This is a genomic window from bacterium, assembly GCA_030019025.1.
Classification (GTDB): domain Bacteria; phylum Hydrothermota; class Hydrothermia; order UBA1063; family UBA1063; genus UBA1063.
On record JASEFR010000013.1, the window covers coordinates 1 to 51,131 of the forward strand.

At 39.4% G+C, this 51,131-nt stretch carries 40 protein-coding genes, 1 tRNA gene and 1 pseudogene; 26 read left to right on the forward strand and 16 right to left on the reverse strand.

The genetic code is table 11. The features are described from left to right. On the forward strand, positions 1-943 hold a 943-nt coding region (locus tag QMD82_04525; GenBank protein MDI6851184.1), incomplete at its 5' end, for a hypothetical protein. Here QMD82_04525 and QMD82_04530 read toward each other — a convergent pair. Then, complete coding sequence (locus QMD82_04530) at positions 930-2,834, reverse strand: DUF3160 domain-containing protein (protein ID MDI6851185.1); 1,905 nt, start codon at positions 2,832-2,834, stop codon at positions 930-932. The genes QMD82_04525 and QMD82_04530 overlap by 14 nt on opposite strands. 75 nt (positions 2,835-2,909) lie before the next feature. Here QMD82_04530 and QMD82_04535 point away from each other — a divergent pair, with 75 nt between their 5' ends. From QMD82_04535 to QMD82_04600, 14 genes and pseudogenes are all read left to right on the forward strand, one after another. After that, positions 2,910-4,943, forward strand: coding sequence for a hypothetical protein (locus QMD82_04535; GenBank protein ID MDI6851186.1), 2,034 nt, complete (start codon positions 2,910-2,912; stop codon positions 4,941-4,943). 66 nt (positions 4,944-5,009) lie between these two features. After that, positions 5,010-7,658, forward strand: a complete 2,649-nt coding sequence (gene ppdK, locus QMD82_04540; protein ID MDI6851187.1) for a pyruvate, phosphate dikinase — start codon at positions 5,010-5,012, stop codon at positions 7,656-7,658. Positions 7,659-7,671: 13 nt separating this feature from the next. Further along, positions 7,672-7,744 (forward strand) — tRNA-Thr (locus tag QMD82_04545). Between the two features lie 12 nt (positions 7,745-7,756). After that, a complete protein-coding gene (glmM, locus tag QMD82_04550) occupies positions 7,757-9,088 on the forward strand; it encodes a phosphoglucosamine mutase (GenBank protein MDI6851188.1) in 1,332 nt (443 codons plus the stop codon). Positions 9,089-9,139: 51 nt separating this feature from the next. After that, positions 9,140-9,877 carry a C4-type zinc ribbon domain-containing protein gene (locus QMD82_04555; GenBank protein MDI6851189.1) on the forward strand — a complete coding sequence of 246 codons (738 nt, stop codon included), beginning with the start codon at positions 9,140-9,142 and terminating at the stop codon, positions 9,875-9,877. Beyond that, positions 9,864-10,277: a ribonuclease HI family protein gene (locus QMD82_04560; GenBank protein MDI6851190.1), complete on the forward strand. Its 414-nt coding sequence runs from the start codon at positions 9,864-9,866 to the stop codon at positions 10,275-10,277. The genes QMD82_04555 and QMD82_04560 overlap by 14 nt, the downstream gene beginning before the upstream one ends. Further along, positions 10,264-10,506: a DNA-directed RNA polymerase subunit omega gene (locus QMD82_04565; GenBank protein ID MDI6851191.1), complete on the forward strand. Its 243-nt coding sequence runs from the start codon at positions 10,264-10,266 to the stop codon at positions 10,504-10,506. The genes QMD82_04560 and QMD82_04565 overlap by 14 nt, the downstream gene beginning before the upstream one ends. Positions 10,507-10,517: 11 nt before the next feature. Beyond that, complete coding sequence (coaBC, locus tag QMD82_04570; GenBank protein ID MDI6851192.1) at positions 10,518-11,687, forward strand: bifunctional phosphopantothenoylcysteine decarboxylase/phosphopantothenate--cysteine ligase CoaBC; 1,170 nt, start codon at positions 10,518-10,520, stop codon at positions 11,685-11,687. Further along, the gene (locus tag QMD82_04575; GenBank protein ID MDI6851193.1) at positions 11,684-12,394 is read left to right on the forward strand and encodes a uracil-DNA glycosylase; all 711 of its coding nucleotides are present in this window, start codon (positions 11,684-11,686) and stop codon (positions 12,392-12,394) included. Before coaBC ends, QMD82_04575 begins: the two co-directional genes overlap by 4 nt. Before the next feature lie 734 nt (positions 12,395-13,128). Beyond that, positions 13,129-13,536 (forward strand): hypothetical protein, encoded by a 408-nt coding sequence (locus QMD82_04580; GenBank protein MDI6851194.1) that lies wholly within the window; start codon positions 13,129-13,131, stop codon positions 13,534-13,536. 67 nt (positions 13,537-13,603) lie between these two features. Then, positions 13,604-14,251 carry a hypothetical protein gene (locus QMD82_04585; GenBank protein MDI6851195.1) on the forward strand — a complete coding sequence of 216 codons (648 nt, stop codon included), beginning with the start codon at positions 13,604-13,606 and terminating at the stop codon, positions 14,249-14,251. Positions 14,252-14,382: 131 nt separating this feature from the next. Continuing rightward, positions 14,383-14,544: pseudogene (yidD, locus tag QMD82_04590) on the forward strand (membrane protein insertion efficiency factor YidD). A 74-nt stretch (positions 14,545-14,618) separates the two neighbouring features. Continuing rightward, positions 14,619-15,317 (forward strand): hypothetical protein, encoded by a 699-nt coding sequence (locus QMD82_04595; protein MDI6851196.1) that lies wholly within the window; start codon positions 14,619-14,621, stop codon positions 15,315-15,317. After that, complete coding sequence (locus tag QMD82_04600; GenBank protein ID MDI6851197.1) at positions 15,299-16,033, forward strand: tetratricopeptide repeat protein; 735 nt, start codon at positions 15,299-15,301, stop codon at positions 16,031-16,033. Before QMD82_04595 ends, QMD82_04600 begins: the two co-directional genes overlap by 19 nt. Here QMD82_04600 and QMD82_04605 read toward each other — a convergent pair. The 7 genes from QMD82_04605 to QMD82_04635 are packed head-to-tail and all read right to left on the reverse strand — an operon-like array spanning position 16,023 to position 24,624. After that, positions 16,023-17,021, reverse strand: coding sequence for a zinc-dependent alcohol dehydrogenase family protein (locus QMD82_04605; protein ID MDI6851198.1), 999 nt, complete (start codon positions 17,019-17,021; stop codon positions 16,023-16,025). The two genes, QMD82_04600 and QMD82_04605, sit on opposite strands and share 11 nt — an antisense overlap. Next, positions 17,018-19,597, reverse strand: a complete 2,580-nt coding sequence (locus QMD82_04610) for a hypothetical protein (GenBank protein MDI6851199.1) — start codon at positions 19,595-19,597, stop codon at positions 17,018-17,020. Before QMD82_04610 ends, QMD82_04605 begins: the two co-directional genes overlap by 4 nt. Next, positions 19,572-20,465 carry a DMT family transporter gene (locus QMD82_04615; protein ID MDI6851200.1) on the reverse strand — a complete coding sequence of 298 codons (894 nt, stop codon included), beginning with the start codon at positions 20,463-20,465 and terminating at the stop codon, positions 19,572-19,574. The genes QMD82_04610 and QMD82_04615 overlap by 26 nt, the downstream gene beginning before the upstream one ends. A 32-nt stretch (positions 20,466-20,497) precedes the next feature. After that, positions 20,498-20,989 (reverse strand): ferritin family protein, encoded by a 492-nt coding sequence (locus tag QMD82_04620; protein MDI6851201.1) that lies wholly within the window; start codon positions 20,987-20,989, stop codon positions 20,498-20,500. Between the two features lie 48 nt (positions 20,990-21,037). Continuing rightward, positions 21,038-21,730: a DUF72 domain-containing protein gene (locus tag QMD82_04625; GenBank protein MDI6851202.1), complete on the reverse strand. Its 693-nt coding sequence runs from the start codon at positions 21,728-21,730 to the stop codon at positions 21,038-21,040. Positions 21,731-21,784: 54 nt separating this feature from the next. Beyond that, complete coding sequence (locus QMD82_04630; GenBank protein ID MDI6851203.1) at positions 21,785-23,203, reverse strand: pitrilysin family protein; 1,419 nt, start codon at positions 23,201-23,203, stop codon at positions 21,785-21,787. Beyond that, positions 23,203-24,624, reverse strand: a complete 1,422-nt coding sequence (locus QMD82_04635; GenBank protein ID MDI6851204.1) for a pitrilysin family protein — start codon at positions 24,622-24,624, stop codon at positions 23,203-23,205. The genes QMD82_04630 and QMD82_04635 overlap by 1 nt, the downstream gene beginning before the upstream one ends. A 188-nt stretch (positions 24,625-24,812) precedes the next feature. On the opposite strand from QMD82_04635, the gene deoC reads away from it, so the two are divergent. The 9 genes from deoC to QMD82_04680 all read left to right on the forward strand — a co-directional run bounded on the left by deoC (position 24,813) and on the right by QMD82_04680 (position 38,736). After that, the gene (deoC, locus tag QMD82_04640; protein ID MDI6851205.1) at positions 24,813-25,466 is read left to right on the forward strand and encodes a deoxyribose-phosphate aldolase; all 654 of its coding nucleotides are present in this window, start codon (positions 24,813-24,815) and stop codon (positions 25,464-25,466) included. Positions 25,467-25,973: 507 nt separating this feature from the next. Beyond that, positions 25,974-28,640: a TonB-dependent receptor gene (locus QMD82_04645; GenBank protein MDI6851206.1), complete on the forward strand. Its 2,667-nt coding sequence runs from the start codon at positions 25,974-25,976 to the stop codon at positions 28,638-28,640. Next, positions 28,634-29,599 carry a PorV/PorQ family protein gene (locus tag QMD82_04650; GenBank protein MDI6851207.1) on the forward strand — a complete coding sequence of 322 codons (966 nt, stop codon included), beginning with the start codon at positions 28,634-28,636 and terminating at the stop codon, positions 29,597-29,599. The genes QMD82_04645 and QMD82_04650 overlap by 7 nt, the downstream gene beginning before the upstream one ends. Continuing rightward, positions 29,599-30,531, forward strand: coding sequence for an NHL repeat-containing protein (locus QMD82_04655; protein ID MDI6851208.1), 933 nt, complete (start codon positions 29,599-29,601; stop codon positions 30,529-30,531). Before QMD82_04650 ends, QMD82_04655 begins: the two co-directional genes overlap by 1 nt. Continuing rightward, on the forward strand, positions 30,528-32,369 hold the full coding sequence (locus QMD82_04660) for a hypothetical protein (GenBank protein ID MDI6851209.1): 1,842 nt from the start codon (positions 30,528-30,530) through the stop codon (positions 32,367-32,369). The genes QMD82_04655 and QMD82_04660 overlap by 4 nt, the downstream gene beginning before the upstream one ends. 3 nt (positions 32,370-32,372) lie before the next feature. Further along, positions 32,373-33,713, forward strand: a complete 1,341-nt coding sequence (locus QMD82_04665; GenBank protein MDI6851210.1) for a hypothetical protein — start codon at positions 32,373-32,375, stop codon at positions 33,711-33,713. 124 nt (positions 33,714-33,837) lie between these two features. Then, positions 33,838-35,727 (forward strand): T9SS type A sorting domain-containing protein, encoded by a 1,890-nt coding sequence (locus QMD82_04670; GenBank protein MDI6851211.1) that lies wholly within the window; start codon positions 33,838-33,840, stop codon positions 35,725-35,727. Positions 35,728-35,962: 235 nt separating this feature from the next. Beyond that, positions 35,963-38,131, forward strand: a complete 2,169-nt coding sequence (sppA, locus tag QMD82_04675; protein ID MDI6851212.1) for a signal peptide peptidase SppA — start codon at positions 35,963-35,965, stop codon at positions 38,129-38,131. Between the two features lie 20 nt (positions 38,132-38,151). Further along, complete coding sequence (locus QMD82_04680) at positions 38,152-38,736, forward strand: RNA ligase partner protein (protein ID MDI6851213.1); 585 nt, start codon at positions 38,152-38,154, stop codon at positions 38,734-38,736. Here the strand turns inward: QMD82_04680 and QMD82_04685 are convergent. The 8 genes from QMD82_04685 to nuoE form a co-directional block, all read right to left on the reverse strand. Then, the gene (locus QMD82_04685; GenBank protein ID MDI6851214.1) at positions 38,711-39,802 is read right to left on the reverse strand and encodes an RNA ligase; all 1,092 of its coding nucleotides are present in this window, start codon (positions 39,800-39,802) and stop codon (positions 38,711-38,713) included. The genes QMD82_04680 and QMD82_04685 overlap by 26 nt on opposite strands. A gap of 4 nt (positions 39,803-39,806) precedes the next feature. Further along, positions 39,807-40,637, reverse strand: a complete 831-nt coding sequence (locus QMD82_04690; protein ID MDI6851215.1) for a carbohydrate ABC transporter permease — start codon at positions 40,635-40,637, stop codon at positions 39,807-39,809. Further along, a complete protein-coding gene (locus tag QMD82_04695) occupies positions 40,627-41,571 on the reverse strand; it encodes a sugar ABC transporter permease (GenBank protein MDI6851216.1) in 945 nt (314 codons plus the stop codon). Before QMD82_04695 ends, QMD82_04690 begins: the two co-directional genes overlap by 11 nt. A gap of 213 nt (positions 41,572-41,784) precedes the next feature. Further along, positions 41,785-42,537 carry a Nif3-like dinuclear metal center hexameric protein gene (locus QMD82_04700; GenBank protein ID MDI6851217.1) on the reverse strand — a complete coding sequence of 251 codons (753 nt, stop codon included), beginning with the start codon at positions 42,535-42,537 and terminating at the stop codon, positions 41,785-41,787. Positions 42,538-42,629: 92 nt separating this feature from the next. After that, on the reverse strand, positions 42,630-43,988 hold the full coding sequence (gene gdhA, locus QMD82_04705; GenBank protein ID MDI6851218.1) for an NADP-specific glutamate dehydrogenase: 1,359 nt from the start codon (positions 43,986-43,988) through the stop codon (positions 42,630-42,632). Between the two features lie 17 nt (positions 43,989-44,005). Next, the gene (locus QMD82_04710) at positions 44,006-46,930 is read right to left on the reverse strand and encodes an NAD(P)-binding protein (protein ID MDI6851219.1); all 2,925 of its coding nucleotides are present in this window, start codon (positions 46,928-46,930) and stop codon (positions 44,006-44,008) included. Next, entirely contained in the window at positions 46,917-48,737 is a 1,821-nt protein-coding gene (gene nuoF / locus QMD82_04715) for an NADH-quinone oxidoreductase subunit NuoF (GenBank protein ID MDI6851220.1), read from the reverse strand. Before nuoF ends, QMD82_04710 begins: the two co-directional genes overlap by 14 nt. After that, positions 48,730-49,194 (reverse strand): NADH-quinone oxidoreductase subunit NuoE, encoded by a 465-nt coding sequence (gene nuoE / locus QMD82_04720; protein MDI6851221.1) that lies wholly within the window; start codon positions 49,192-49,194, stop codon positions 48,730-48,732. Before nuoE ends, nuoF begins: the two co-directional genes overlap by 8 nt. A gap of 229 nt (positions 49,195-49,423) precedes the next feature. Between nuoE and QMD82_04725 the strand changes: the two genes are divergently transcribed. Together QMD82_04725 and QMD82_04730 are read left to right on the forward strand one after the other, a co-directional pair. Beyond that, the gene (locus QMD82_04725; protein ID MDI6851222.1) at positions 49,424-50,497 is read left to right on the forward strand and encodes a hypothetical protein; all 1,074 of its coding nucleotides are present in this window, start codon (positions 49,424-49,426) and stop codon (positions 50,495-50,497) included. Between the two features lie 11 nt (positions 50,498-50,508). Then, positions 50,509-51,131: hypothetical protein (locus tag QMD82_04730; protein MDI6851223.1), on the forward strand; the 623-nt coding region annotated here is incomplete at its 3' end.

The following is a 51,131-nucleotide window of genomic DNA, read 5'->3' on the forward strand; positions in this document are numbered from 1 at the left end:
CCGGGCTTTTCTAAAATGGGTTCTGGACAATATAAAGAGGGTTAACACCAGAGAGTTTTATAAACCTTTGCAAAACCCTGTGCAGACTCTTATGCTAAAACAGGGAAGTGATAGGGAAATATACATCTTTATTTCTGCTGTTTTAAGAACTTTCGGTATTCCTGCAAAACTCACCGATGATTTAAAGGGTGTTCAATATTACGTTGACGGATGGAAAGTTTTTACACTGGAAAGAAAAATCCCTAAAAAGCTTGAAAAGGGCAAGGTGGTAGTGGCTTTTTACAGGAACGGCGTTAACGTTACCTCTGATTTCAATTATTATTACAATTATTCAGTTCAATTTTTCAAGGATTATCCCACAGGACTTGATGTTGAGGGTGTTTCTCAGGATACATGCGTGATCTTTGAACTTGAAGCGGGAAGATATTACCTGATGTATGGTTTTAGAAATGCATGGGGAGATGTGTTTGGTAAAAGTCGGGAGTTTGTGGTGGCTAAAGATAGTATAACTTCAATCAGGTTTGATGTCTCAATTCCTATAGAGTTAATGAAAGAGGGTGATTTGGTGGTCAGAAAAATTAATCTGGAGAAGTTGAAAGAGGTTTTGGGCGGTTGTGAAGTGGAAAGGGGTAATTTTTTAATTGCGTGGCTTGATCTTACATCTGAGGCTTCCAAGTCTTCGTTGAATTCCGCATTGAGAGACCTTCAAAGCTTTAGTGGGAAATTGATAGTCCTTACGGCAGACACACTTTCAGCTTATTCTTATCTTAAAGAGAATGGGCTTGAGGGTGATGTCGTCAAAATTGATTCAGAAGAACTAAAAAAGGCAGGATTTCGTAAGCAACCTTCCTTTGCTCTGCTTCTTAATGGAAGAACCGCTTTCTTTGTGGAAGGATTGACGTTGAATCTCGGAGAACTTATCAAGAAATTTACTCCGCGATAAAAGAAATCCACTTTTCAAAGGGAACAGAGTTTGCTTTTTCCTGCCATTCTTTGTCTGTCAGTCTATCTTTCATGGGCTGCTTAAACTCGTAGTATGAGAACATGGCTCCTTTAAATATTTTCCCGTCACCTTGAATGTAAAGTTCCAGCGGAAAACCAACAGCAACTTCCAGGACGAGGCCGGAATTTACATCGGTATGTACATCCGCTATTAAGGGCAATAGAGTATCCTCTTCATTTTGAGTGAATGATGAAGGAAAAGTGTAAATTCTTTCCAGTATTTCTCCGAAGGAGTAGAGGTATTTGGCTTTGTTTAAAGGCAACTTTTTATTTGCTGTCTGAAGCTCGCAGGCTTCAAGGATCATTTCTGTTAACTCTTTTAGTTCTTCAATTTTTTCAGATATGGTTTCATTTTTAAAGTCATAAGAAACAAGTTTGTTTTTGAAAGATTCAAGGAATCTTATTATCTCACGATAGCTTTGGGGTACAGGTTCTACTATCACATCAGGAAAAACTGGTTCCGGTCTTATGCCTGTAACCCTTGCAGTGTAGCTCTGTTTTGCATAAAGAATGGTATCATGCCTTAATTCTGCCCAGAAACCTTGTTGCGTAATCAGTAGTTTGTCCCGGTAGGCGGTGACGTTGACCTTGAGGAAAGGGGGAAAACGGGGAGTTTCGTTTAAGGTTTTAATTATATAAAGCCAGTGCCAGTAAGCATTTTGGTGCCATTCTTCAATTTTTATTGCCTGCGCCCATTTCTGGAGGCTGTCCAGCATTTTCGTGTAGTTTTTATACTGCCCTTCATTGTAAAAATTAAGTAAAATATCTTTTGCTCTATCGTTGCCAAGAACCGCAAGTAGATCTAATCCCCTTGGGAAGAGCCTCGGCTTTGAGGCTGTTCCAACCTTTGCATAAACAAGGTTTTGGAATATGTATGAATCTGGTATAAACCTCTGGGACATAAATTTGCAAGATAAAAGGATTTCTTCTGGATTGTCTATGTCCCTAAACCAGGTTGAATAAATTGATGGTTTTCTCAGTTTTGACGCTTTTTTCATAAAATTTAGAATCTGCGAGTCGTCGGAAAAACCGACGGGAAAGTCTGGGAATTGCTTTTCTATTAAAGGTATTAATTCTACAAAGTTCAGGTCGTCGCTTTTTCCCACCAGATAAGATGTGATTTCGTAAATCCGCTCGTAGAGTTTCTGGATCTCTGAATCCTCTGATATTGCCTGTGCCATCAAAATGGCACATCTTGTAAGAAAAATATTGCGATCGAGATTTTCAGTATCAGGGAAAATGTAAAAAGGCATCCTTCCAAGCCACATCATACTTAGGAAGTATCTTTTAAGAGTATCAGTCCTTGTATAATGCCCTCGGGGAACATACTGGGAGTAGTCTTCAAAAACCTTCAATACTCTTGAAGTGTCAAATCCAGCATGTTCAGAAATCAAATTTATTTCTGCTTCAACAACATCTTTGACGTCCTTATCAAGGCTAAATTTCGGGTCAAGAAGTTTTAAAGCAACCTCCACGTAGGCAAGGTTTGTAAGCGAGGTTTCTTTTATATGCCGATTTTTGACATTTTTCAATTCTCTAAACCTGCTGTCGAGTTTCAGGAGCATTGTTTTTAAATCGGAATAGAATTGTTCTGTTTCAAGGGTTCTCAGGGTGAAGTCGTAGATAAGGTGGACTCCGTGAAGAAGCGGGTCTATGGTGATGTACATTGGTTCATTTTGGTTTTTGATTTTTTTGTAGATTGCGGGAAAGTGGCTTTCGCTACTCTTTATTGCTATAAATCCATTTCTCTTCAGGGCATCTTCCATGTTTATGCGCCCCAACTTTTCACCACCGTTTAAAGTTAATGCTAAAAGAGTAATGAAGACTAACATAGTGAGTAAATTATAATGCTGTTTTTTCGTTAGATTGTTTTTGCTAATGCATGTTGATTGCTTTAATATTTCCACATGCCACTTGCATTTCTTCTATTTTCTTATGTCTTCAGTTCTCAATATCTTACCAATTTCAACAATGCCTTTTCCTCGGTAAAAGCTTCGGATACGATATTTGTTGCCACCGTAGGTGGTGTGGTAAGTTTTGCACCATCGACGATTTCCCACTCTGATAGTTTTTTTAGTTTTTCTTACAGGGTATTCACCACTGCCAATGGTTTGAGAAGTAACTATGTGCTGGATGTAGATGAAGATAGTGAAGGAAATTTGTGGGTTGTTGTGAGGGATGCTGGAATACAGGTTAAAAGAAAAGCCTCAGATATTTTTGAAGCCTATGATTTGCCAATAATCACATTACGCAAGGCCAAAATAATTAAATATTTCGATGAAGACTATTTTTTACTTGGTACAGATTACGGGTTGTTTGTTTTAAAAACCGGTGGGAACCTTAATCCAGAGGACGATAGGGTTTACCCACCCCTGGTTATACGTGACTCAGTTAAATTTATTGAAAAAGGTAAGGATTTTGCTTACATTGTAACACCAACAAATATTTACGGCTGGACACCCGACAGCACTTTCCGGATTGATGTTCCTTTAAATTACGGAGGGTTTGGAATAGCGAAAGAGTTGGATGATGGTATTCTATATTCTACGGGATCTAAGCTCGTGTTTGCTTCTGCTGAAACAACTTTAATTTTTGATGCAGGTTCTGTATATACTGCTGTTAAAGATGATAACAAGGTATATCTTGGAAGCAACTGGGGAACCTTTTTGTTTGAAAATCGAAGTTTGAGAAAAATTTTAAATTATCCGTCCGCTTGCATTATTCCCTTGGGTGATTCAGGAATCATCTTTACCTTTTTCACATCTAATCGTGAGTTTTCTTACTATGGGCCTCCATGGAGGTATTTTGACGGAAGTAGAGTTTATTCTTTCGGTAGCCCCACATTGTTCAATCTTGTTACATCACTTAAATTTAAGGACGGCATTATAGCGGCGGGCATCCTTGCCTGGACTTCGGATTCCATTTCTCTACCTTCAAAACTTTTAATTTTTGATGGCCAGGAATTTCACTATGGTGAGGGATTAAAAGGTATTGATCATGCGGTAAGAAGCATAGATATTGATGATTCTGGTAAAATTTGGGTTGGGTTATATTCGACAAACAGCCCGGGAATTTATGTTTTTGATAGGTCCGGTCGTCTTCAACATATTGTAAATGAGTTACCAACGAGGATTATATCCCATATTTCCATTGCAAAGGATACTCTCGTAGCTCTCTGGCAGGATGGAATATACAGGATTCACAAATATGGTTCATTCTTTATAGCAGAGGAAGTATTTAAAGTAAATTATCCATTCTTTGTCGAGCAGACAGGGGATGACCGCTACCTTATAGGGACTGAAAATGAAGGACTTATAATTATAGATACTTCGGGAAATTTGGTTTTGAGGCTTAATCCTTCGGATTTGAATTCTTCTCTGGTGAGTGTTGTAAAGAGCAGAGGCGAGAAGATGTACATTGGGACAAGCGGTGGACTGCTGGTTTATAGTGGCAGAGACGTAAAAAGGATTTCAACTGGTTATGTGAGAGATATTGAATTTTACAAAAATTTCGTGGTTGCGCTAACGGATTCAGCGATTCAATTGGTTTACAACGACTCTTTGGTTTACTCCTTTACCAGTTTAAATTCTCCATTTACTCCTATTAATGAGCAGTATTACCGCGTCAGGGATGTGATGGAGATAATGGATGACGGAACTTTTGTAGTTGGAGGGCAGGAGGGCATTATGCTGATGAAACCTCTCTTTCCTTATCTTAAAAGAGAGTCTTTTCGGGTTTTTCCGAATCCCGCGAAGGTTGGCGAGAGAATTTACGTGGATGCGCCCGAAGAACCAAAAGTATACGACCTCTCAATGAGAAGATTGCCATACCGAGCTAAATTGGATGGTGACTTGTATTTCTTCGACACCTATGGATGGGCAAGAGGAATTTATATAATTGTCTCTGGTGACAATGAACCTGTTAAGATTCTCTTGAAGTAATTTTATTATCTCTTTGTTGAGTGTACGCGGCGAGGAATTTATAATTTAAAACAAAGGAGGTTTTCAATGGCGAAAAAATATGTTTACTTTTTTGGAGGCGGAAAAGCTGAAGGCAACAAAGACATGAAGAATTTGCTTGGGGGTAAAGGTGCCAACCTCCATGAGATGACTAATATTGGCATTCCAGTCCCACCGGGTTTTACGATTACAACGGAAGCTTGTGTATATTACTTCAAAAATGGAACTTTTCCTCCGGGTCTTGAAGAGGAGGTTAGAGAAAATCTGAAGAAATTGGAGAATTTGACAGGAAAGATCTTTGGTTCTGTTGATAATCCGCTGCTTGTTTCAGTAAGGTCTGGTGCTCGTACATCAATGCCAGGCATGATGGACACCATTTTGAACCTTGGTCTAAATGACCAATCGGTTCAGGGGCTTGCAAAAAAGACCAACGATGAGCGATTTGCTTATGACTCTTATCGTAGATTTATTCAGATGTTCTCAGACGTTGTTCTTGGTGTTGATAGGAACCTTTTTGAAGAAAGACTAAGAGCCAAGAAGGCAGAAGTAGGTGTTAAGGAAGATTTCGAAGTTCCGACAAAAGAATTAAAGGAACTCGTCGAGGAATATAAGGACATAGTCAAAAAAGTTACGGGAAAGCCCTTTCCCCAAGACCCGGTAGAGCAGCTGTGGCTCGCAATTGAAGCAGTTTTTAAATCTTGGAACAATAAGAGGGCCATTGAATACAGAAGGCTTCATAGGATCCCCGATGAATGGGGAACCGCATGTAATGTTCAGACAATGGTATTTGGGAACATGGGATTTGATTGTGCAACCGGCGTAGCCTTTACAAGGGACCCATCTACGGGTGAGAAGACGGTTTACGGCGAGTATCTTCCTAATGCTCAGGGTGAAGATGTTGTCGCTGGAATAAGAACTCCAAAGAAACTGCAGTTGCTTGCTAAGGACATGCCTCAAGCATATAAAGAATTACTTGAGATTTTTGACAGACTCGAGAAACACTACAGGGACATGATGGATATCGAGTTCACTATTGAGAAAGGAAAAGTTTACATACTTCAGACCAGGGTTGGGAAAAGAAGTGCTCGTGCGGAGGTAAAGATTGCTGTTGATATGGTAAAAGAAGGATTGATAACTAAAGAAGAAGCAGTTTTAAGAGTTGATCCAAGGAGGATTGAGCAACTATTACACCCGATGATTGACCCGAAGGCAGAGAAGGTCGTGCTTACAAAAGGCCTTCCTGCTTCACCTGGGGCTGCATGGGGTAAGGTAATATTTGATTCTGATGAAGCTGCTGACCTCTCGGAGGCTGGAGAACCTGTCATTCTTGTGAGAGATGAAACCTCCCCTGATGATATTCGCGGGATGGCAAGATCGAGGGGTATTCTTACTGCAAGAGGGGGAATGACATCCCATGCGGCTGTCGTTGCACGGGGTATCGGAAAGCCCTGTGTGGTTGGTGCCGAGGAGATTGAAGTTGACTACGAAAATAACCTCTTCAGAGTAAGAGATGTTGTAGTTAAGAAAGGAGATATAATTACCATTGATGGCTCGACGGGTGAAGTCTTGCTTGGCAAAGTGCCAACGGTAGATCCTGAACTTTTTGAGGAATTTAACGAGCTCCTCAGATGGGCTGATGAAATCAGATGGATTGGTGTTCGTGCTAATGCGGATACTCCTGCGGATGCAGAAAGAGCCAGGAAATTTGGGGCTGAGGGTATAGGACTTTGCAGAACGGAGCACATGTTCTTTGAGGGTGAAAGAATTTATGCCATGCAAGAAATGATACTGGCGAAGACTAAGGAAGAAAGAGAAAGAGCACTGGCAAAATTACTACCGATGCAAAGAGAAGACTTTAAAGGAATCTTTAAGGCTATGGATGGTTTCCCAGTGACGATTCGCTTGTTGGATCCACCTCTTCACGAGTTCGTTCCAAAAACAAAAGAGCAGATGGAGGAGCTTTCAAGGAAAACGGGAATATCTGTGGAAGAGATTGCTGCAAAGTCTGAGGCTCTCCGAGAAGCTAATCCTATGCTTGGTCACAGAGGTTGTCGTCTTGGCATCGTTTATCCAGAGATAACGGAGATGCAGGCAAGGGCAATTTTTGAGGCTGCATGCGAATGTATAAAGGAAGGGGTAAAGGCCATTCCTGAGATAATGGTCCCTATTGTGTCGCTAAAAGATGAGCTGGATAACCAGAAGGCAATTATTGATAGAGTTGCCGCCGAAGTGATGAAAGAAAAGGGTATTGAGGTAGAGTATACTGTAGGAACAATGATTGAATTGCCCAGAGCCTGTGTAACTGCAGATAAGATTGCTCAGACTGCCGAGTTTTTCTCTTTCGGTACAAATGACTTGACCCAAACTACCTTTGGCTTTTCCAGGGATGATGTCGGGAAATTTGTACCTAAATACATAGAACTTGGCATTTTGAAGGATGATCCTTTCCAGGTACTTGATCAGGAAGGAGTAGGTGCTCTTGTTAAAATTGGCATTGAAAAGGGTAGATCCACAAGACCGAATCTCAAGGTTGGTATTTGCGGTGAACATGGTGGTGAGCCGTCCTCGGTGGAGTTCTGCCACAGAGTTGGTATGGATTACGTCTCCTGTTCGCCCTTCCGTGTTCCAATTGCCAGACTCGCAGCTGCTCAAGCTGTTGTAAAGGAAAAAATGAAAAGGCAGAGGTTACCACATTAATAAGACTGAAAAAGCTGGCGTAGCTCAATCGGCAGAGCAGCGCATTCGTAATGCGCAGGTTGGCGGTTCGAGTCCGCCCGCCAGCTTTTTTATTAATTATGGAAAATAGAGCACTATTTTCGGTATCAGGCCTTCGAGGTATAGTTGGGGAAGGCTTGACTATACCGCTTGTTGTCAAGTACACTTCAGCTTTTGCACGGCATAACGGCGGTAAATTGTATTTTGTGGCTCAAGACACAAGACCACATAGCGTTGCAATAAAATTAGCAGTAATTTCAACCTTGCTTTCTCTTGGCAAGGAAGTTATAGACCTTGGAGTGGTACCTACCCCCACTCTTCTCTTTGCAATCCGAGAAAGAAAAGCAGATGGTGGGGTAATGATTACCGCCAGCCATAACCCTATTGAGTGGAATGCATTGAAGTTTGCCAACGGAAATGGCCTTTTTATCTCAAATGAAGATGTTGTGAAAGTTGAAAAATTGGCTCAGGAAGAACCTACCTGGTCAAGATTTGATGGATTCAAGCCACTAAGGCAGAATGTTAACACTATTAAAGACCATATAGAGAAGATCTTGGCAAGTCCATTTATTAACGCGCCTCTTATAAGAAAGAGAAAGTTTAAAGTTGTGTGTGATTGCATAAACGGTGCTGCTTATAACGCTATACCTACACTACTTGAAGAACTCGGTGCCGAGGTTTTTGGTATCAATTGTGATGATTCAGGAGAATTTACAAGGAATCCTGAACCCAAAAAGGAGCATTTAATGGAGCTCGAGAATCTACTCTTCGAAAAAGATGCTGATGTGGCCTTTGCCACAGACCCTGATGGTGACAGACTTCTTGTAGGATTCAGAGACATAGGATTGCTTTCCGAAGAATACACTGTTCCCCTTTGTGCTTACTATATTTTGGGCAAGAAAAAAGGCGATGTTGTTGTCAACCTCTCTACGTCTATGATAGTGGAACACGTTGCTGAAAATTATAAAGTGAAAGTTTTTCGCACCGCCGTTGGCGAAGCCAATGTAGTAAAGATGATGATTGAAAAAGGCGCAATTATTGGGGGAGAAGGTAATGGAGGAGTTATTTTTCCTGCGATAAACGCCTGTAGGGATTCTTTAACCGGTATTGCGATAATCCTTTCCCTAATGGCTGAAGAGAACATATACCCTATTTATTCTTCAATTCCGAAGTTTTTCATGATGAAGAAACAGGTAAAGTATTATTCGGAATTACCCGTGGAAAAGCTTGAAAAGGCTTTTAAGAGGTTTAATGTGGACCTTACCGATGGGGTTTATCTAAGAAAAAAGGATGCATGGATTCATATTAGAAAATCGAACACCGAGCCAGTTGTAAGAATTTACGCAGAGTCTCCTTCAGAGGAGGAAACTCTTTCCTTGATTGCCAAGGCAGAAGAGGTACTTTCTGCGTAATTTTGCCATTTTCTTGAATATTCGAAGACTCAATTGTAAAATTTTTACGGTATGAACGAAATTTTAAAAATTTTTGTGCAAATACAAAATCTTGATAGCGAAATAGAGGAATTGAAACATAAGAAAGTGAATTTGCCCCAAGAAATTCAGCAACTTGAAAATGAAATTCAGAAACTGGCAGCTGAAAAGGATAAAATGGAAGCAAGTTTAAAAAAAGAAGAAATAAAGTTGAGAGAACTCGAAGTGGACCATCGTGAAATTCAGGAAAAAATTAGGAATTTTCAGGAAAAATCGAGACAGGTAAAAAGTAATGAAGAGTATCGTGCAATGATCTCTCAGATTGAACATGCCAACATGGAAAAGATTAAAAAGGAAGAAGAAATATTCTTACAGATGGAATTGGTTGAAAGATTGCAGAAAGAATTGCCTGAAAAAACTAAATTTCTTGAAGAAAAGAAAAAGGAGCTTGAGAACGCTGTTAGTATCTCAAAACAGCAATTGGCAGAAATAGAAAATCGGCTGGCTATGAACGAGGAGAAGAAAAAAATACTTCTCGAAAAGCTACCGGAAAAAGAGAAACAATTATATCTTAAATTGCAGTCAAAATATGGAAGTTATGCAATTTGTAGAGTCATTGAGAATGAGTCACCGAAAACGGAAAAGGACTATATTTGCTCAGGCTGTTATAGCGTTTTGCCCCTATCCTTTGTTCAAGAATTGAAGTCGAAACATCCATATTCAAGATGTCCCAATTGTGGACGTATAATTTACTATTATGAGGAAGTGTGAACTTTTTATTGATGGATCGTCGAGAGGTAACCCTGGTGAAGCAGGATGTGGATTTATTATATACTGTGAGGGAAAGAAAATCCTTGAAAAAAGTATTTATCTTGGTATAAAGACCAATAATGAGGCGGAGTATCACGGCTTAATAGAAGCCTTGAAGGCTGCTAAAGAGGTCGGATGCGGCGACATTACAGTCTATTCGGATTCGGAGCTTCTTGTAAATCACATCAATGGTGTTTACAAGGTAAGAGCCAGCAATCTTAAGCCGTTAAGAGATGAAGCATTGAGTTTGCTTAAAAATTTTAAAAATTGGCAATTGATCCATATTGGCAGAGAGAGAAATTTTGAAACCGATTTGCTTGCCAAGAATGTTTCGAAGGAGGGAAAGAATGGTAAAAAGTAAATTCAGAGTTATGGATGAATTAAAAGAAAAATATGGTTCCAGGTATTTAGTAGTTTTGCTTGCCTCAAGGATTGCTAAGGTTATAGTCGATACAAGGCAAGAAAGAGAAGTTGCTGCCCGGCTTGGTTTCAGTGACGAAGACACAAAGCCAACGGTACTTGCGTTGTATAGGATTCTGCGCGAAGGTGTAAAATATAGGCTTGAGCAGGAAAAAGCTACAGAAGAGTAGGTTAAAACTAAGTGGCTAAGATAGTAATTGGTCTAACTGGCAGTGTATCCGTTTATAAATCAATAAATGTCCTCCGTATCCTTGAAAAGCGAGGCCACAGCGTAAGGGCAATATTAACCGAATCTGCTCAAAAATTTTTATCACGTCTTCTTGTAAAGTCTACCATCAGCGGCGATGTTTACACTGATGAGGATTTCTGGAAGACAGGAAAGAGTGTTCACATTGAACTTGCCCGATGGGCTGATTTAATCGCAATAGTACCATGCACCGCAAATACCATATCTAAAATAAGATATGGATTGGCAGACAATCTCCTAACTTCAACAGTTCTTGCCTTTAAGGGTCCTTTGCTAATTGCGCCTGCCATGCACCAAGAGATGTGGCTAAATCTTGAAATTCAAGGTTCTGTTGAGTACTTAAAAGAATTTCGAGGTACTTTTGTTTCCGGTCCAGAAAAAGGGGTGCTGGCATCGGGTGAGATCGGTTGTGGTCGGCTCTTGAAAGAGGAGTTCATTGTCGAAGATATTGAGGCGGTGTTAAAAGGTTCACCATTAAAAGATTATAAAGTTCTTTTGTGTTACGGGAGAACGGAGGAGCCCATAGATGCTGTCCGTGTCATTACGAACAGGTCTTCGGGGTTGATGGGGTTTTATATTGCAAAGGCTGTTAAAGAACATGGTGGAAATTTAATTCAGGTGGTAGGTGAAACTTCCATCCCTCCTTATGGTAGAGACGAAACCATTCGAGTTAGAACGGCTGAAGAAATGCTGGAAGCAGTTCGTAAATATGTAGAAAAGGCCGATGTACTTATCATGGCAGCAGCTGTTTCTGACTATCGTTCGGGGTCTCAATATACGAAGAAATCGAAAAAGGGAGATCGATTAACAGTTACCCTTCTCCCAACCAAAGACATTTTAAAAACTGTTGCACCTTTAAAGCGTGAAAATCAAATCTTTGTTGGATTCGCCCTCGAAACTGATAATTTGGAAGACTACGCAAAGAAAAAATTGGAGGAGAAAAATCTGGATATTATAATAGGCAATTATGCAAGCGCCATGGGCTCTGAATTTTCCAGCGGTCTCATAATGGATAAGAGTGGAGGATTGGAAGAATTTTCGAATGTGACCAAAGAGACTCTTGCAGTAAAAATCGTTGAAAAAATAATAAAAATGTTAAAATGAAAGACCCCCGTGTTTTAATCTGGAGAGAAGTTCTTGGATTTGACAGAGTGTGGCTCCCAGATTCTAATAAGAAGTTAAAACTATTCCTATTGGAACAAAAAGCAAGCAACTGTAAGAAATGCCCTCTCTTCCGAACCCGTGAAAAATTTGTGTTTGGATGGGGAAATCCCTATTCGGGAATCATGGCAGTGGGAGAAGCCCCAGGGCCTGATGAAGATAAACTTGGGAAGCCTTTTGTAGGGCGAGCGGGTGAATTTTTAAATTATGCCCTTAAAGAAGCCGGTATAGACAGGGAAAGGGATTTGTACATTGCAAATGTTTTAAAGTGTATTCCCGTAGAACTGGCGACGGGTGCAAATGGAAAACCTGTTGCACTTCTAAACAAGTTTGGCAAAAAATCTTTTAGGGCTCCGAATAAAACTGAAGTTTCTGCCTGTTCAGAGTGGCTTGAAGCCCAAATATCAATAGTTAAACCGAAATTTATTCTTGCTATGGGAAATCCTTCTGTCAGGTATTTTCTCGGAGAGAAAGTCAATGTAACAGCCGTCCTGGGAACTCCAAGAAAAATTAGAGATGGAAGTATAACGGTATTTCCGGTTTTGCATCCTTCATATATAATCCGTAAAAAGAGCCCTGACTTGGAGATGCTGTATATCCAACAACTTAAAAAATTCAAAGAGCTGGTCTCAGAGCTAATTCCAGATTGAGTTTATAAAAATTTGGATTTTTTAGTTTCATTATTTTAAACTTTTTAATGCTAAAATGTTTCAGTGACAGTTCAATACTATATCTACATAAAATTCATGGTGAATAAGAGGGAATATTTTGCAAAGATGTTCCCAAATTGCACGTGAAATAGGCCCTCAGGCCCAGAAGTAGCCCGTGGAGAAAAAGTATATGAAAGTAAGGGAACTATATAGCTGACAAAAGTGATAGTAAAAGGAAGATTGGTAATTGGAAAGGTTATTCGCAAATGAATCCTAATACCAAGGATATTAAAGAGAATAAGTTAATATTTTGGGAATACTTGGAGTAGAATTAAAAACAAAGGAGGTGAACTTTCGAAGAATACAATTTTCTGATAATAGCTTCTTGGAGTACTCCCCTACAAGCACTACTTTACCTCCTTTTAAGGAGACTTTTTTGCCCACATTCCTCAAAAGATAAGCTATACAGCCTTGTCTTTTTCCCTTGCCTTCTTGTAATTCCAGGCATTATGGGCAATGATTGAATATCTAATTCTTTATGCTATCACAATTCTTTATCTTTGGAAATTGAACAACTAATGCATACCCTCCATTTTGCAGTATGGTCCCGTTTTACTTTACCAGAATTTTTGAGGAGATTAAGCCATTTCAAGGAGATTATTTTAGGAATGCCGGGTGCTTGACAGAACTTATGTTTAAAGTTAAAATTCCAACACACGTAAAAGGAGGTAAAAATGAAGCTCCTAAAATACGTGGTAACTGGTATAATGGTATTAGGGTTTGTGGCAAACCCTGTAATACTCAATGCTGCTCAATCTGAAGAGATTGCTAATGCCTGTAAGCAGGGTGAATTTGATGCTCAGAAGGATGTGAATGGAACGTTGTGGCTGGCAATCGGATTCTTCGGTGGAATTTTAGGCATCGCAGCCGCGTACATTATTGAGCCCACACCACCAGCATCAAGATTGATTGGAAAATCACCTGAGTATGTTGCAGCGTATACGGATTGCTACAAGAGCGCAGGAAAAGATGTTCAAACTAAAAAGGCAATCACTGGCTGTGTTATAGGTGGTTTACTCTACGTTGTTGTATACGGATGTTACTGGCTTATCTGGGGTGCAGCTTTAAGTAGCGCTTATTAAAAAACTCATCCGTCCATAAAACTAAGGGGTCCTGAAGACCCCTCAGTTTTATGGACGATTTTTCAACATGAAAACAATCTTTTTTCTTTTTTTTGTCCTTAAGGTTGATTCAACAATAGTTTTTGATTTCCAACACATTTTAAAAGACCCAATCAAAGAAGATACTGCATCTGGGCAAATATATAGAAATGACACCCTTTTCTATATAAGTGTTGAAAACCCCTTAAAACAGGTTTTGTATTTTTCCTCTGACACTATGATTATTAATTACCCGAGTCTAAAGAGAGCTTTTAAAGTTAAGTCAGGGATCACTTTTAAACATCAAACTCCTGGGGGTCCAATTGGGAGGCGAGGCGCCAATCTAAAAAATGCCGGTTTTATGTTTCTAAAAAGAGAGGTGAATAGCGAGAGAAAAACCGAGATCTGGATTCATCCCGAGAACGGGTTAAAGATAATTTATGCTTTTGAAGGAGATCGCCTTGTGGATATGGTTACACTTTCAGATAAAGGTGATACCATAGTAAAGATTACTTATGCGGATTATCAAAAAGTGAAAGATTGGAACATACCTATGACATTGAAGATTAAATCTTCTGAATATGAAGAAATATACAAACTTTCGAACCCAAGGGTAGTACCTTTTACAGATTCACTTCGAAATTACCTTGAAATAGCGAAAGACGTAAAGGTGGAATATAAAGGTTTTGATAAATGAACGTTTTGGCTTTACTCTTGGTGCTTTTAACTTTTGATGCTCCTGAGACTTTACAAGAAAAAAGAGATAAAACAGGCCCTGGCTTTGAGTACACTCTATATTCAAATCCTGTAAAGTTTTTGATACTAAAGATGATAAGAATATATCAGTCAACAATCTCAAAAGTTCAGGGTGATGTGTGTAACTTTATTCCCTCTTGTTCCCATTACGGGTATGAGGCAATAAGAAAATATGATGTTATTAAAGGTGTATTAATGGCTTCCGATAGGATTCAAAGGTGCCATGGTTTCGCACTGCTTTATTTTCCTGATTATTATGGAATAAAGGAAGACTCTATCAGAGGAATAAAGGCTTTTGACCCGGTGAAATGACGGTGCTTTTATTGCTTATTTTTGGGCAATTCATTGAGTTTGCTAAACATTTGGAAGAAGAGGGAGACCTTTTTAGAGCGATATATGAGTACAAAAAGGTCTATTACGAGTCGAATGATCCTACCTTAAAAGACTTGGCGGCTAACAAAATTGCATATCTATCTCTTAGAATTGGTTCCTATGAAGATGCATTAATGTACGCTGAACGCATTTCGGATAACGACCCGTTGAAGAAGATAAAACTTGGATTCCCCAATTTGTATCTAAAAAATTACGAATTGGTTGAAAATTACTGGCAAAGCAATGACACCCTCCTTTCCTGGTTGTATTTAAGGAGGGGACAAATTGATAAAGCAAAGTCATTGATCCCTGATGTTTCGGTTATCAGAAAATCTCCTTTTATTGGAGGCTTGTTATCTGCTGCCATTCCAGGCACGGGCAGGATTTACGCTGGAAGAGCCTTTGATGGTGCACTTTCTTTAATAATAAATGTATCGACTGGTTATTTAGCTTACCGTGCATATAAGAGTGGCGGAAAACTTGAATTTTACCTTTATTCTACCTTGTTTTTGATCTTTTACCTCGGTGACATTTATGGTTCATATGTAGCGGTTAATGAATACAATAATGTTAGCCTTGAAAAAGCGGTCAAGGATTTTGAAGTCAGATTCAATGTATGGAAATATTGGTTTTAACCTATATACTCATCACAAGTATCGGTGATTCCTTATTTAAAGAAGGCGACTTTTTTAACGCTATAACAGAATACAAGAGAGAATTATATTTTGCCGCTTCAGATTCCAATTTGCTTCTCAGAAAAATCGCTATTTCTTATTTAAAAAGGGGAATGTTTGAAGAGGCGGCAAATTATTATTCGGATATTCTCTATGAGAATCCATCTAATGATGTTCAAATGCTTTTTACAATATGTTTGATAAATTTGAAAAAGTATGACGAGGCCCAAATAGTAATTGGAGATTTTACAGATAGTCTTGGTAGAATCCTATTCTCTATAGCATCTGCATTAGGCGGAAATTATTCTGAAGCTTTTCATATCCTTGATTCTTTGAGAGTAGAACATCCTAAATATCTTAGTTTAAATAAGTTAACAACTCTTACCAAAATTGTACCCGGTTTAGGGCTTGTATTCCTTGGTGACTTCCCACTATTTATTGGGACGTTAGCTTTAAGCGGATTTGGGGCCTATCTAATTTACTATTATCTTAAAAGAGGCCTTGTTTATGAGGCCATCCTTTCGGGTTACCCAATTATTGAGAGATTCTATGGTGGCGGAATAAGAAATACAAAAGTTAAGTACCGGCTTTATTATGATAATTTTTTCAAATCTCTTTTAAAGCAGTTGGAATCTGAGCTTATAAGACGCGAAGAAGCTTTCATTTTCAACCAATAATTAGAACTGCGGAACCATCTAACCTTGAGTATTTTACATCTTGTAAAGCTTTGTTTGCATGTTCTAAAGGATAAGTACTTATCAAAGGCCTTATTGGAATTTCAACGGCAAGTTTAATGGTTTCTTCAACATCTTCTCTCGTGCTATTTGCTGTTGACTTGAGGCTTCTTTCTTCATATAGCAAGCTATAAGGGAAGGAGGGGATGTCACTCATATAGATTCCCGCACTTACTACAGTGCCTCCTTTATCTACGTACCTCAGGCTCTCAATTAATGTTTCGCCGACAGGAGCAAATACTATTATACCGTCAAGCCTTTCTTCAAATGTGTCTCCCAGTTTGCCAACCCACTTTGCACCCATTTCCAATGCCTTCTTCCTGTGGGCTTCTGATCTTGAGAATACGTAAACCTCCATCTTTCTGTGGATGGCGATTTGTAGTACAATGTGTGCAGATGAACCAAAACCCACAAGTCCAAGTTTTTGTCCTTCTGTCAGATTTGTAAGCTTAAAAGCCCTATATCCGATTACGCCTCCACATAAAATTGGAGCAAAGCTGAAAATATCTATCGTTTCAGGTAGTCTATAGATGGCGGTCTTATTCGCGATCATATATTCAGCATAACCGCCATTTACATGAAATCCCGTGAAGGAAATATTTTCGCAAAGATTACTTAATCCTTTTTTGCAATATTTACATTCGCCACATGTTGAATGAAGCCATGGTACTCCGACAAGTTCACCCTTTTTAAACTCTTTCACCCTGGCGCCTAAATTTTCTATCCTGCCAATAACCTGATGTCCTGGAATGATTGGATATCTGGGAGGTATGATATCTCCCTCAACGATGTGTAAATCAGTGTGACAAACTCCACAGGCTAACACCCTGATGAGGACCTTGTTCTCTTTAGGTTGCGGGATCTCCAGCTCTTTTAAAATAAGTGGTTGATTTTCAATTGGAGCTGGTTTTTCTAAAACCATTGCCCTCATAGCAGGTTTGCCACTCCTGATATTTCTCTTAATAGCCACCTCTTTCTAAATATTCCATGAGAAAAGTTTACAGATGTTGGTTCAAAGGTTATGAATATGTAAGGAGCAGGTTCACCGAACTTTTTCATAAATCCCGTTCTTAATACGATTTTAAAGTTCCCATTAATTAAACTCATAAGGTGATCCATGCTAAAAATTATGCCGCTTCCAGTAAAATTTCTCGTTTTGGTGTTTAAAAACTCTAAGCTTAGGAAATTTCTTTCATAAAAGAAGTGAATAACAGCATCATTTCCCCAGTTAAACCTTATAAAAGGAAGCGTTAATCTTATATCTTCTGCGTGTTCAATTTCATTTGAAGGATAGAGATGTTTTATGCCAACCTCTCCCTGTAAAAGTAGAGTTCGTACAATTGGAAACCTCGTTAAATGATAGAGAGAGGTTACGATGTCTTTATTTGAAAAATGTATCCCAATAGAATGAGTCTGGTAAACGTCAGGATTAATTTTTGTCAAAACTACCGATGAAAAACTAAACTGTGAAGCCCATGGAAATGACTCCCCATAGAGGTTCATTTGCCTTAGATATCCATATTTTTTGATATAGAGAATGTGGCCTACTCCGAAACCAAAATAATTTTTGTTGCCTGATAGTGAAAAAGCAATGCTTGTTGCAGGTATGCCATTGTAAAAGGTAATAAGTTGGCTACTACGAGGGCTACTAAAGTAAACTGTACCTGCATATTCCAAAAGATTCAGAGGAGAGTGCCCCTGGAACTGGATTCCTTCAAAGGTTATTTTTGCACTTTTTAGATCCGGCAGGTAATTCATATTGAAGGTTAAAACTGGTAAGATAAGATCGGGATATGCGAGCTCTTTCAGGTAAGCAAAATTGCTTACTTTTTCTACTTCTCTAAGAGGAGAGTTTTCTTGGTCCAGGGATGTATTTTGTTTGGTTTCAAAATCCAATTCAAAATCTTTGAAATTCCTTAGTGATGACGTGCATAAATATTCACCATCGATGTCAATTGTCACATAATAAACCGTTTCTGGATCCAGAGCAGGGTAATAGGCGAGAACCGGCTCATCAAAAATTTTAAGCTTTCCGTTTCCGATGTCAAAGAGGAATAAACTCCACTTCCCGTTAAAGTTACCAGGGAATAGAAGATTATTCCCCGTTTTTTGAAAATAACCAATTTCAAAAGGTAAATCAGTTATTTTTTCCAACTTCTCTTTTGACAATCTGAATATCTGGTTTCCTTCCAAATCTTTATGGGCTAAAAAATAGAAGGAATTGTCATCTAACGAAACTTGCTGAATTTTTAAATTATCAAAGTAAGCTATTTTTTCATGTTTTCCGTTCCAGAATTTCCACAATGAAGACCCCTCGATTTCGTCAATCACATAGAAAATTGTGTCTCTTGAAACATCAAAGGCTCTTATTCTGCCATTGAAAAGATAGTTGAATTTACCGGAACTATCAATTTTCACTATAGCATTGGTAAAGTAGATACCGTAATAGGAGATGTTAGCATTACCCTTTTTTACATCAGGTATCCCCAAATATATGGAATTTTCGGCTATAACAGGGGGAAGAGAAATGTCACCGGTATAGATTTTGTCAATTTTCCAGGGTGTGGGATCAAATACGCATAAATCCGATTCATAGTAATTATGCTCCCACGATACTCTTTTGTAATTTGTTTTTACGTAGTAAACTTTCCTTCCAAAACTTCGCAGGTATTTGATGTGGTAACCTCGATCTATGTATGATTTAGAGAGGGGATAAAATCCCCTTTGAAATTTTAGTTTGCGTTGCCATCGCTTCCATAGTGAGCTTAGTGGCTTTTTATAGGCAATGATGGCTGGAATGTCGATTAAAGGTATAGTGAAAGGCATTCTTCCTACAGTGGTATAGTACTTTTTTAGTTTTTGCTCACCATAATCCTTTATTAGGAATTCTGTGAATTCTGAACCCATTAAGTATACAATTTCTCCCTGTGGGTAATCTACGGGATCGTGGTTCAAATAAACACCTTGTCTTAATTTTCTCCTTGCATTTAATATTTTGAGATATGCGTCGAAATAGCCTTCATTGAGCCTTCCATCCTTAGGGTCGAGATTCGACTCGTTATATACAGCGATTCCTTCTTGCATATAGCTTGGTAAAAACAGCATATTGGGTAAATATATTTTTCCAAAAAATAGTCGAAAAATGTTGGCAGGAAAGCCTATGTTTGAAAGTTGAGTGTGGTGTGTATATTCATGAACCGATACTGTCCGCCACCAGGATTTCATCGTACCAAAGTGAAAATCCGGTCCAGGAACATAGTTAAAAATTGAAATACTTCTCGATACTGGGTCAGAATAGCCGTTGGATATTGTGCCTATGTCTTCAATAAAAATGTGAGGGGTAGGAGGATTACCACCAGTTGTTTTTAAAATATTGTTCCTGTTTTGCTCGAGAAAATTGCAAATTTTTACCGCATTTATCGAGTCCTTTTGATAATACACGACAAAATTTCTGCTCTTTATAGCGTTTATGAACAAATGGTTAGTTAGCACTAATATTATTAACATTTTCCGAATTTTCCCTTTTGTGAAGATATTCCTGTGACAAAACCCCAATTATTATAAGAACAAGTCCGATAATAGTTGATGTGTAAATTTTTTCCTTCAAAAACAAGGAAATGAAAAGCAGTGAGAGAAAAGGAGAAAAATAGATGAGATTGCTGACCCTTGAAGTATCTTTGACGGTATTTAAGGCTTTTAACCACAGGAGAAAGGTGATTCCCATCTCAAAAAGCCCTACGTAAACCCCACCAAGGATCGCAAGGGAGGAAGTGATTTTCAACGGTTTTAGTACAAGTGTAAAAATAAAAAGATATAAATTTCCAAATAAAAAATTGAAGAAGAGCTTCGTTTCTGCTTCTCTTTTGTCAGTCATATTTATTAGCCAATAAACTGCCCAAATTACCGTGCTAAGTAGTGCCAAGGATACACCGATAGGATTTTTGAAAGAGAGATTTTTTATATCATCCTGCGTTATTGTAATGAAGGCGCCTGAGAAACTCACAAGAAGTGCAAATAACTTTAAAAGAGATATCCGCCTTTTTAAAAAAATGGAGCTTAAGATTGTTAAAACTATTGGCCATAGATAGTTTAGTACAAGCGCTTCCTGTGCCTTTAAAAGACTATATGCTGTGAAGAGAACAATATAGTATAAAAAGGGATTCAAAAAGCCGAGAACCGCTGACCGCGTGTTTCTTTTAAAATTTTTGATTTCAATAAATAATTTGTTTGTTGCGGAAAGCCATAGTAGATAAACAAGAAGAGAAACGACAGATGATATTAGGAGTAGACCGAATTGATTTGTGTATCTAAGGGTTAATTTGAATGCAGTGGCCTGTGTAGACCACAGAAGGACAGATAATATGGCGTAAATCATTCAACAAAATTTTTATTAGAAGGTCAATTTATTCAGGCGCCTATGTGAAAACCTGGCCACTCGGTCTCGTAGTCTTCAAACTTTTTAGCGTAGTCTCTTTCTGTTTCTAAAAGTTTATAGTGGGATAATTCTACTGTAGAAATGTATTCTAAGGTTTTCTTTATCATTTCGTCAGAAAAGAGGTTTATCATTGATTTATAGAACTCTGAAGCCTTTAACTCTGCTTGCATTGCAATTTCAAGAACATCAGAAACAGGTAGCTTTTCCACTTCAGGACCGATTTCCGGAAGAGGGACGGGTGATTTTTCAGGTAGTAAAACTGTTTCACCAGGGAAGTTCTGTGAAAAAAGTTTTTCGAAGAATTCTCTATGTTTTTCCTCTTCCTTAGCGAGAAACTCGAACTTGTCTTTCAGCACGAAATTTGAAATCCGATTTTTCATTTTTTCGTATAATTCTTTTGATTCTACTTCACTCTTGATTGCTGTCAGTATCACATCTTTTAACGAAAATTTACTAAGATCCATAATTCCTCCTTTTTTAGCTTAATTATAACCTCATAGTTGTGAATTATTTCAGGTGGTTCTCAAAATCTTCAACATCTCTTGAGCATTTTTTAACATAGCGTGGTTATTGTTAAAAAAAACGTAGATCTTTTCGGGCTTTGTTTCAAGGATTTTTTCTGCCACTTCTCTTAGTTCGTTTTCTGTGTAATCATGTGCATACCAGCGATCTCTTCCGTGCATTCTTAAGTAAACAACACCATTTATGTTAAAAATAGTCCGAGGTAAATTGGGGGCATCTACGGAAACCAATGTGATACCAAGAGATTTTGCCCAATCAACGGTCTCATCTACAAACCAGCTAATGTTTCTTGGCTCAAGTGCAAATCTTTGACCCAGGTTAGTAAAAATAACAAATTTCTCGATTTTATCCTTGAAATCGGTTTTTATAGAGGGAGGAAGCTGAAAAAGATAGAAATCTATACAAAAATCAAGGGGTTCAAAGAGACTTTTAAAGGCATCCCACGTCGAATAAGATTCTTCACCGAATTTACGCAAATGGGTAACTCTTCGAGTCACTTTAACTGCCCATCTTAGTCCATTGGCAGATTTAGCCCAACCTTTTATTTGGGATGGAAAGGGAAACCGGTAGAAAGAGGCATTAAGTTCAACGGCATTAAGATTTGAATTTTTAATATACCAGTCTAAAGAGTTTCCGAGGTTCCAAGAATATCGCCACCCAGAAGTCCCAACATATACCTGCATAAGAATATTTTTAATCAAATCTTGTGTAAAGTAAAATCTGAGTACTACACTACGTTATAGTTCCATTCTTATTATTTCTCCATACTTTGAAAGTTCGTTTAAGTTCAATTTTGTACTATCGCCAATAACAATCATTGAGATGCTATCCGGCTTAAGGTAAGTTTTTGAAGCCTCTTTAATATCATCCAGGGAGATATTTCTTATAGCCTCTTGCATCTTCTTATAGTAATCATCCGGAAATCCGAATAGGCTTCTTAATGCTAATCTCTGAACGTATGCCCAGTCGCTTCTGATGGAGGTAACTGTTGAATTTAGGAAAGAATCTTTTGAAAATTTTAGTTCTTCCTCAGTTATGTTCCCATTTAGCATCTGATTTATAGCATCAAAAATGTGATAAATTGAGGTTGTAACAGCATCGCTCCTTGTAGCTGTAAAAGAGTAAAATCCACCCTTAATACTGCTTAAAATGTGGAAGTAGGCATAAGTTGCATAAGCCAATCCCAACTCGTTCCTCACCTTAGATACTATTTTAGAATTAAACCCGCCACCAAGGATATCGCCGACTATAAATACCTTAAAAACATCATCGGAATAACCCTTTGGGCCATCCTGAACCAACATCACATAACCCTGCTCAATTGGTCTTTGGCAAAAGTAAACCTTTTTCCCTTCAACGGGTTGTGGTTTGGGAATTGTCAACTGAGTGGTATCGTTTAGGGAATCTTTAAAGGTGCAGTTTCCGAAGGTTTCAGGCCAATTCCTATCGAAATCTCCTACAATTGAAACTACCATATTTTTGGGCTGGAATATTTTTCTATGTATATTCAATAATTCTTCTCGGGTTATATTCGATAATTTGATGGTATCAGGAGGACTTTCAAGGGGTGTTCCTCTATATAAAATCATAGTGCTCAGAATTCTTGTCATTTCATCGGGGTCGTCAAGGGTTCTTCTCCAATCATCCAATAACTTCGCCTTTTCTAAAACAAGGACTTTTTCATCTATTCTCGGTTCGAATATTATCTCATATATTAATTTTTCTGCAGTGTTAATGACTTTGGGGTCAAAGGTAAAGGTAATAGATGAGTATTCATTCTCGACTCTGTGACTTATTAAAATAGCATTGTATTCAATGGAGTCTATTAATTCTTCAGGGCTGAAGCTTTTTGTTCCCCCTCTTAGCATGTTTCTTAGTAAAAGTTCGGGAATAAGACCATACCCTTTGGGAAGATAGGCCGCACCACCTTTTACGAAGATGGTAACCTCTATGAGGGGTAGTGTATGGTTTTCTTTTAAGTAAATTACTGTTCCCGATGAAAGTGCGATTTTGCCTATGTCTTTTCCGACTTCAGGAACACTCCATTTAAGAGGCTTAAATTTCATTCTCCTTATTTCTTTTGCCATTTGGGATTCTTTACCATCACCAAAAATAAGGGATGAAAGAAGTAAAACGCCCGTTAAAATTCTAAACATTATTCACCTCCTAAGGTTATAATGGATGCATTGCTTTTTCTAAGATATTTTCTAACAGCATTTATAACATCTTCCGGCTGTATTGATTCTATTATTTCAATTTCTTTTCTGTAAAATTCAGGGTCATTGAAAAGCCTCACTCCTCTCGAAACAGTAAAAGCAAATCTGAGCGGGTCTCTTTGTCTATTTACATAAAACATTTTGAAGTTATTTTTAGCCTTTTGGAGAAGTTCTTCTTCAATTCCTGCATTTTTAATGGAATCTACAAGTTCGAAAACTCTTTTTTCCAGTGAATCCATTGGTATACCCGGGGCGGGGTAAAGATATATCCCAAAAAGGGAAGGGCCTTTCCCGTCCCAGCTTGTTGTGAAACTGAATGTGTTTGATGCTATGCCCTTTTCCTCAAGAGATTTTTTCATTATTGATGCATCCGATTCCCCAAATATAAAGGAAAAGATTGAAAGCGCATAGTAATCCTTTTCAGGGTAGTATGGGCCTTGAAAACCGATTGCCATTGTAGGCTTCCCGTGTGAAATAACCTGAGTTCTCCTTGTGCCATTTTGCTTGGGTTCCTTTGTGTATCTTGAAATTCTCAACTTTTTCCCAGTCCAATCTCCAAAATATTTTCTGATTAATTTTATGTCATTTTCGGGATCTACATCTCCTATTAAGACGATAACACAGTTGTCTGGAGTGTAATGGGTCTTGTAATACCACATCACTTGATAAGGCTTGACATTCATTATGTCATCTTCCCATCCTACAACTGGCCATCTCAATGGAGATGCGTGATAAACTGTGGTCATTAAAGCATCCCAGATCTTGTTGTAGGGGTTGTTTTCTCCCATTCTCCTTTCCTCATTTACGACGTCTCTTTCCGAGTAAAATTCACGTAATACTAGATTTTTAAATCTATCTGATTCTATTTTGCACCATAACTCTTTTTTATTTGATGGGAGAAAAACGTAATATTGGGTGCTAACATTGGAGGTCGAAGCATTCATTATTGCTCCACCGTGGGAGAGGTAAATTCTCCATATTTCCTCGGAAATTACATATTTTTTTAATTCCTGTTTAATACTGTCGATTTTTGATGTTAGAGTTTCCTTTGTAGAATCATCCTTAGCGTTTTCTAATTGTTCGTATAGCTCGTCCAGTTTCCTATTTAGCTTTTCTTCTTGTTTGTAGTTGGTAGTTCCCAATTTTTTTGTTCCTTTAAAAAGCATGTGTTCAAGTAGATGTGATACACCAGTTAGGCCTGGGGCTTCGTCTGCTGAACCGGTATTAAATTGTATGAATCCTAAAAAGACCGGGAGCGTCCTATCCTGGATGAAAACTACCCGCAATCCATTCTCAAGCGTGAATAAAGTTATACGTTTACCTGAAGTTGCTACAGTTAATAGAATTAATAAGATTTTCATCAAACCTCCTTTTGTAATAAATTATATTGTTGGAGCTTCGAACTGTTTGGCCGGTGAATCCAAGAAACAATCATTATAATAATCATCAACAAGGAGGGACTATGATAAGTTTTGATGAGCTCAAAAAAATTGCCGAAAGGATTGAAAACGGTGAGTATGAGAAAATCGAACCGGCACAACTTGCCAAAATGATTGATCATACCAATCTAAATGCCTTCGCGACAAGGGTAGATATTGAAAAACTTGTAAAAGAAGCTATCGAATATAACTTTTTTAGCGTCTGTGTAAATCCCGTTAATGTAAGGCTGGCAAAGGAATTAACAGCAGGGAGTGAGGTTAAAGTTTGCTCCGTTGTAGGTTTTCCATTGGGTCAGAATACCATGGAATTAAAGATTAGGGAGGCTGAGAGGGCAGTAGAAGACGGCGCAGACGAGGTTGATATGGTGATCAATATTGGAAAGTTAAAGGAAAAGGATTTTGATTATGTTTCTTCGGAAATTGCAGGAATAAAAAGAATTATCGAAGATAAAATTCTAAAAGTTATTATTGAGGCATGCTATTTGGAGGATGAGGAAAAAATTATGGCAACAAAGTTATGTATTGAGAGTGGTGCGGATTTCGTAAAAACATCAACGGGTTTTGGCAAGGGAGGAGCAACGGTTTACGACGTTTTAATTTTGAGTAATACATCGTCTGGCAGAATCAAAGTTAAGGCAGCGGGGGGAATAAGGACCTACAATGATGCTCTCAAAATGGTAAAAGCAGGAGCTTCAAGAATCGGCGCCTCAAGGAGTGTTGACATTGTAAAAGGAGCAGGAGATTTAACAAGTTCGCAGTATTAGTGCAATATTGGGCTTTTTACGATAAATGAAGTTGAAAAATTTCGGTTTTGCCTAATCCGTTCCTTATAATGATGAAAAAGATAATTTAATAGATTAAGAGTTATTATGGTTCAGATAGTGAGTTGAAGGAAAGATCTGATTGGGTGTTGCCATAGTTCGTATGAATACGACGAAAGAGGCCATATGCCTTGAATAAGCTATTTATGGAGCAAATAACCAATTAAAGGAAAGAAAAGATTTAGGTGCCGACATAATTCATGCAACTTTTACGATAAAGGAAATATAAAAATGTTACGGTCTTAAACAGGTATGGTATGGTTTATTTATGAGAAATAAGCTTTCCGACTCAGGAATTTTTGCAAAGTTTGCTTGGTGTAAAAACGTAGCACTTAGGAGAGTAAAATCTTAGATCGTTTTTTTGCCTAAACTAAGTAAAATTCGAGATAGCAAATTCTATTTGAATGTATTTACTCAAAGAGTTAATATTAAAAGTTAAAAGGAGGGTTAATGGTTAAAATTTTACGTTTCCTTCTCATCTCCTCAATTCTCCTCTCTTTTGTTCATGCGCAGGGGAGAATTGTTGGGAGAGTTTATGATGCGGTTTCGGGAAAAGGCCTTCCCCTGGCAAATGTTTTGATTCAGGGGACTAAAATTGGTACTTCTTGTGATCTTGAAGGAAACTATGTGATACCGAGAGTTCCACCTGGCGAATATACTCTTGTTGCTTCAATGGTTGGATACAAACCTCAGTCAGTAAAAGTCATTATAAGGGGAAATGAGACGAGAGAAGTCAACTTTTACCTTAATGAAGAAATCTTCAAAGTTGAAGAGATTGTTGCCATTGGAGAAAAACCTGCTATAGAAAAAGAAGTTTCCTCATCTAAAGCGGTAATAAAAAGAGAAATTTTAGAAATTATTCCCACCGAGGATGTTAAAGGCGTACTTGAAAAACAAGCGGGTTTTCAGGGGCAGGGTTCGGACATTCACGTCAGAGGTGGTCGATCAAATGAAGTTATGGTTTTAATTGATGGTCTTCCTATAAAAGATGTTCTTTCTGGTAGTGCCTTTGGACTCTACATACCATCCACAGCAATTGAAGAACTGGAGGCTCTTACTGGAGGTTTTAATGCAGAATATGGGCAAGCCATGTCTGGTGTTGTTAATATTAGTTTGAGAGAGGGAGCATCAAGATTCACTGGAAGTGTTGATTACGTGAGAGACAATTTCGGCCGTTTTAACGATATACTAAGGGTTAAGAACAGTCAGAACAAGGATGTCCTGAATGTGAGCTTAAGTGGTCCTGAACCGATCTCTTACGCTCTAAGAAACTTATTAAAAATTAATATTCCTGGCAATATCACTTATTATGTGAGTTTCCACTCTTCCCTTGAAGATACTCATTTGCCCCATGCGGACAGTCTCTATTCTTCCGTTTACAAGACTTGGAAACTCTCGCCACGAGAAGAAAACGATTATTCATTGCTTTCCAGAGTTTCTTGGAAAGTTTCAAATAATTTCCGTCTGTACTTTATGGTTAACAAATCTTTAGAGATTAATCAGGGATATTTTATGTCATCTTCTGATTATCCTTTTGCACACGGATTTCCTTACCACTATATTAACAATCTACAGAACTATCTTACATTTACTCGGGATGCCATCCAACAGGCTATTTCTATAAGTCATGCCCTTTCTCTCAGGAGTTTCTATGATCTCAAAATTTCAAGGTTTTTTACAAATCTGAGGGCAGATGTCAACGGGAAACACTGGTCAGAGTACGTTGAAACTGTGGATACTGTGCCTAAGGATTTGTTCTGGGATTATGGAGACGCACCTTACTGGCATGATCATTATGTGGAGACATGGACGGGGAAGTTTGATTTTACCCACATTTTTTCTAAGATATGGAAAATGAAAACAGGTTTTATTGTTAATAGAAACGAATTACAGTGGCTTGATATTCACTTCCCTTGGTATGGTACTCAAAGTGGACTCGGCCTTAATTATGACCTCTACAAAATTTACTCCTTTGATGGGGGCATTTACGTTCAGACTGAAATTGCTTTCGCAGGAATGATAGCAAACCTCGGAATTCGCGGGGACTTCTGGGTGCCAGGTAAGTATGTTGATGATGCGGTGAGAAGAATACTGCAAGAGCCCAATTTATCTCCTGCGATTTATTCAGAGTACAATAGTTATCTAAACGATAATGCGACAATACGTGGAAGGATCGTTAAGTTTCACATAAGTCCTCGTCTCGGCTTTGCCTATCCAATAACGGAAAATACTAAATTTTTTGCGTCATATGGCCATTTTTCCCAGATTCCCGATCTTAAATATGTTTATTCAAAACTTGGAGTGCGAGCTTCTTCCTCTTATGAACTTGTAGGAAACCCCAATCTTAGACCTACGGTAACTGTTGCCTATGAAATTGGAGTTGAACAACTTTTGAATCAGAGAAGCAAACTTAAAGTTACCGCTTATTATAAAGATGTATTCAATTATCCAACGGCACGGAAGGTGCCGGGTATCCCTCCAAATCCATCTTTCTGGATGTACTTTAACTCTGATTACTCTCGATCTGTTGGACTTGAAGCAGATTTGACATACTATACTCCTTATCATGTTTATGGATCCATATCTCTCACCCTTTCTCAGAGCAAGGGTAGGTCTTCCTCTGCTGAAGACTGGTACTGGAGGGGTAGTGTTGAGACATTGAAGGAATGGTATCTGAAATGGGATAGGCCTGTTAAGTTTTATGGTGACATCGCCTATTCTTTGAAAAAGGGTGAGTATATAAGATTTTCAAGGTTTAAAATAGATGATCTCTTGATTTCTGCAGGTCTTTCTCTACAGTCCGGGGTAAGGTATACTCCACAGGATACACTCGGTAATATAGGGGAAATTAATTCCAAGCTTGGACCGATGTGGAAAAGAGCGGATTTGAAGTTTGAAAAAGGGCTTTTCAGGGCAGGTAAGATGGATTTTCGCTTCAAGTCGGAAATTAGAAATGTTTTTAATTGGAGAAATCACAGGATAATTAATCCTGTAACTGGCAGGGCTTATGAACCCGGCGATCCCCTTCCTCCGAGAACAACTCCCGAAAGTATGTTAAATCCCGCAAGGTATAGTGAACCGCGGGAGATTTTTGTGGGGGTGCTAATAAGATGGTAAAGAGAATTGTTATCTTCATTATTATGTCAAGTGTTTCGCTTAAAGCCCTTACAATTTTTGAATTTTTAGGGGGGCAAAAGATCGGTACGACTACGATGACCTTCCTCAAGATTCCTGTTGGTGCAAAGCAAGGTGCGTTAGGAGAAACGGGAGTTGCCATTGCCAGCGATGCCACTTGCATTTACTGGAACCCATCCTCGATTTCCTTTATTCCCTCTGCCAAAAGTACGGCTTTATTTTCCCAAAGGTGGATAGGTGATTCTTACTATACGTTCGGTGGAGCTGTTTTTGAATTTGAAAAATTTACAAGGGCAGGAATTATGATTGGAAACCTGCACTCAGGTTATATCCAGAGGACTGACGAATATCATCCCTTTGGCCTTGGTACTTACTACAGAGTGTCAAGCTCTTATGCGGGAATTTCGATCTCGCGGAAGCTAATTGACAGATTCTCTTTTGGTATTACTCTGAAATATGTGAATGAGGTTCTTGATAATTATAACCAATACACTTTTGCAATGGACCTTGGAACTTTTTACCTAATAGGTTATAGAGATTTAAGCCTTGGTATGTCGATTTCAAATATTGGGCCTGACCCCGTTGTTAAAAGTCCAAATCCAAATGAAACGCCTTCCACCTTTTCAATCCCGGTTATTTACAGACTCGGAGTTTATGGAAGTCCTTTCAGCACTTTTTACATCTCTGCCCAAATTGAAAAAAGTACTGATAATGTCGAAATTTTCAGGATAGGTGGTGAGTACATTATTGCAGAGGTTTTGGCTTTGAGATTAGGATACAGATTAAATGCCAATTTGCCAGGTGAATATTCGGGATTTTCAGGCGGAATTGGGATAACAAAGAGCTTAGGATTTAAGAAAGACGTTCATATTGACTATGCTGTAACTTCCATGGGATATGCGGGATTAGTTCATAAAGCGCAAATGGGGGTGAATTTCTGATGAGGTACTTTAATTTAGCAGTCTTAACAATTTTGGTTTTAGCCTTTGGGTGCGGTTATAAATATCCTCTTCCACCTGAGAATCCTGGAGCTTTACCCAATGAAGAGGACTACATTGAGGTCAGAAATACATCATGGGATATTCAAACTTTCAGTGAGATAAAGGACATAATTGTGGGAAAGGATGGATACATCTATGTTCTTGAAGAGCATGCGCTCTTAAAACTTAACTCTAATGGGGATTTGGTAGATACTTTCTATTCAGGATTTGTTACCGCAAAGAGCGTCGCCCAAGACGTAAGGAGAAATGTTTATGTCACCGACTCTTGCTTCATATACGTTTTCGACAGAGATAAAAACCTCCTTATTGCCATAGATTTTGCTGACACATTGAAGCCTCATGGGATTGATGTTGATAGCAATAAAAACATATACATAACACAGCCGGAAATTCATAAACTCATAAAACTTGATTCTCTTGGAAACTTTGTTGAAATTATCGTGTCCTATGGTAGTGGAATATTGAGCGTGAATAATCCTCTTGGCCTCTTTGTGAATGAAAAAATGGGTGCTGTGATAGTGGCAAGTGCAGGAAACAACTGGGTAGAAGCAATTTCTCTGACGCAACCAAGAGTAAACATAGTGCATTTGGGAGGAACTACCCATGAAGGTGGAGATACCGCAGGAGTTTTTAATTATCCTACCGATGTGTGGTCAGATACTCTCGGAAACATATACGTTCTGGACTATGGCAATAAGAGAATCCAGAAGTTTAGAGAAACAGGGGAGTTTGTAACGGAAAAAAGATTCGAAAATGTACCAGTAAGTCTTGCCACTTCAAAGGATGGAGTGTATCTTTATGTAGCTTTTTCGGATAAAGTGCTAAAGATGAAAAAACCTGAACTCCCACAAAATCCGGGAGGAGAAAAATGAAGAAAATATCTTTGGCTTTGTTCTTAACTTTCGGCATTTTGAGTGGAAAGATAGTCTCATTTAAGTATACATCCATTGGCAATATGAGACTTAATGTGACGAACTTTGGTCTCTTCGGCACGAGTTTTTCGCGCTTCATAGACCCTTCTACTGGTGAACCTTATCCTTCCATGGAGTATCCAAAGTTTAGCAAAATAGAAAGGCTTTACAAAGGCGGTTTGTGGGTTGGCGCAATATCTCCCCTTGGTAAGACAGTTACAACGGGTGCAGTAGATGAAACCAGTGTAACTCCTGGTTCCACTCAAGGATTTGAATTTCTACCTTCACCTGCAGCGTCTGACTCGATTATTGAAAAATCCAGTATATTAACTTCACCTTACTATTCTCCTGATGCCATATCTGAGCAGGATTTTTATTGTTCATATACGGATTACAGGGATTTTACAACCCTGCCACCGGAGCACGTGCCATTGGGATTGAGAGTCTCGCAAACGGTTCTTGTATGGAGTTATCCGTATATTGACGATGTGGTAATCGTAAAGTTCGTGCTCTATAACGACGGTTACGCTGGCGATTGGGACAGCGTTTACATAGGGTTCTACGGTGAACTCGCTTCCGGGTCAAGGGAATTCTGGGGAGACAACTTTGGGACGACACCCTATTATCAGCATAAGAGATTATTTTATGATTCATTGAACTATCTTGTTTATGAAAGAAATGATGGGTATGATAACCTTGCAACAGGCTATGGCGCTTTTAAGTTTCTGGGCATGTACTACAATGATCAGCGTATAGACTTTGATACCATGATAGTGAGTTATAACTGGTGGACATGGAGGGACATGAGAGGAACAGTCCCCGATACTACTCGCTATAAAATAATGTCCAATGGTGAAAGAGATCCGGATGTGGACGATAATTATGTATATACAAGGGGCTACCCCGATCCCATTCCATTACTTTCTGTCGGTCCGATACCGCATGTTAATGTGGGTGATTCTGTTGTGCTTGTAATGGCTTTCGTGGGCGGAATGGATTTGCAATCCCTATATGAGAACGCTTCATGGGCACAGAAGGCTTTTGAAGCTAATTTTATACTCCCGGCTCCTCCTCCATCTCCAAATCTTGCTGCAATCCCTGGGAACAGAAAAGTTACTCTTTATTTTGACGATATTCCAGAGTTTGCGAGAGACCCATTCCCTCCAAACCTCAGGGATTTTGAAGGCTACAGAATTTACAGAGGAACGACTTACAATATTGAAGACACTTCATGGAAATTGGTGGCAGAATTTGATAAGACACCAGACGATTCCATTGAGGATGTGGACCACTCCATTGGATTCAATACCGGCTTGCCGATGAAAGAGACCGAGGGCCCTTATGCTGGTTGGTATAAATTTGAGGACATAGGAGTTAAGAATGGTTTTACATATTATTACGCTGTTACGTCTTATGATGTGGGTGATACTTTACTCGGTTTGCCAAGCCTTGAAAGTTCCAAACTGCTCAACATGGTAGAAGTGATTCCAGGAACGCCCGCAACCTCTGAATCACCCGTGGGTGTTTATCCGAACCCATATAAGTTGAGTTCAGTGTGGGAAAAGGGCAGTGAAAAGGTTATAAGGTTCTATAATCTACCAAGAAAATGTACCATCTACATAATGAATGTTGCAGGAGATGTTGTAAAGACCATTAATCACGAAAGTGATTATGGAGAAGAGGCATGGGATCTGCTATCGGATAAGACTCAGCCTGTTGCTACCGGGCTGTATTATCTTGTGGTAAAAGATAAAGAAACTGGTGAGGTAAAAATTGCAAAATTTACAATTGTGAGGTGATTTATGAAAAGGCTTTATGCTCTCATTTTTTCTATATTTCTTGGGCTTCTTATGCCCTCCTGCATTAAGAAGCCCGTTGATAATCTGGTAGAGAACCTTCCGCCAGAGACTTATTGCTTTATAGCTCACGTAGATACCGTTGACACCGTACCCGCAAAAGTCACACTGTACTGGATGGGGAATGACCCAGATGGTGAAGTCTCTGGTTTTTACTACGCAATTGATGGCGCGGATACAACCTTTACAACAAAAACATGCGACACTTTTACCTTCAATGTCCCAAGTGGTGATACATTTGCAAGCCACACTTTCGAAGTCTGGGCAATTGATAATGAGGGCATGCAGGATCCGACACCAGCAAAGGTTACGATACCAGTCAGGAATACTCCCCCTGTCGCCTTTTTTATTGAGGATAAGTTGCCACCCGATACAACTTTACCTGTTGCTACTTTCTACTTCGGAGCAACGGATATAGATGGAGACTGGTCTATTGTGGGTTTCCTCTACAGACTTGATTACGAACCCGATACGGTTATGCATTTTGTCGGTATCGATAGTGCGTCGGTGTTTTTAACCGATTTGCCCGAAGGAGAAAGGACCATTTATCTGTGTGCAGTAGATGAATCTTATGCTCTTTCTGATACGGTGAGCCACACGTGGTATGTTAAGCCAAAGGTGGGAGACATACTTTTGATTGATGATGCTAATGATTCTCAAGCGGATTTATTTTATTTCAATTTCCTTGAAGGCTACTATCCTGGCGGCTATACGGTATACAGAGTTGAAAATGGATTGCCTTACTCTTCACTGGACGTTGATTATATGATAAATGGACTTGGCTTTAAACTGATAATCTGGTACACAGCTGATCAGAGTGAGCACTTTTCAGCTGCACTCCCTTCCTTTACCCGTTACATTGACAATGGGAACAAATTGATACTGATAAGCCCACAGATTCTTGATGTCCTTTTGAATCCTGCTTTTACTCCCTCGCCTTTTGCGAAGGATTATCTTGGGGTTGATTCCGTAACTGCCTGGAACAAATTGCTGCTGAGAAATGAAAAGCTTTACCCCATGGAAAGTGGATACGATACCCTTAGTTGTGGGTTTCCGATAATTTCGCGATTTGACGGATTTTCTGCTGACTCAAATTCAAAGGTTCTATATACTTTACCCACAATTTCTTCCAGATGGTCTGGAAACCCATCGGTCATAATTGCCTGTCCCTCTTCTACTCCCAAAGTTGTCTTTTCATCAATTCAGTTCCATTCGCTTAATGGGCTTGAGAATGCATATGATGTTCTGTTCGAGATGATCACGGATGAGCTTGGGTATACAAAATGATGGAATCTCTCTCATTATGCTAGTAGAAATTGTTTACCTGCTTATCGATGGTTTTTGACACATTAATTTGACTTTTGGTTTATAATTTTGACTGGTAAATTTTACCTTTAAAGAGGAGGTGTTTATGAGGGTCAAAAGTATAGTGGCAGGGTTGATCCTGGGCGTCTCTATTTTGAGTGCCCAGGTAGAAACCACAATAGAAGTAATCCAGTCCGACAGGGACCCATCTACCCAGGCTTCTAACTGGGCAGACTCGACAGTAACTGTGAGTGGTGTCATAACTGCACTTACGGGTGTAACCGGTACCAGAAATATCTTCATCGAGATGAATCCTGGTGGCCCATGGAGAGGGATAATGGTTTATTTCCCTACATCCCTTGGAACTTTGCCTTCCATGAATATAGGTGACAGTGTGTTAGTAACAGCGGGTGTACTTGAGTACTATGGCAATACAGAACTGCAGGTTAACGCCCTCACCGATTTCCAGATCATTCAAACAGGAGTTACCCCACCTGATCCTGTTGTGATAACCTGTGCCCATCTGGATACTACACAGACTTCAGATTTCCCCGTTGATTCTGCAGAGGCTTATGAAGGCGTACTGGTAAGGATTGAAAATGCCTACGTGACGAGAACGGGCCTTGGAACAAACAACGAGTTCGAGATAACCGACGGGACTGGTTATGTCATTGTGAGGAATAACTATTCTTACACACCTAATGTCGGTGACGCCATGAACATCCAGGGGATCGTTGAAACAAGGACTTTAAGTGGAGTAACGTACTACATGCTTAGGCCAAGGTCTATTGACGATTACGAATTTTTACTTCCCGGTGTGGCTGACATCTACTCCATAGATAGGAATAAGGTAATAATTAATTTCAAGACTCCGATGGACCCTTCAACTGCTCAGGACCCCGCAAAGTACGTCATTGTGGATAGTGCGACAGCGACTCCCCTTAATATTATTTCTGCAGAGGTTTCCAGTGAAAACAATAAGATCGTTATCTTGACGACTGAACAAATGACTGATGCATTGAAGTATAAATTCTATGGGCAGGGACTTACGGATGTTTACGGCCAGGCAATCACCGATACCGCCTATTTCTATGGCGGCTTTACCCCTATTACCTTAATCGAATCCGATACAGTACCTAACGATTCGGCAAATGGCTTCAGGAGCAACTGGGATGGCAGAACGGTTACCATCACTGGAATAATTACCGGCTGGAAAGATAAATTTGCCTATCCGTTTTTCTTTGTACAACAAGGTGAAGGCCCATGGACAGGTATACATGGTTGGGATCCCAATAATTTCATCCCTCTCAGTGACATGCAGGAAGGCGATTCGGTCATACTCGTTGGAGATGTGCTTGAATATGGAACGAATGCAATAACTGAACTCACAAACATTAGATACTATAGAGTTGTAAGCAGTGGTCATACTGTAAACCCTGTTACAGTTCCTTTGACTGATCTTAGAAATGAGGCAGGTGCTGTATCTGAGCAGTGGGAACACGTCCTTGTGGCTGTAGAACCACCTGTATTTGTTTATGATGTTGGCACCGGTGGCGACTGGAAAGTTTACGAGTACATAGAACCTGATACCTTTGTTTTAAACGTTGAAGGCGATTATGCAATCGGCTATAGTTGGAGGCCAACAGAGGTAGATCAGCAAATAGATATGCTGGTGGGTATCTTGAGGTATAGAGGAACTCTTTATCCAAGAACTGATGCAGATATTGTACCATCAAGCGTTAAAGAATCTGGTATAGCTTACCTGAAAAACTCTATCGCCAGAAAGAACCTTGAGTTTACTATTCCAGTTGGTGCTGGTAATGTAAAAGCTGAGCTTTACAATGTTGAAGGAAGGAAGATTATGACACTTTACGAAGGTAAAGGCAAAGACGAAATCATCAGAATAGACGTTTCAAATATAAGACCCGGTGCCTACTTCTTAGTGGTTAGCTCTGACGGTAAGGTAAATACTCAAAAGGTTGTTATTGTGAAGTGAAATAAGACTGAGACTATATCAACTCTGCGCGCCCCTTCGGGGCGCGCAATTTTTTTAAAATACCTCCACCTTTATTCAGCATATGAGTGCTTAATTATTTGACTATTTCTTATTTTCTCACAATCTAAAGTCCCGCATGGCTTGGATTTTTCTGAATGCAGACATAGGGTGCCTAGATATTTTCCATTTCTTATTCTTAGCGATATAATTTTAACGTTTTAGAGGGAGGTGTAAAATGTTTTTAATTGTCCTCGCATCTTTTTTTAATTTGAATTCTGTTGCCCTCTCGGAACGAAGTCTTGCTACGACATTAAATCCTGCAGGCCTTGCGTTTTCTAAAGGATTTGAAGTATCTTATTATGGTGGTCAAGACAATTACAATCTAAGCCTTCTTTCGGGGAGTTCGGGCTTATCTTGGGACAATGTTACAAATACTTACAGCCTGGCGCAAGGGTTTAAACTCAATGAAAATCTATACTTTGGCTTAGGGTTAAAATATTCAAAGAACTCTGGATATGACTATTATGGTGGTTTACTTATAAGACCAATAGAATTTCTCTCAATTGGAGCTACATATAATAAATCAAAGGATTATAGGTTTGGCATTGCCATCAAGCCCTGTAGAGATTACATCAAAGCCTACATTGACCTTTCTAAAGGCGAAGGTAACCCTATAATTGAAGGTGGAGTTGCAATTCAACCCGTTAGTGGAGTTTCCCTGTTTGCTAAATCAGCAAGAGATGGAAAAACTTCCTTTGGATTTGAATTTAGTCTTGGTAACCTTCTATTCTCTGCAATGAGTGAAGAAAATAAAAACATCTATGGTGTGATTCTATCTGCCAATCCCTATCCGACGCTAATCAAAATGCCCAAAGTACAAATTATTCGCTTGAAAGGCCAGTACGATGAAATGAGGGCAGAGGGGAGCTTTCTGCCGAAGAAGAAAATGTCCTTTTTTGACCTCGTCATGGTTCTTGATTCCCTTTCCCGAGACAAAACCGTGAAAGGTGTGTTTTTCATTTTAGATAATGTAACTTTTTCTATCAATCAGGTCGAGGAGCTACGGAATGTAATATCAAGGCTAAGAGAAAATGGTATAAAGGTTTACGCTTATTCCGAGGGCTATTTTCTGGGTTCCTATCTCCTCGCGAGAGCGTGCGACAAAGTCTTTCTTAACCCTCTGGGGGACATTTTTATACCTGGCCTTGGAACTGTAAGTGCCTATCCCAAAAAGGCTTTGGAAAAACTTGGCATTAAGCCTGAATTTCAGAGGATCGGTGAGTACAAATCTGCAGCAGAACCCTTCATTATGGACACAATGAGTACCTATAATAGAGAGCAAATTATGGCATATCTTAATACCATTTATGAGTATGCGAAAGAAGCCATTCCAGAAATTGATTCAATTTTTGAGTATGCCTTGATCAACGCTGAAGAGGCTAAAGAGAGAAACTACGTTGATTCTCTGATTTATGAAACCGACATAGAGAGCGTAATAAAGAGAGAATTTGGAAAAAGGGTGCGCATTGTAAGGGGATTAAAATCCTATCCTCAGCCTGTGAGAACCCTGTGGGCTGAACCTATTGGGCGTATCGCCTTTGTGGTTGCAGATGGTAGTATCGTAACCGGGGAAAGCCGAGACAACCCTATGCCTTTAAGCGGTGGAAGAAGTCTGGGGTCTTCAACCATAGAGAAAACCTTTGCAAGACTCGAAAAGGATAAGAGAATAAAGGCTGTAATTTTGAGGGTTAACTCACCTGGTGGTTCTGCCCTTGCCTCTGATATCATGTGGAATGCCATAAGAAGGGTTTCTCGCAAGAAGCCTGTTATTGTTACTATGGGCTCTGTGGCCGCATCTGGCGGATACTATATCTCCTCTGCTGGAACAAAGATACTGGCATCAAAGACTACTTTAACAGGTTCTATTGGAGTTCTAAATGGCAAATTTGTCATAACAGGGCTTTTTAACAAGCTTGGGATCAATCTGTATTCAGTAAAGATTGGGAAACACGCCCTTTCCTTCTCCTCCTACGAGGAACTTGGAGCAGAAGGTGAAGAGATAATGAACAAAGAAATAGAATGGTCATACAGAAAGTTCCTTAGCAGGATTCATGATAGCAGAGGACTTGATCCTGATAGCATTGATAAGATAGGAAGGGGAAGAATCTGGAGCGGAAGAGATGCAAAGAAAATAGGCATCGTTGATGAAACCGGTGGAATTTTAGAAGCGATAAAACTTTCGAAAGAACTTTCAAAATGCAGAACCGCTAAAGTTGTTTATTATACAACCCGTAAGCCATCGTTCCTCTTTGCCAACTTTATACCGCCGTCGGTCTCGATTTTTGACATTTTAATGGAAGGCCCTGCATACATAGAGTTTACAAGGCCATTGATTGTGAGATAGAAAGGAATTAAAATTTTACTATGGAAAAGATTGTCCTTGATACGAGCGTATTTACTAATCCCGATGTTTATGGTCTTTTTGGTAAAAGTGCGAAGGAGGCTTTCAGAAATTTCCTTGAACTTGCGAAAGGATCAAAAAGTGAGTTTGAATTTTATATGCCCCCATCTGTTTTTGAGGAATTAAACCTTATTCTTGGAGAAGAAAGCATTCCTCCTGAAGTGGATCTCACCATAAAACTCAAATCCCCCAAGAGATTTAACATAGAGGTGCCGGGTTTTCTTCTTTATGAATTGATTGAAGAGGTTAGAAACAGAATTAATAAGGGGCTTAGAGTGGCTGAAGAAGCTGTCCTCGTTGCGGAGAAACAGAGTAAGGAAAAAATAATAAACCGTTTGAGAAACAAGTATCGGGAAGCGTTAAGGAGCGGAATTATTGATTCGACTGAGGACGTAGATTTGATACTTCTTGCTATGGAATTGGGGGCCGCTATTGTTTCAGCGGATGAAGGTGTAAGAAAGTGGGCTGAAAAACTGGGGGTAAGATACATAAATCCCAAAGCTTTAATTTCTGTGCTTCTATCTAATCGTAGAGAGGATAACCCCTGAGTAGACGGTAAAGCCTTGTAGTAGCTTTAAGAAAAGTCTTTTCAATGGTAACCTTGAATTTGTCTGAGCTCTTCTCAATTTCAATCAGTTTAACTTTAATCAAATCTGATGCTCTACTTTCGAGTTTGATGAATTCTTCAATGTTTTCCTGTTTATTAAAGTAAAGCACATATTGACGTGATATTTTGGCGGTGCTCTTGAATTCTTGAACAACCTTTTTAAAGTTTTCTATTAAAATTTTGCCTAATTTTTCGATAACCTCTTGATCATCAAAGCCGAGTTCTAAGGAAGACAAAGCATATCTTAAGATTCTCTGCGTATAAAATTCCCCCGGTAGTTCCAGTAGAAGGTCTATATCTGCTTCGATATCTTTGATATTTATGATTGGGGTAGCATATTTAAAGTATTTGAAAACTTTTTCTGCGGACTTTATTACCACCCCCTCGATTTCTTCCTCATTTAGTTTAAGAACAATTTCTTTTATACTTTCGAAATCACTGGAATTAAAGCGGCCGAATCTACCAACCTGAGGTATTTGATACAAGTCAGCAATCCTATACCGTTCCTCAGGCAAGAAAAATCTTTTTTCTATTGGGTTATAAATATCAAACAGCTTAAAGGCAACGTCAAAAGTGATGTAGGGAGGGTGGAGCTCCATATAGGGATTGTTGGGCCCTATAATTTCCCCAAAAAGTATAAGATGAGGATTTTCTCTAAAAAATTTTTCAAAATCATAAAAGTCGGGTAATCTGTCTGTGCTGAATGGGCAAACGAATCCTCCCCTCGTGATTGCAAGGATTCTATCCTTGATGTAGATGACCCTTATATTGTAGCCATCAGCCTTCTCTTCAATGTAAAAGGGTTCTTTGAAATAACGGTTAAGCCCTTCTTTTAGAACAAAAAGCCGACCAATCTTAGGGTATGGAGGGATTATGGTATCATCTATTACTACAGTTCCCCGTTTAAAGGGCTTTGAGTCGTCAGCAAAACGTATATATCTTACATCTAAATAATTTTCGTATATCGCCCTTTTTAGTTCCAGGGCTTGCCTTACTGCTTCATGCATGGATTTACTCTTTTAATCCGCTTCTGGCGTAACTCTCAATTATCTGTTTTTGTGCGATAAAGAATAGGATTACAAGGGGTAAAATTGAAAGCGTTGAGGCTGCCATCAGGGCAGGGTAGTTGGTTGACTCACCCTGTGCAAAATAGGCTAAACCGACTTGGATCGGTCTGAGATTATCTTTGTTTATGACCATTAAAGGCCACATAAAACTGTTCCAGCTTGAAATAAATTCAAAGATAACAATGGTAGTTATAGCTGGCCTAATGAGGGGAACAATTATTTGAAACAGGAATCTTAATCTTCCACATCCATCAATTACCGCCGCATCGTACAAATCTTTCGGAATGGAGCGCATGTTTTGCCTTAGAAGAAAAATACTGAAAATACTCACAGTCCACGGTACGATCATTACTTGCAATGTATCAAGCCACCCAAGCCTTTGCACTATAAGGAAGAGAGGTATAATATAAACCGGTATCGGAACCATCATTAAAGAGAGAAAACCCATAAAAATGGTATCTCTCCCCTTAAACTGAATCCAGGAAAAGGCAAAAGCGGCAAGAAGTGCAGTTAAAAGAGAACCGAGTATGGTAAGAACGGAAGTGATAAAAGAAATGTACATGTATCGGAGGAAGTGAATTTTTGTGATTACGGTTTTATACCCATAGAGGGTAAGTGTTTTAGGAATCCACGTAGGCGGGACAGCAATAGATTCCGCCGGCGTTTTGAAGGATGTAGTTATCATCCAATAAAATGGAAGTATAGAAAGAATGGCAAGAATAAAAAGAATCAAATAGACGATGATTTTCCAGATAATTACGGGTTTAAACTTCATAGTAAACCCTCTTTTCGCTTATCTTTCTCTGTAAGACAGTTATTGCAAGAATGATCACAAAGAACACGAAGGCAATAGCAGAGCCATAACCTACTTGATATTCTTCATATCCTTTTCTGAAGAGGTAATAGACAACCACAGAAGTCTTCCCTAATGGACCTCCAGTAGGAGGCCCAGTCATCAACCAGACAGGAGCGAAAACCTGAAAGGAAGATATGGTGGTCATTATGAAAACATAGAAAGTTGTTGGTGATAAGAGCGGCAGCATTACATGTTTTATTGTTTGCCATCTATTGGCTCCGTCAATTTTTGCAGCCTCGTAGTAAGTCTCCGAAATGTTTTTGAGACCAGCTATGAAAATAACTATATTGTACCCAAGTGATTTCCAAACACTTAGAATAACAAGGGAAAACAGGGCTAAAGAAGGACCCTCAAGGAGAAAAGGAAGGTCTTTACCTATAAGAAGTTCAAAGATTCCTCGTGGTTCCTCAAGCCATTTTAAGGTTGGGAGTCCTAACAAGGATAAAATAGAGTTAAAAAGCCCCCTCTGGGGGTTATAAAGCCATTTCCATACTACCGAAACGGCTACCAGAGAAGTAATGACAGGCAGGAAAAAGATAGTTCTGAAAAGTCCGACGCCCTTAATGCTCTGATTTAGGAGGTAAGCAATTAAGAGGGCCAGTATAATGCTAAGAGGAACAGAGAAAAGTGTGTAGAGAAAGGTATTCCATAGAGCCTGCCAAAAATACCTGTCTTGAAGCAAAAATTTGTAATTCTGAAGTCCAACAAAACCCTTGTCTCCAGCAATTCCCCATTCGTGAAAAGAGATATTGAAAGCGAAGAGTATGGGTAAAACCTTGAATATAAAAAGTATTATGAGAGCGGGCAGGAGAAAAAGGAAACCATATAAAATCTCTTTCCGCTCTTTTGCCATTGTTTAATTTTATTTTGTCCTTTGGAAAAAATCAAGCAAAGTGCAGAACTAAGAGAATATTGGCAATTTAAGTCTAAAAAGGCAGAGGAAGAATAGGCTTTGCAGTGCTTCTATTCTATATCTGTGTAAATTCAAAGCTACATAAAGCCATAGATTTGATTTTCACATAAAAACCTGAGGATTAATAGTTTATGACTAACCTAAGGGTTTCAGCTACAACCCTGTTGGTGCAGGTAAAAATACATAGTCCAGCGAAAATTTTTCTTTCAAATGCTCAGCTATTGCTCTGAGCCCAAGGGTTTCCGATTGATAGTGTCCAAGGAAAATTACGTTGATCTTCCCGTCATTAGCTACAGAATAAGCATAATGCCTTGGCTCACCCACCACGAGAACGTCAAGACCCTTTTCTATTGCCTCGGACAAAGTAGACACTGCATCACCTGAAACAAAGGCGCCTTTAGTTATTTCGCGCTTCCCAAAATCCCAGTGAAGTATTACCTTTCCTATTTTTTCCTCAAGAAGAGAAATAAAATCTTCAAGTTTTTTAGGCTTCTTAAATACAAATTCTCTTCCTATTTTGATACCGTGATATTCGCCAAATTCTGTATGCTCTTCTATTCCCAGTAATTTCATTGCGTATGCATTGTTTCCAAATTCAGGATGCATATCCAAGGGCAAATGGGAAACATAAGCAGCAATATCGTTCTGAAAAAGAAGTTTGAATCTTTCATACAAGGCACCAACCAAGGGTAGGGGAGTGCCCCAGTAAGGACCGTGATGAAATATAATCATATCCACATTTTCCTCAACACCTTTTTTTATAGAAGGTATATTAAAATCCACGGCAAGGCCGATTCTTCTAATATCGTGAGAATTGTCAAGAATTAAACCATTTAATGAAGAATCAGGAATTTCTTTTGTTCTTAAGACTTTATCAAGATATTCCGCAATTTCCCTGGCTCTCATAATAACTCCTCTTTAATAGACATGCTTTCATTTCTTATAAAAAATGAGGGGCCCCGTGGGGCCCCCAATGAGTTGTTTTAATTCGGGATTTATCACAGAGCGCCATAAGCAAGCATGGCCTTGGCAACTTTGATAAATCCGGCGATGTTGGCACCAGTCAGATAATCACCTGGCCTGCCGTAGGCTTCAGCGGCATCAAGGCAGCTCTTGTGGATTCTCTTCATGATTTCTTGAAGCTTAGCGTCAACTTCTTCCCTCGTCCACTGAAGCCTTATGCTGTTCTGAGTCATTTCGAGACCCGATGTAGCCACGCCGCCTGCATTGGCAGCTTTTGCTGGACCATAGAGGATTCCATGCTCCTGGAAAACCTTAATTGCCTCAAGAGTAGAGGGCATGTTAGCACCTTCAGCAACTGCAATCACACCATTCTTTACGAGGGCAACTGCATGATCTTCATAAATTTCATTTTGAGTTGCACATGGAAGAGCAATGTCAACCTTAATGCCTTCATCTCTTATAACATCCCACACAGACTTCTTATCGTAGTACTTGGCTTTTGGATATTTTTCAGCGTATTCTCTAATTCTTCCTCTTTTCACATTCTTGAGCTCCTTTACAAAGGCAAGTTTGTCGGCGTCAATTCCTTCCATGTCCACAATTGTACCGTCGGAGTCTGATAGGGTAATTACTTTTCCACCGAATTGGGTTACTCTTTCACAGGCATGCTGGGCAACATTACCAGAACCGCTAATGGCTACGATCTTTCCTTTGAGATCCATACCTTTAGTTGCAAGCATTTCTAAGGTGAAGTAGGTTAAGCCGTAACCTGTAGCTTCAGGCCTGATTAAGCTTCCACCATATTCAAGCCCTTTACCCGTTAAAACACCGGTATGCTCGTTCATAATCTTTTTGTAGAACCCGTACATGTATCCAATCTCTCTTGCACCCACACCGATGTCACCAGCTGGAACGTCTGTATCAGGTCCAATGTGTCTGAAAAGCTCGCTCATAAAGGCATAGCAGAATCTCATTACTTCAGCGTCAGATTTGCCCTTGGGATCGAAGTCGGAACCACCCTTTCCACCACCCATTGGCAGAGTGGTAAGAGCGTTTTTGAAAATCTGCTCAAAGCCAAGGAATTTGATTATACCGAGGTTAACTGAGGGATGAAACCTCAAGCCGCCCTTGTATGGACCAATAGCATTGTTGAACTGTACTCTGAAACCTCTATTTACATGGATATTGTGGTTGTCATCTTCCCATACTACACGGAACTGAATTATTCTATCAGGTTCAACGATTCTTTCGAATATCTTCGCTTTTACAAATTCAGGGTGCTTCTCTTCCACTGGTCTCAGAGTAGAGAGCACTTCTGTCACAGCCTGTATAAATTCAGGCTGATCTTTATCCTTCTCCCTAATTTTTGCTATGACATCATCTATTTGGGACATGCTTGACCTCCTTGTCTTTAAATTATTTCTTCCAATTTTAATGCTTTTTCGGCGACAGCCCTGTTGAGTTTAAGGGCCACACCAAAATCATTTATAATGGTACCCTCTTTCCCGGCAATTGAAAAATAGGGGACTTCAATGTCTGCTAATTCACTCTTTCCGAAAACAATGGTCGTGCCGTTGAGTTTTTTGTGTAAGTTTCCAAATACTATATACACTTTTGAGTCTGGGATGCTTGTAGAGAAGCCCCGTTTCAATAGCCCTGTTTCGTTGAATTTCTTGTGAAGAACTATGGACTTTTCACTTCTTCCATTTATTGGTGCTTCTGTAATTAGAATTTCCTCGCCGGAGTCTACAAAATTAACATTCCTATGCTTTTTAAGCTGGAATAATAGCACTTTCAGGTAGGGATACTGGTTTATATCACATTCAACTTTTATGGATTTTGCATTTAGAAGATCTTCAAGAGATGCGGTAGAAATGCCACTGTCTATCAAAGAGCCAAACTTTATTCCCCTATTTTTAGCCAGTTCTCTTAACGATTCTGCCTCTTCAAGGGTAACATCTCCCGTTACTATTATCGCTAAGTCACTCAAATTTTTCTTGATTAAATCTTTCAGCTCATCCAAACTCATTTCCCTTTGCTCTTTGCGATTGTAAATTTTTTCAGATTTCGTAGCCCATGATTTTGAGTATCTACCGAGATCACATATATGTCCATTGTTCCATGAAGGAAGTTTTGAGGAAACCCTTACTATCATATTTTCATAAACCTCAATGTTTATTTCACATCCCAAGCCACAGCCATTGCAAACAGTGGCAACAGAAGTTGTCTTCCATGGACCCGGTTTGGGAAATTCCAACTTCTCTTGAAATCCACCGGTGGGGCAAACATCAACAAGGTCGCCAAAGTAGTCCCCCTCCATGTCAGCGAGTTTTTCATCGAAAGGCACAGATATTCTCGTTATAAACCCCCTATAAAGATAATCTACTATGCCTTCACCTGTAAGATCGTGGGTTAAATTTACACATCTTCCGCAGAGAATACACTTGTTGTTGTCCAAAACGATGTGGTCGTGGCTGTCGTCAATTGTAAATTTGTTAGTTTCGCCTTTGAATCTTGTCTGTTGTGCGTTGTAAAGGGTAGCATATTCTCTAAGCTTGCAACGGAATACTTCCATACACCCACAGGACATGCATCTTGCGGTCTCTTTTTTAACTGCCTCTTCAGTAAGTGGGAGCTCTACCTCATTGAAGTCTTTCTTTCGTTTTTCAGCGGGTCTGTAAGGGGTTTCAGTCCTGGAAATACGTTCAACATGTTTATAATCCTCAGAAGTAACAGTTTTCCAATGATTATATGGTCTTAAATCAAACACAACTTTTCTAATTTCTTCGTTTTCAACTATTACGGGTAGATTCTTTTCAGGTGCTATTAGGGCTTCTCTTACTTTTTCCAGGTTCCCTTTAAGGTATTGGTCAATCATTATTGCAGCGACTCTCCCTTGAGCAATAGACTCTATTACCGTTGAAGGTCCAAGGACAAGGTCGCCACCTGCAAAGACGCCAGGTATGTTAGTCATTAGTGTTACCTTATCTACAACTGCTGAACCCCTTTTTACTTCAATACCACTTTCTTTAAGCAAGTTCTCATCGGTATACTGACCAATTGCAAGGATTATGTTATCACATTCCATAGTGAAATTAGAACCCGGAATAGGCTCTGGAGTTCTTCGGCCACTGGCATCGGGTGCTCCAAGCTGCATCTTTATAAGTTCAACTTTCTCAACCTTACCGTTGCCTATGACTTTTACGGGGTTGGTTAAAAATTCAAATTTAACTCCTTCCTCTATAGCCTCTTCAACTTCAATCTTGTTTGCGGGCATTTCTTCTCTGGATCTACGGTAAACTACGGTTACATCGCACCCCAGCCTGATGCAGGTTCTTGCAACGTCCATTGCAGTATTTCCACCACCTACTACAATAATTTTCTTTCCTATTTCCACAGGCTCGTCCGTATTAATCTTTCTTAAGAATTCGATGCCGTGGATTACTCCAGGAAGGTCTTCACCTTCGATTCCCATTTTTCTGGATTTCCAAGCCCCGATACCCAGAAAAACGGCATCAAACTTCTTTCTTAGTTCTTCGAGAGTTATGTCCTTTCCAAGCTTTTTATTGGTTTCAACTTTTATCCCTGTGCCAATTACAGTCGCTATGTCTTTATCCAGGACATCCTTGGGTAGCCTGTATTTAGGGATTCCATAACGAGTCATACCACCCAGTTTGGGCATAGCCTCAAAGATTGTTACATCGTGTCCACTGGTTCTCAGATAGAATGCTGCAGAAAGTCCAGCAGGGCCTCCACCAATAACTGCAACTTTTTTCCCTGTTGAAGGTGGAATTTCTGGCATCCATGGTCCATGTTCCAGGTCATAGTCAGCAGCAAATTTCTTTGCCTGCCTGATTGAAACTGCTCCATCAACCAGATTTCTCCGGCATTCATTTTCGCAAAATGCAGGACATACTCTACCCAAAACTGCAGGTAGAATATACTTTTCTTTCATTAACTTTACCGCTTCATGATACTTCCCCATATGTATTAGGGCAAGATAACCCTGAATATCACTATGCGCAGGACATCCCTTCTGGCATGGGCCGATACAGTCGCCGTAATGGTCGGAAAGCATCAGCTCAAGCGCAGTTTTCCGCATTGATATAACTTTTTCACTAAAAGTATTTACTTCAAGGTTTGGTTGAGGAGTTAATGTACAGGCTGTTGAAATCCTTCCATTGGCTTCTACAAGGCAAAGACGACAAGACCCGTAGGGATCAAGCTCGAAATCATAGCACATGCCGGGTATGTGCTGATTGTTGTCTCTTAGAAATTGTAAAATATTTTTGGATTTAACTTCAACTTCTTTGTTGTTCAATTTAATTTTGCTCATTTCTAACTCCCTGAAATGCATCAACTATTTCTATGGCATCAAATCTGCAAACTTCATAACATGTTCCACATTTGATACAAATGTCTTGATTAATAAAGTGAGGCTTTCTTACCTCACCAGTAATCGCCTTTGCCGGGCAATACCTTGCGCACGCTGTACAACCATTACATTTATCAGTGATAATCACATAAGCAATTAGTGGTTTACATACTTTGGCACGGCATTTTTTGTCAACAACATGCTCTATATATTCCTGTTTAAAATATTTCAGTGTGGTCAGTACTGGGTTAGGTGCAGTCTGACCAAGTCCACAAAGTGAACCGGCTTTAACTTCATATGCAAGTTTCTCCAGATCTTCAATTTCATCCAAGGTTCCTTCGCCCTTTGAAATCCTGTCGAGTATTTCCCACATTCTCTTTGTTCCCAACCTGCAGAATGTGCACTTCCCGCAGGACTCTTTTACAGTGAAATCGAGGAAAAATTTAGCAACATCTACCATACAGGTATCAGAATCCATTACAACCATTCCACCCGATCCCATAATTGCACCGGTCTTACTGATTGATTCGTAGTCTACAGGAATATCGAGCATTTCCTCTGGTATACAGCCGCCCGATGGTCCCCCAAGCTGAACTGCTTTGATCGGTTTTCCTGTTTTGGTTCCCCCACCTACCTTAATAAGTATGTCCCTCAAAGGGAGTCCCATGGGAACTTCTACGTTACCACCTCTGGCTATTTTCCCTGCCAATGCGAAAACCTTAGTACCCTTACTTTTCTCAGTCCCTATGGATGCGAAGGCTTCCCATCCATGCCTTATTATCCAAGGAACGTTAGCCCACGTTTCCACGTTATTAATATTGGTTGGTTTTCCAAAAAGCCCCTTCTGAGCTGGGAAAGGAGGCCTTGGCCTTGGCATTCCACGTTTACCTTCAATTGATCCAATTAGGGCCGTTTCTTCTCCACAAACGAATGCACCAGCACCTTCCTTTATTTTTATATCAAAAGAAAAATTACTCCCAAGTATATTCTGCCCAAGGAATCCTCTCTCTCGTGCTTGAGCCAAGGCGATTTTAAGGCGCTTGATGGCGAGAGGGTACTCGGCACGAACATAAATATAACCTTCACTGGCGCCTATCGCATAAGCTCCAATTGTCATCCCTTCAATAACTCTGTGAGGGTCTCCTTCAAGCACATTCCTGTCCATGAAAGCCCCAGGATCACCTTCATCGGCGTTACATACTACGTATTTTTTATCTCCCGGTGCTTCTCTCGTAAATTTCCACTTTAGCCCTGTGGGAAATCCTGCACCACCACGCCCTCTAAGACCGGACTTTTCTACAATCTCAATTATCTCTTCTGGTTTGTGCTTCAAAGCAATTCTTAATGCTTCATAGCCATCTCTTGCTATATATTCGTCAATGTTTTCAGGGTCTATATACCCTGAATTTTCAAGAACGATTTTCTTTTGCATTGCGAAGAAGCCGTCGACGTCCCAGGTTTCAATAACTTTCGTTCCCCTTATCTTATCGGTCTTAACCACCCACTCGTGAATTGGAACGTTATTTATGATATGAGATTCCACAAGTTTTTTTACTTTATCCTGAGTTAAATTACCATACGTGATGATGGAATCTTCGTATATTATATCAACGAGTGGTTCTCTATAACACATTCCAACACACCCAGTAACTTTGAGGGGAATGTCGATATTCTTTTCTTTAAGGAGTCTCTCCAGGGCATTATAAGTTTCTCTCGCCCCTGCAGCAATACCACATGAATTCATTCCAACGGCAATTGCCTTAATCATCGAGCTCTCCTTTCTTTAATTTCCTCATTAATTTTCTTACTGCTTCTCCTGTTAGTTTACCATATACTTTGTCATTAATCATGATAACTGGTGCAAGACTACAACATCCTAAGCATGCTACTCTTTCAATAGTAATTAGACCATCGGAAGTTGTTTGTCCCTCATCAATTCCTGTTTCTTCGCGAAGAGCTTGTGCAATGGTTTCCGCTCCATTTACGTGACAGGCAGTTCCATGGCAAACTTTAATGACATATTTACCAAGAGGTTCAAAACGGAATTGAGCATAAAAGGTAGCGACTCCTAATACCCTTGTCAAGGGAATATCAAGATATTTTGAAATCTCCTCCAGGACATCTTTGGGTAAATATCCGAAGATTTCCTGTGTCTTCTGGAGAAGAGGTATTAATGAGCTTGTGCTTTTTTCATAGGTTTTAATAAAATTCAACTTATCCTCCATAAAGTCTCTCCTGTGTTTAATTTAATTACTTCATACCAAAATGAGGGCAGCGGAGCAAGTTGATTTATAAAACTTGTGATAATGCGAACAAGTGTTTGCATTGTAATAATTATAAATGTCCACTATAGAATAGTCAAAAAACCGAGTTTTATTTTTATGATTTTGGAGACCAAGTCTGTTTTACTGTTGAAGATTTTACCTTTAAAATTTATTCCAAACAGGAGGAAGCATGGGAAAGGGGATATTCATCCTAATGTTAACGGTAATTCCCAGAGTTTTCAGTCCTGACGGGACTGGGAAAAAACTCTCTATTGTGCTGGAGATTCCTGATACTATAAGGGAGAAGATTACAACCCTCAACCTCGTTAGAGAATGTAGTGAAGGGAAACTTGACACCTTAAATATCTTGCCATTTCTGAAAACATACACTGATAATGAACTTGATCACAAGAAGGACTACAGGTATAAGATTCTTGCGTATTCAAACGGTAACCTCATCTTCGAGAGCGAATGGAGTGAATATGCAAGACCAACGGCAAAGTGGTTTGATAAAGATAAGTTTCCACTATTTATCGCAATGATACTCTTTACAATAATTATGATTTATTACATTGCACAAGCAAGGGCAAACAAACCTCTCTATCTCAGACCTATAGCTGGTTTGGAGGCGGTTAATGACGCAATAGGTCGTGCTACGGAAATGGGAAGACCTATAATCTACATCAATGGGTTATCAAATATATCCGATATCGCAACCATTGCAGCCCTTAACATCCTCTCACATGTTACAAAGCGAGCAGGGGAGTTTGAAACCAGAATAATAGTGCCTTGCTATGACCCCGTTGTGTACACTATAGCAAGAGAAATTGTAAAAGAAGCATATACAACAATTGGAAGGCCTGACCTGTTTAACCCTGATGATGTTTACTTCGCTACCGATAGTCAGTTTGGATATGCGGCTCACGTCGCAGCTCGAATGGTTAGAGAGCAAAGTGCTACCAATTTCTTCATGGGGTATTATTTTGCAGAATCTCTGATTTTATCGGAAACCGGTGCCTCTACAGGAGCCATCCAGGTTGCTGGCACAGATGCAATTGCGCAATTGCCATTTTTTGTCGTCACATGTGACTATACGCTGATAGGTGAGGAACTTTACGCGGCCAGTGCCTACCTCTCCAGAGAGCCACTTCTAACGGGCACTATTAAAGCCCAGGATCTCGCAAAATTGCTTCTTTCCATAGTGATAATAATGCTGAGCGTTCTAAACTTATTTGGCATTAATATAACCTTAGGGTTATTCTGAGGAGGTAGGAGATGAGACCATTACTTGAAAAAAGGATACCCTTAGCATTGGTATTTGTTATTGGTATCGTAATGACTATCCAGTACTTTATTCCCCACCCGATATCTCAAAATGTTTATGACACTTCTCTAAAATGGAGCAGAGCAATAACATCTATGGCGTATGTAATGGCAATAATAAGCTTTCTCAGGTTCCATTCAAAAAGATTAAAAGATAAAAAGTACGCACCTTATAGCATGATATCGCTCATTTCTTTCGCGGCAATGGTGCTGATAGGTTTTATAGGAGGAACAGGAGAACATTCGCTGTTTCAGAAGATTTATGACAACATGATGGTGCCTCTCCAAGCCACAACCTTTTCTCTACTCGCATTTTATATGTCTTCTGCAGCATACAGAGCCTTCCGTATAAAGGGCGTTGAAGCAACAGCGCTAATGATTACCGCTTTTATTGTTATATTTGGTACTACAACGATTGGAAACTATGTGCCCAAAATGAGCGAGATAGTTGAGTGGATTATGGCTGTTCCAAACTTGGCTTCAAAAAGAGGTATAATGATTGGCGTAGGGCTTGGTATTGTTGCAACATCAATCAAAATAATCCTCGGAATAGAGAGAAACTGGATAGGAGGTTG

Bases quoted from the DNA above. Each gene is read 5' to 3' on its own strand.
- QMD82_04530 (MDI6851185.1), bottom strand. From the start codon at position 2,834: ATGTTAGTCTTCATTACTCTTTTAGCATTAACTTTAAACGGTGGTGAA.
- QMD82_04535 (MDI6851186.1), top strand. From the start codon at position 2,910: ATGCCACTTGCATTTCTTCTATTTTCTTATGTCTTCAGTTCTCAATAT.
- ppdK (MDI6851187.1), top strand. From the start codon at position 5,010: ATGGCGAAAAAATATGTTTACTTTTTTGGAGGCGGAAAAGCTGAAGGC.
- glmM (MDI6851188.1), top strand. From the start codon at position 7,757: ATGGAAAATAGAGCACTATTTTCGGTATCAGGCCTTCGAGGTATAGTT.
- QMD82_04555 (MDI6851189.1), top strand. From the start codon at position 9,140: ATGAACGAAATTTTAAAAATTTTTGTGCAAATACAAAATCTTGATAGC.
- QMD82_04560 (MDI6851190.1), top strand. From the start codon at position 9,864: ATGAGGAAGTGTGAACTTTTTATTGATGGATCGTCGAGAGGTAACCCT.
- QMD82_04565 (MDI6851191.1), top strand. From the start codon at position 10,264: ATGGTAAAAAGTAAATTCAGAGTTATGGATGAATTAAAAGAAAAATAT.
- QMD82_04575 (MDI6851193.1), top strand. From the start codon at position 11,684: ATGAAAGACCCCCGTGTTTTAATCTGGAGAGAAGTTCTTGGATTTGAC.
- QMD82_04580 (MDI6851194.1), top strand. From the start codon at position 13,129: ATGAAGCTCCTAAAATACGTGGTAACTGGTATAATGGTATTAGGGTTT.
- QMD82_04585 (MDI6851195.1), top strand. From the start codon at position 13,604: ATGAAAACAATCTTTTTTCTTTTTTTTGTCCTTAAGGTTGATTCAACA.
- QMD82_04595 (MDI6851196.1), top strand. From the start codon at position 14,619: ATGACGGTGCTTTTATTGCTTATTTTTGGGCAATTCATTGAGTTTGCT.
- QMD82_04600 (MDI6851197.1), top strand. From the start codon at position 15,299: ATGGAAATATTGGTTTTAACCTATATACTCATCACAAGTATCGGTGAT.
- QMD82_04605 (MDI6851198.1), bottom strand. From the start codon at position 17,021: ATGAGGGCAATGGTTTTAGAAAAACCAGCTCCAATTGAAAATCAACCA.
- QMD82_04610 (MDI6851199.1), bottom strand. From the start codon at position 19,597: ATGTTAATAATATTAGTGCTAACTAACCATTTGTTCATAAACGCTATA.
- QMD82_04615 (MDI6851200.1), bottom strand. From the start codon at position 20,465: ATGATTTACGCCATATTATCTGTCCTTCTGTGGTCTACACAGGCCACT.
- QMD82_04620 (MDI6851201.1), bottom strand. From the start codon at position 20,989: ATGGATCTTAGTAAATTTTCGTTAAAAGATGTGATACTGACAGCAATC.
- QMD82_04625 (MDI6851202.1), bottom strand. From the start codon at position 21,730: ATGCAGGTATATGTTGGGACTTCTGGGTGGCGATATTCTTGGAACCTC.
- QMD82_04630 (MDI6851203.1), bottom strand. From the start codon at position 23,203: ATGTTTAGAATTTTAACGGGCGTTTTACTTCTTTCATCCCTTATTTTT.
- QMD82_04635 (MDI6851204.1), bottom strand. From the start codon at position 24,624: ATGAAAATCTTATTAATTCTATTAACTGTAGCAACTTCAGGTAAACGT.
- deoC (MDI6851205.1), top strand. From the start codon at position 24,813: ATGATTGATCATACCAATCTAAATGCCTTCGCGACAAGGGTAGATATT.
- QMD82_04645 (MDI6851206.1), top strand. From the start codon at position 25,974: ATGGTTAAAATTTTACGTTTCCTTCTCATCTCCTCAATTCTCCTCTCT.
- QMD82_04650 (MDI6851207.1), top strand. From the start codon at position 28,634: ATGGTAAAGAGAATTGTTATCTTCATTATTATGTCAAGTGTTTCGCTT.
- QMD82_04655 (MDI6851208.1), top strand. From the start codon at position 29,599: ATGAGGTACTTTAATTTAGCAGTCTTAACAATTTTGGTTTTAGCCTTT.
- QMD82_04660 (MDI6851209.1), top strand. From the start codon at position 30,528: ATGAAGAAAATATCTTTGGCTTTGTTCTTAACTTTCGGCATTTTGAGT.
- QMD82_04665 (MDI6851210.1), top strand. From the start codon at position 32,373: ATGAAAAGGCTTTATGCTCTCATTTTTTCTATATTTCTTGGGCTTCTT.
- QMD82_04670 (MDI6851211.1), top strand. From the start codon at position 33,838: ATGAGGGTCAAAAGTATAGTGGCAGGGTTGATCCTGGGCGTCTCTATT.
- sppA (MDI6851212.1), top strand. From the start codon at position 35,963: ATGTTTTTAATTGTCCTCGCATCTTTTTTTAATTTGAATTCTGTTGCC.
- QMD82_04680 (MDI6851213.1), top strand. From the start codon at position 38,152: ATGGAAAAGATTGTCCTTGATACGAGCGTATTTACTAATCCCGATGTT.
- QMD82_04685 (MDI6851214.1), bottom strand. From the start codon at position 39,802: ATGCATGAAGCAGTAAGGCAAGCCCTGGAACTAAAAAGGGCGATATAC.
- QMD82_04690 (MDI6851215.1), bottom strand. From the start codon at position 40,637: ATGAAGTTTAAACCCGTAATTATCTGGAAAATCATCGTCTATTTGATT.
- QMD82_04695 (MDI6851216.1), bottom strand. From the start codon at position 41,571: ATGGCAAAAGAGCGGAAAGAGATTTTATATGGTTTCCTTTTTCTCCTG.
- QMD82_04700 (MDI6851217.1), bottom strand. From the start codon at position 42,537: ATGAGAGCCAGGGAAATTGCGGAATATCTTGATAAAGTCTTAAGAACA.
- gdhA (MDI6851218.1), bottom strand. From the start codon at position 43,988: ATGTCCCAAATAGATGATGTCATAGCAAAAATTAGGGAGAAGGATAAA.
- QMD82_04710 (MDI6851219.1), bottom strand. From the start codon at position 46,930: ATGAGCAAAATTAAATTGAACAACAAAGAAGTTGAAGTTAAATCCAAA.
- nuoF (MDI6851220.1), bottom strand. From the start codon at position 48,737: ATGATTAAGGCAATTGCCGTTGGAATGAATTCATGTGGTATTGCTGCA.
- nuoE (MDI6851221.1), bottom strand. From the start codon at position 49,194: ATGGAGGATAAGTTGAATTTTATTAAAACCTATGAAAAAAGCACAAGC.
- QMD82_04725 (MDI6851222.1), top strand. From the start codon at position 49,424: ATGGGAAAGGGGATATTCATCCTAATGTTAACGGTAATTCCCAGAGTT.